Source organism: Aeromonas sp. HMWF016 (assembly GCF_963878195.1).
Lineage (GTDB): Bacteria > Pseudomonadota > Gammaproteobacteria > Enterobacterales > Aeromonadaceae > Aeromonas > Aeromonas lacus.
In genome coordinates this window covers 1-49,396 of sequence record NZ_CAWNWX010000022.1, presented here as the reverse complement: position 1 = coordinate 49,396, position 49,396 = coordinate 1, and the positions used below count along the sequence as shown (strand labels likewise).

Genomic DNA, 49,396 nt, shown 5'->3' with positions numbered 1-49,396 from the left:
TTGCTTGATTCAAATTGTTAAAGAGCGACGCAGCTTTTGCTGCTGCGGGAGTGGCATTCTACTCAACCGCCTTCTCGAGTCAAGCCTTATTTGCAAAGGCTTTTCGAGGTTACCGACCCGGTTGTTTGCGTTGCCGCTTGCCGTGTCGATGGAGGCGCATTATAGGGAGTGAATTCGTTCTGGCAACCCCTCTCCTGCAATAAAATTGCAAAAAACGGCACTTTTTTAGTTATTCATCTCCAGCCACAGCTTTTATACAAACTTATCCACAGAAACGGCCTTCCGGTTGTTAGAATGGCCGAAAACAAGGAGGCCAAGATGGACTTGCGACTGAGACCTTACAAAGGAAAACGCCCACAACTGGGCAAAAGGGTATATATAGACCCCTGCGCCACCCTGGTGGGCGATATCGAGCTGGGTGACGATGCCAGCATCTGGCCCATGGTGGCAGCACGGGGGGATGTGAACCATATCCGTATCGGTGCCCGCAGCAACATTCAGGACGGCACGGTACTGCACCTGACCCGCAAGAGCGCCAGCAATCCGACCGGCTATCCGCTGCTGATCGGTGAGGATGTCACGGTCGGTCACAAGGCGATGCTGCACGGCTGCACCATCGGCAACCGGGTATTGGTCGGTATGGGTGCCATTCTGCTTGATGGCGTCGTGGTCGAAGATGATGTGATGATCGGAGCCGGCAGTCTGGTGCCACCGGGCAAGCGACTTGAGTCGGGCTTTCTATATATAGGGAATCCCGTCAAACAGGCTCGCCCGCTCAAGCCGGCCGAGGTCGCCTTCCTCAAAACCTCGGCCGACAATTATGTGCTGCTCAAGGACGAGTATCTGCAAGAGACCTTATAGGGCAGGCAGAAACAGGAAGCCCGGCATGATGCCGGGCTTCGCTTCTTATATAGCTATATAGCCGTGCATAAAAGCAGGCTGGAAATCAGTGGGCCTGATCCCAGTTGTCGCCAGTGCCCGCCTCCACCACCAGCGGCACATCCAGTTCGGCTGCGGCAGACATCTTCTCCTTGATGATGGCGATGTACTCCTCCAGCTTCTCTTCGCGGATCTCGAACACCAGTTCATCGTGTACCTGCATCAGCATGCGGATCGACTCATCTTCGATTCCGCGGATCCAACCATCTACGTTGATCATGGCGCGCTTGATGATGTCGGCAGCCGTACCCTGCATGGGCGCGTTGATGGCGGCCCGTTCGGCTGCCTTGCGCAGACCGGCGTTGCGCGACTTGATATCCGGCAGATAGAGGCGACGGCCAAACAGGGTTTCGACATAACCCTGGGCTTCCGCCTGCTGACGGGTGCGCTCCATATACTCCAGTACGCCCGGATAGCGCTCGAAGTAGAGATCCATGTACTTCTGCGCCTCGGCACGGCCGATACCCAACTGCTTGGCCAGACCAAAGGCACTCATGCCGTAGATAAGGCCGAAGTTAATCGCCTTGGCGCTGCGGCGCATGTCGGTGGTGACCGCATCGAGCTCCACGCCAAATACCTCGGCGGCGGTCGCCTTGTGGATGTCCTTGCCCTCGGCAAAGGCGGTCAGCAGCCCCTTGTCACCGGAAAGGTGCGCCATGATGCGCAACTCGATCTGGGAGTAGTCTGCCGCCACCAGCTTGTAACCGGCGCACGGGATAAAGGCCTGACGGATCCGGCGCCCCTGTTCGTTGCGTACCGGGATGTTCTGCAGGTTGGGATCGGTGGAGGAGAGTCGACCGGTTGCCGCCACTGCCTGATGATAGGAGGTGTGTACCCGTCCGGTCTGCGGCTTGATCATCAGCGGCAGCTTGTCGGTGTAGGTGGACTTGAGCTTGGCCAACCCACGGTGCTCCATCAGGAGGCGCGGCAGCTCATAGGTCTCAGCCAGCTCGGCCAGCACCTCTTCCGCAGTGGATGGCGCACCCTTGGGGGTCTTTTTGATGATCGGCAGCCCCAGCTTGGTGAAGAGGATCTCCCCCAGCTGCTTGGGCGAGGAGAGGTTGAACTCCTGCCCGGCCAGCTCGTGGGCCTGTTTCTCCAGTCCCGCCAGACGCACTTCGATCTCCTGACTCTGCTGATGCAGCAGCTTGGGTTCGATAGTGGTACCGAGTCGCTCCATTCGCGCCAGAACCGGCAACAGGGGCAATTCGATCTCGCTGAATACTTTGGCGAGGCCCGGCTCGGTAGAGAGCTTGCCCCACAGCGCCTGATGCAGACGCAAGGTAATGTCAGCATCTTCCGCCGCATAGGGGGCCGCCTGCTCCAGCTCGATCTGGTTGAAGGTGAGCTGCTTGACCCCCTTGCCGGCGATGTCCTCGAACGAGATGGTCTCGGCGTTCAGATACTTGCGAGCCAGTGAATCCATGTCGTGACGGCTGGCAGTGGAGTTGAGCACATAGGACTCGAGCATGGTGTCGTAGGCGATACCCTGCAGCTCGATGCCGTGATTGAGCAGCACGTTGCGGTCGTACTTGAGGTTCTGCCCCACCTTGAGGCGGGCCGGATCTTCCAGCAGCGGCTTGAGCTTGCCGAGTACCACGGCCTCGGTCAGCTGCACCGGCGCCCCCAGATAGTCGTGGCCGAAGGGGACGTAGGCTGCCTTGCCCGGCTCGATGGCGAAAGATACGCCAACGACGCGAGCTTCCATATAGTCGAGACTGGTGGTCTCGGTATCGAAGGCAAACAGCGGCACGGTCTGCAGACGGGCCAGCCAGCCGTCGAATTCGGCCTCATCCAGAATGCAGCGGTAGTCGGTTTCGATGGCGGCTGCCGGGGCGGCACTTTCATCATCACCTTCGGCTCCGCTCTCATCAGCGCCGCCGGATTCCAACTCTTTAATCAGGTTGCGCAGCTCGTACTCGCGGTAGACCGCCAGCAGAGCCTCCTTGTCGATGGGGCCGAGCTGCAACTCTTCCAGGCTCTGCTCCAGCGCCACATCGGTCTTGATGGTCGCAAGCACATAGGAGAGGCGCACCTGCTCCTCCTGCTCGCGGAACTTGTCGGCGAACGCCTTGGAGCCACGGAAACCGAGTGCAGCCACCTTGTCGAGGTTGGCGGCGATCTCGTCGATGCTACCAATCCCCTGCAGCAGGGCCAGCGCGGTCTTTTCACCGACGCCGGTCATGCCGGGGATGTTGTCCACCTTGTCCCCCATTAGGGCCAGATAGTCGATGATGAGCTCGGGCGGTACACCAAACTTCTCGATCACCCCTTCCCGATCGGTCTTCACGTCTTTCATGGTGTCGATCAGGGTGACATGGTCGGAGACCAGCTGCGCCATGTCCTTGTCGCCGGTGCTGATCAGCACCGGCAGCTGCTTCTCGGTCGCCTGACGGGCCAGAGTACCGATCACGTCGTCGGCCTCCACTCCCTCCACCATCAGGAAGGGGAAACCCATCGCCTTGATCATCTGATGGATGGGGGCAACCTGGCTGCGCAGATCGTCCGGCATGCTGGCCCGGTTGGCCTTGTATTCGGGATAGATGTCGTCGCGGAAGGTCTTGCCCTTGGCATCGAACACCACGGCCACATGGCAGTCGGGATACTGCTTGCGCAGGCTGCGCATCATGTTGGCCATGACACGGACGGCGCCGCTCGGCAAACCGGTCGAGGTGCGCAGATCGGCCTGCTGGGAGGCAAAGAAGGCGCGGTAAAGATAAGAGGAGCCGTCGACCAGAATAAGGGGATTGCTAGGGGCCATGAAATCGTCCTGCCAGAGATAAACAGCCGCTAGGATGCCACAGGGGCCCCCTCACACCAAGGGGGGCAGAGACCCGGCAGAAAGAGCCACACAAGCCTCAAGTCTGTGGATAACTCTGTGTTCAAAAATGGGTGCGCGGAAAAACCACAGTGACAACGCTGTGTATAAAAAACAAAAAATACATATATAACAATATATTGAGATCATAAAAACTGATCACCAGACCATGAGAATGATCTCGATCAATGTGGAAAAAAATTTAAGGGAGTAGGTACGGCAGGATCCGAAACGAAACAATCCTAGCACAGCAAGATGACTTGACCAGCAGATGGCGAGCGATAACCATACAAAAGTACAACAATCCATCTTGGCTCACATTTTCAACAACAAGGAGTTTGCCATGAAAAAAGTGGCCGTGATTTTGAGTGGCTGCGGCGTCTTTGACGGGGCAGAAATTCATGAAGCCGTCATCAGCTTGCTGGCACTGGCACGTCAGGGTGCTGCCGTGCAGTGCTTCGCTCCGAACGTCACGCAGCTCCATGTGATCAACCACCTGACCGGTCAAGTGAGCGAGGGGGAGAGCCGCAACGTGCTGGTCGAAGCGGCGCGTATCTGCCGTGGCCAGATAAAGGATGTGGCCGAGCTGGATGCGGCCGATTATGACGCCCTGCTGGTACCCGGCGGCTTTGGCGCAGCCAAGAACCTGTGCGACTTCGCCACCAAGGGGGCGGAGTGCCAAATCCAGCCTGATGTGCTGAAGGCGTGCCAGAGCTTTGCCAATGCCAACAAACCGGCCGCCTATATCTGCATCGCTCCGGCCATGATCCCGCTCATCTACGGCGCCGGCACCCTGGCCACCATAGGCCATGACGAAGGCACCGCCAACGCCATCGAAGCGATGGGCGGCAGCCACCTCAACTGTCCGGTCAACGAGTTCGTGGTGGATCAGGAGCGCAAGGTGATCTCCACTCCTGCCTACATGCTGGCCAGCGATATCGTAGAAGCGGCAGACGGTATCGAGAAAACCGTCAAACAGCTGCTGGCACTCTGATTGCCCGGCCAACCAAAACAAACGGGCCGCTCATGGAGCGGCCCGTTTTCAATTCTCGCGGATAGCGACCGATCAGATGCTTTCGCCCATCTGATCCATCTTGCCCAGCAGGGCACGCAGACGCTCCTGCCATGCAGCGTGCTCGTTGCGCAGCTGATGGTTCTCGTCTTGCAGCTTGGTGTTCTGCTCTTTCAGATCGTCCAGCTCCATCTTCAGCAGGGAGATGTTGTCGACGGCGGATTGTACTTTGGATTCGAGTTGCTCAAGGACTTCTAGTGACATATGCATACCTGTTTGTTCAATTGCGATGCCCCACAGAGGGCGATTCAAGCGCGTGGAGCCAGCATACCCCGAGCCTATCGGCACAAACAAGCCAGTGCGCTGCAAAATGCCTCTTCCACAGAGGTATTGTCTAAATATGCGTCTATTTTTCTCGCATCCTGCGCAGCTCACCGGTGAAGAGCGATATAGCCCCCCATCAGCAGGCAGCCAACCCCGTACATCAGCAGGCCATAGAGCAGGTTGCCACGCAAGATGGCGGCAGCACTCAGGTTGTAACGGGAGGCCAGCGCCAGATTGGATCCGGAGAGCGGGCTGGTGCCCGTGGCAATCCCCCACCCCAGCAGAAAACACATGCCGAGCAGGCTGGGATCCGGTGACAGAGGCCAGAGCAGCGGCGCCAGTCCGGAGATACTGATGAGCGGGTGAACTCCGACGATGGCGACCAGCAGGATCAGCAAGAGTGCGAGAGATGCCTCCAACCAGCCGAAGTGGTTGAACAGCGGCAAACCGTGCCCGCTGCCGAGATCGATGACCGACACGGCGCTGTTGATGCCGGCTGCCAGCAGGCCAGCCCCCAGAAACAGCACCAGTTGACCACCGATGGCAGGAAAACGCTCCACCACCTGCCGTTTGAGCGCGGCCTTGCGGCCGGTATGCGGCATAAACAGCAGCGCCAGCAAGGGTGCCACCAGCGCAATAACTGCCATGATGCCGAGATCTGGCCAGATCTGCTTGATGAGCAACACCAGCCCGGCCAGGGTGATCGGCAGTCCCAGGGTCTGCAGCCGCAGCGGATAGCCGGCAAAATCCGCCACCCCGATCCGCTCCACCTGCCAGGCCGTTATCGTCATTGCCAGCAGGGTCGCCACCACGCCAAACGGCAAGATGTTCGACAGCTTGAGACCCGGTGCGTAAGTGAGTGCCACCGCCATGGCGACAAAGAAGGGGGACCAGAAGGCGGCGACGCAGAAGATGCGGCTCAGCACCAGCACCTGACGTCGCTCAAGGGTACCGTTACGTTCCAGCCGATCGCCGATGATAAAAAGCACCGAGAGGTTGATGACGGCCCCCAGCAGATTGAGGCTGGCCATGGTGCTCCACAGCCCCTTGCGCCCTTTCCACGAAGTGGTACCCGTCAAGAGACCCGAGGTAGCGAGATTGAGGGTGCTCACCGCAGCAAACATGGTGAGCATATTGATATTGGGCAGCAGCCAGGCATCTGCACTGAAGCTGGCACCCCGCCACCAGGAGAAGAGCAACAGCACAAACGCAGCACCATAAAGTGCCAGCGCCTGCCGTCTGGCGGCACCGGCCAGCCAGGGCCAGGTGAGCAGGGAAGCGCCCCAGGCAGCAATGGCCGCCGGCCAGGGAGAGAACCCCAGATAGAGATGCAGCAGGTTGAGCAGCCACATCCCCAGGATCAGATAACCCGACCAGCGTTTGGCCATCGACTACTCCGGCCGGGAGATCAGAGGCACTGATCCATATCCAGTGAAGGCTTGTCGCACTCCGGACGGCCGACGATCTTGGCTGGTACGCCAGCGACTGTGGTATGGGGTGGCACCGGGTTGATCACCACACTGCCGGCACCAATTTTGGCCCCCATGCCCACTTCGATATTGCCGAGCACCTTGGCGCCCGCCCCTATCATCACCCCTTCGCGGATCTTGGGATGGCGATCGCCACTCTCTTTGCCGGTACCGCCCAGCGTCACACTCTGCAGGATGGAGACGTCATCTTCAATGACCGCCGTCTCGCCCACCACTATGCCGGTGGCGTGGTCAAACATAATCCCCTTGCCGATGCGGGCTGCCGGATGCACATCGACCCCGAATACCACAGAGATCTGGTTCTGCAGGTAGAGCGCCAGCGAGCGGCGCCCCTGACGCCACAGCCAGTTGGCGACCCGATAGCCCTGCAGGGCATGGAACCCCTTGAGGTAGAGCAGCGGAGTGGAGAAGAGGTCAACCGCCGGATCGCGATCCTGTACGGCACAGATGTCGGCGGCAACCACGGTCAGCAGCTCCGGCTCGCTGCGCAGCGCCAGCTCGATCACCTCGCGCAGGGCGATGGCGGGCATGGTGGCGCTGTCGAGCTTGTTGGCCAGCTGGAAGCTGAGGGCCGAGCGCAAATTCTTGTGATTGAGAATGGTGGAGTGGAAGAAGCTGGCCAGCATCGGCTCCTGGGCCGCCATGCACTGTGCTTCTTGCTGAATTTTCTGCCAGGTTTTGGCAACCAGATCATCCATGTTGCAGCCTACTGTTGTTCAGGGTGAGGGCTTTGTTGTTCTTTTGTCAGCACCGAGATGGGGTCCATGTGGATAATGACATCCATTCGCTCAAAAGCCTGGCGCACGGCCAGCTCGGCTTCATCGGCGATTTGATGGGCCTTGACCAGAGGGATCTGGTCATCCAGCTCCAGGTGCAGCTGCACAAAGCGGGTTGGCCCCGACTGGCGGGTGCGCAGATCGTGGACGCCGTGAACCCCTTCGACGGCGCAGCAGAGGGCCATTATTCTCGCTTGTTCTTCGGCTGGCAACTGACGATCGAGCAGCGCCTGCACCGATTCGTAACCAATATGCAACGCCCCCCACAGCAGGAACAGACCGATCAGGATGGCAAACAGGCCGTCAGCCCAGTACCACCCCTGCCCTGCCAGCACCAGCGCCAGCAACACCCCGGCGTTGAGCAGCAGATCAGAGCGGTAGTGCAGCATGTCGGCCTTGATGGCGACGCTGTTGGTCTTGCGAATGACAACGCTCTGGAAACTGACCAGCAGCAAGGTCAGCACGATGGAGCCACCACTGACCCAGAGGCCCGCCTCCAGCCGCTGGATAGGCGCCTGATTGAGCAGGGAGGAGATACCATGCATCACCAGCAGCAGCGCCGAACCCGAGATAAAAGCCGACTGGATGAGTCCGGCCAGCGACTCCGCCTTGCCATGGCCAAAACGGTGCTCGTCATCGGCAGGGGCCAGCGCATAACGGATGGCCAGCAGGTTGATGATGGAGGCGCTCACATCCATGAAGGAGTCAGTCAGGGATGCCAGCAAGGTTGATGAATCTGTCATCAGCCAGGCGATCAGTTTGCCGATGATGAGCAGGGTGGCGGTCGTAACGGCCGCCATGCTGGCAAAGGTAACCCAACGGGAATATTGTTGATGGCTCAAAACCGGCTTTCCTCTGGCGATGAAAAACTTATTATACCCTGACCCCGGCGTCAGTTTGGCGCGAAAATCTGCGGAATAACACCCGATGAACAGAATACTCCTGGTCGACGACGATCTTGAATTGACCCAGTTGCTCACCGAAATTCTGACCCTGGAGGGATTTCAGGTCACGGTCGCCGAGGATGGTGAAGAGGGGCTGCAACGACTGGCAGAGCAGAGCTTCAATCTGGTGCTGCTCGATGTGATGATGCCCAAGCTCAACGGCTTCGCCATGCTGGCCAAGCTGCGCAAAACCCATGAAACACCGGTACTGATGCTGACCGCCCGTGGCGACAGCCAGGATCGGGTCAACGGTCTTGAGGCGGGGGCCGACGACTATCTGGCCAAGCCTTTCGATGATCGGGAGCTGCTGGCCAGGGTGCGTGCCATCCTGCGCCGCACCCAGAGCGCCCCGCCCCAGCGCGGCAACTCCTCCGACGAAGTCAGCTTTATGGACATAGTGCTGCAACCCGGCCTGCAGCAGGCCCGCTGCGGCGAGCAGCTGCTGGAGCTGACCGCCACCGAGTTCGGGCTGCTGGAGTGTCTGCTGCGCAACCCCGGCCAGATCGTCAGCAAAAGCCACCTCTCCGAGCAGGTGCTAGGCAAGAAGCTGGAACCCTTCGATCGCGCCATCGACATGCACCTGAGCAACCTGCGCAAGAAGCTGCCGGAGCGCGCCGATGGCCAACCCCGCTTCAAAACCGTACGGGGGCGCGGCTATCTGTGGCTAGAGCAAGAATAAAGGGGGGCACCTCCCTCAACGGGATCTCGACCCACATCTTCCTCTGGTTCTGGTTTATGTTGCTGGTGATCCTCGCGGCAGTGATCAGCCTGCCGACGCTCGATCCCCGCAACCAGATCCCGCTGCCCACCCACGAGGTGGCACGGATGCAGAACAATGTGCAGGCGCTGCTCAATGCCGCCGACCCGGATCAGGATTTCGATCTGGCCAAAGCGATGGACAACATCGCCATGTTGCCGGTGGACAATGTCTATATCCGCGACGAGAAGGGGCAGATCCAGTCCACCACTCATCCCCGCAAGTTCGTCGTGCGCTTCATGGTGGATGCCGATGACCCGGGTAAGCCCATGCTGCGCAACGAGCACCGCAAGGCGATCGCCGGCCCATTTCTGATGCAGCATCACGGCCACAGCTACCACGTCTATTTCGGGCTCAATGCCGAAAACCCCTACCTGTTCCTGTTTATTCAGGTGCTGGATCACCCTATCCGCATTCTCGGGGTAGCCATGCTGATCAGCACACCGCTCTGTCTGCTGCTCGCCTGGCGGTTGACCCGCCCGATCCTGCAATTGCAGAAATCGGTCTCCCAGCTGGCGGCCGGCAACCTTGAGGTGCAGATCCCCAACCTTGGCCGCCGCGACGAGATCGGCCAGCTGGCCGACCATGTCAGCCGCATGGTGGAAACGCTCAAGAGCATGATCCAGAAGCAGAAACAGCTGCTATCAGACATCTCTCACGAGCTACGCAGCCCCTTAACCCGGATGCAGCTGGCACAGGCGCTGATCCGCCGCAAGCAGGGTGACAGCGCCGAGCTGGCACGGATCGAATCGGAAATTGGGCGACTGGACAAGCTGATCGGTGATCTGCTCGACCTGTCGCGGGTGCAGCAGCATGTGGAGGCGCCCGTCGTGCAGCCACTGGCTGATCTGCTGGAGCCCATGCTCGAAGATGCGATGTTCGAGGCGAACCAGAGCGGTAAACAGCTCAGGCTGCCGCAACTGCCGACCGAGTCGATCCAGATGTGGCCTGAGCTGCTCTCCCGGGCGATCGAGAACCCGCTGCGCAACGCCCTCAAATACGCCCGCGAGTTCATCAAGGTAGAGTGGTATCGGGATGGCAAGGAGTGGGTGATGACCATTCGGGATGACGGGCCCGGCGTACCTGACGAGCAGCAGCCGCTGCTGTTCCAGCCCTTCTTCCGGGTCGATGATGCCCGCAATGCCAAGACCGGCGGAACCGGGCTGGGGCTGGCCATCGCGGCGGAGGCGATCCAGCGCCATGGCGGCACCATTGCCGCCAGCAACAACCATCCGACCGGCCTCACCGTCACCATCAAACTACCGGTCGCCTGACCCTTTTCATCGGCACGGGCGCTGGGTATGCTGGCGCCCCTTCTTGCCTTTACATCTCTTTGCAGGAGCTCGTCATGCTCGATATCGTCCTCTACCAGCCTGAAATTCCGCCCAATACCGGCAATATCATCCGGCTTTGCGCCAACACCGGATACCGGCTCCATCTGATCGAGCCGCTGGGATTTGAGTGGGATGACAAGCGGGTGAAGCGGGCGGGACTCGACTATCACGAGTTTGCCGAGGTGAAGCGCTGGCCGAGCTATGAAGCCTTTCTGGCAGCCGTGTCGCCCAAGCGGGTATTTGCCTGCACCACCAAGGGACGCACAGCGCACTCGGCCGTGCAGTTTGCCCTCGGCGACGCCCTGCTGTTCGGGCCGGAGAGCCGCGGCTTGCCCATCGAGATCATCGAGAGCCTGCCATTCGAGCAGCGGGTGCGCATCCCCATGCTGCCCCAGAGCCGCAGCATGAACCTCTCCAACGCGGTCTCGGTCTTTGTCTACGAGAGCTGGCGCCAGCTCGGTTATCCCGGCGCCATGTAAGCGCCACCGATGATCAGTGGCGGGCGTCGAGCAGGCGCCCGCTTCGCTCTAGTCGCCAACAGGTGACCCCCAGTGACAAGCCACGCCCCACCATCAGCGTCACCATCGCTGCCCACAGTGCCGCAACACCCCACGACTGACAGAGCCACCAGATCGGGAAGAAACCGCCAAATGCCGCCAGCAGCATGCTGTTGCGCATCTCCTTCGCCCGGGTCGCCCCGATAAAGACGCCATCCAGCAGGAAACACCAGACCGCCAGCAGCGGCATCACCACCAGCCAGGGCAGGTGGCGGGTTGCCTCCGCCACAACCGCCGGAATATCGGTGATATAGCCGACAAGGTGGCTACCGAAGAGGGCAAACACCAGGGTAAAACCGCTGGCAATGAGGGCCGCCCAGCCCAGATTGAGCAGGATGGCCTCCCGCAACCGGAGCCGATCCCGCAAGCCGATAGCCCGCCCGACCATCGCCTCGACGGCATAGGCGAAGCCATCGAGCCCGTAGGAGATGAGCATCAGGAAGTTGAGCAGCACCGCATTGGCTGCCACCGCCACGTCGCCCAGCCGGGCACCTTGCAGAGTCATAAAGGCAAAGCAGAGCTGTAGCGAGAGGGAGCGCAGGAAGATATCGCGATTGAGGCCGAGCAGCCGCACCATGGGGGCAAGCTGGCGCCAGCGCTGCCAGCCATCCTGCCACACCGTCGGCGCCAATTGCCGCAGCTGACGACATACCAACCAGATGCCGACTCCCAGCGCGCAGTAGTCCGCCAGCACCGAGGCCGCCGCCACGCCGCGCACCTGCCAGCCCAGCCCCAGCACAAAAAACGCATCGAGCGCCATGTTGACCAGATTGGTGAGGATCAGCATCACCATGGGGCTGCGGGCATCCTGCATCCCCAGCAGCCAGCCCATGATCACCAGATTGCAGAGCGCCGCCGGAGCGCTCCAGATCCGCACCGCCACATACTGACCGGCATAGAGCTGCACCTCGGGCGAGCCGCCGCTCAGGGCAATTAACCGGGGCAACAGGGGGAACAGCAGCAAAAGCAGGGCCAGCCCGAGGGCAACGGCCAGCCCTAGTCCACGCAGCAGGGTATCGAGCTGGGCCCGTCCGTCAGCAGCACCGTGTGCCTGCGCCGTCAGCCCGGTGGTGGACATCCGCAGGAAGCCGAGCAGCCAGAAGATGAGATTGATAAGGGTCGCCCCGACCGACACGCCCCCGAGAAACCAGGCCTGCCCGAGATGACCGATCACCCAGGTATCCACCAGCCCCAGCAGGGGGGTGGTGATATTGGAGAAGACCATCGGCAGGGCGAGGGCAAAGACGGCGCGGTGGCGAGAGGGATCTCGCCACCAAGGAGCAACTGGGTGCGTCACTCTCAGTGACCTGTCAGCTTCAGGATGCGGGAGAAGTCGGAGAGCATGCTATCCATCTGCACCAGCGGTACCTGGCCGCGCTCCACCTTGGGTCGGAATACCCCCTGCAACTTGCCCTTGGGATTGATGAGGACGATGGAAGCGGAGTGATCGATCAGGTAATCCTTCTCCCCCTCCTTGGCGATGGAGTAGACCAGCCCCAGATTGCGCACGAACGGGAACAGCTTGTCGTGGGGCGCCGTCGCAGCCTTGAACTCGGGGTTGAAGAAGGCGGTATAGGTTTTGAGACGGGCCGGATCATCGCGCTGGGGATCCGCCGATACAAAGACCACCTGAGTGGTCGGTGCCAGCTTCTTCAGCTGATCGTAGACGGAGCGTATATCGGCCAGCGTGGTGGGGCAGATATCGGGGCAGAAGGTGTAACCGACGAAGAGAAAGGTCCAGTGTCCCAGCAAGTTGGCCGGGGTGAATGGCTTGTTGTCGGCATCGATCAGCTCGAAGTTGTTGATATCCCGTCCAACCGGATAGTAGTCAGCATGCTCCGGCCATTTTGGCTGGGTGAGGTAGAAGGCAAGGATCAGGCAGCCTGTCAGCAGCAGAAACAGCAGGGGATAGCGAAGCTTCATCATAACAAGAGACCCTTTCGGTTCAGTACACACAGCATCGATAGCCAGACAGGTGGGGGATTGTACCCCAGCAGGACATGAACTGGAGACTCCTTGTACACTGCTCTGTCAGGAACAGACCGTTTGGTTCAATTAAGCAGCAACCGCAAAAACAAAAACCGGCTCTTGAGCGAGCCGGTTTTCTGGGTCTCTGGCGCCATCCATGCCCTTCACGGGCGGTTAATGCGCCTCTGCTGCAGCATTTTGCCGAGCGCTCTGGCACTGATAGGGATCACTGGTGCCAACCAGTTTTCCTGCGACTTGGCAACACCATGGCCGCGCTTGAACAACAGCACCAGCTGTACCACCTTCTCTTTCGGGCAACCCAGCCAGAGCGTCCAGTGCGACCCCTTGTGGTGCAGCCAGAGCCCGTAAAACCAAGTCAACCGGCTACCTCTGAAAAAACGGGTGATGGAGGATACCGGTGCCAGTTCCCTCACCTCTGCATCCCATGGAGATCTCGATGCCATAACCAGTCCTCCCTGACCGACAAGTTATGCTGTTGCGCCTGCCCGACTCTGCCGGCAGCACGGCGACTTGCCATACCACGAGTGACGCCCCATGGCTGAGGCGCCCCCTCTCCCTTCATATCCCGTGAAGGTGTGTTGCCCATGCTTGTTCTGACTTTGCCCCTATTACCCGCCACAGGCCGGCAACGCATGGCACGAAGTCTCTTTATTGGCGAGACCCTGATTTGAGCATATATCCGAAATGAATGATTGGCAGCCACTCCCTTCGTCGAACTCCTATCGAGTCTCTTCGTAATGGGCTAGCGGCAAGGGCAACAGGAAAAGCGCAAAAACAAAACGGCCTCCCGCAGGAGGCCGTCTCATGGCAAAGGGGAAATTACATCCAGTCGGCGTTGCGGATCACGCCGACGGCCAAACCCTCGATGGTAAGGTGCTGGCTGGAGAGATCCACCTCGATGGGGGAGAGCTCTTCGTTTTCCGGCAGCAGCCACACCTGGCTGCCCTTGCGCTGGAAGCGCTTGACGGTGACATCCTCATCGAGACGGGCTACAACCACCTGACCGTTGCGCACCTCCTGAGTCTTGTGCACCGCCAACAGGTCGCCATCCAGAATGCCGATGTTCTTCATGCTCATCCCCTGCACCCGCAGCAGAAAGTCTGCTCGCGGATGAAACAGGGCGGGATCCACCTGATAGTGGCTCTCGATATGCTCCTGCGCCAAGATAGGTTCGCCGGCAGCCACCTTGCCAATCAGGGGCAGGCCGCTCTCTTCCAGCACCTCTTCCTCCTCTTCGAGCAGCAGGCGGATGCCGCGGGACGTGCCCGGCATGATCTCGATGACCCCTTTTTTGGCCAGGGCCTTCAGATGTTCTTCAGCCGCATTGGCCGACTTGAAACCAAGCTTCTGGGCAATCTCGGCGCGAGTCGGCGGCATGCCGGTTTCGCTCATATTCGCCTTGATCAACTCCAGCACTTCGGCCTGGCGGGGAGTAAGGGGTTTCATAGAATGGGCACCTGTCTTTTTATACAGCACACTGGCAGTATATACAGTGCAGTGACCAAGGCAAGGCAGAGCTGACATTTGTCGCGACAAACCGCTCATTTATCGCTGTTTTGATCCTGCGCAGCTGACTCATCGTACCTCTCGGCGACAAGGGGCCACCGATTTGCTATGCTCACGCCGCATTTTTTTGGAGAGCAGACGCACATGTCCCTAGGACAGAAGATTTCCAGAGCCATCTTGCAATGGCCGGTCAGCGGCTTGGTCAATCACAAGAGCCTGCCGGAAAATCCCATCACTGAACTCAATCTGGATCCGGCCAGACCCATCGTCTACGCCCTGAAGACCAGTTCGATCACTGACCTGATGACCCTGCAGCAGTGCTGTGAGGATCTCGGTCTGCCCGGCCCCTTCACGCCGCTGGAACTTAACGGCCAGCTGCTGCCGCGCTATGTCTGTCTGGATCGTCCGCCTCCCCTGTTTGGCAAACGCAGCAAGCCGCTCCCCTTCCTGCAGGAGTTCCACCAGCTGCTGGATCTGCACAAGCAGGATCCCGAACTCGATATCCAGGTGGTGCCCGTCACCCTGTTCTGGGGCCGCGCTCCGGGTCGGGAAGGCGAAGAAGCCTCCGGCCTCAACATCATCAGCAGCCTGGCGCCGAACCGGCTGAAGAAAGCGCTCATCGTGATCCTCAAGGGTCGCGAAAATCTGGTGCGCTTCTCCCCGCCGCTCTCCCTGCGCTACATGGCGGACAAACATGGCACCGACGAAGCCATCGCCCACAAACTGGCGCGGGTGGCTCGTACCCATTTCAGCCGCCAGCAACTCGCTGCCACCGGCCCGAAACTGCCGAACCGCCACCTGCTGTTCAAACAGCTGCTCGACTCCGCGGTGATCCAGCAGGCGATTGAAGAGGAGGCCCAGCGCGAGGGAATCAGCCTCGAGAAGGCGCAAAAGCGTGCCCATGGCTACATGGACGAGATCGCCTCCAACTTCTCTTACCGGCTGATCCGCCTGGGCGAGAGCTTCCTCGGCTGGCTGTGGAACAAGCTCTACCGCGGTTTGTCGGTCAATGGCGCCGAGAAGGTACGCCAGTTGGCGCAGGAAGGGCACGAGATCGTCTACGTCCCCTGCCACCGCAGCCACATGGACTACCTGCTGCTCTCCTACGTCATCTACCACCAGGGGATGGTGCCGCCCCATATCGCGGCGGGCATCAACCTCAACTTCTGGCCGGCGGGCCCCATCTTCCGCCACGGTGGCGCCTTCTTCATTCGCCGCACCTTCAAGGGCAACCCGCTCTACAGCACGGTATTTCGTGAATACCTCAACCTGCTGTTCGCCAAGGGTTATTCGGTGGAGTTCTTCACCGAGGGTGGTCGCTCCCGTACCGGTCGCCTGCTGCCGCCCAAGACCGGCATGCTGGCGATGACCCTGCAGGCGATGATGCGCGGACTGGACAGACCGGTGACTCTGGTGCCGGTCTATCTGGGTTACGAGCACGTGATGGAGGTGAACACCTACCACAACGAGCTCAAGGGCAGCCGCAAGGAGAAGGAGAGCTTCCTGCAGGTGCTTGGCATCCTGCGCAAGCTGCGCAACTACGGCCGTGGCTTCGTCAACTTCGGCGAACCGCTGACCCTCAACAGCTACCTGAGCGAACATATTCCGGACTGGAAAAAACACATCGGGGAAGAGGAGCGTCCGGAGTGGATGGCGGGCACCGTCAACGATCTGGCCGAGCTGCTGATGACCCGCATCAACGGGGCTGCCGCAGTCAACGGCCTGACCCTGAGCGCGCTGGCGCTGCTGGCCGCCGAGCGCCACGCCCTGACCCGCGACGAGTTGCATGCCCAGCTCAACACCTATCTGGATCTGCTCAAGGCTGTGCCTTACAGCCCGCAGAGCACTATTCCGGATGAGGATGCCAAGACCCTGCTGGATCAGGCGATGGAGCTCAACAAGTTCGAGGTAAGCGAGGACAAGCTGGGGCAGATCATCAGTCTGGACCGCTATCAGGCGATCCTGCTGACCTACTACCGCAACAACATCCTCCACCTGTTCGCCATGCCCTCTCTGGTGGCGGCGTTGATCGAGCGGTGCGAGGGGATCTCCCGCAGCGAGATCATGGCCCGCTGCATCGACATCTATCCGCTGCTCAAGACCGAGCTGTTCCTGCGTTATGAAGAGGAAGAGCTGCCGGAGCTGGTCGATGCCCTGCTGGCAGAGCTGCAGCGTCAGCAGCTGATCGAGGCACGCGATGGCGGCTACTGGGTCAACCCGGCCAACCAGATGCGCCTGCTGCTGCTGGCGGAGAGCATTCAGGAGACCCTGCAGCGCTACGCCATCGTGCTGACCCGAGTGCTGGCCCAGCCCCATATCGAGGCGGAGCAGCTGGAAGCTGACGGCCTGATGATGGCAGAGCGCCTCGGCACCCTGCACGGCATCAACGCCCCCGAGTTCTTCGACCAGAAGCTGTTCAGCACCCTGATCCACACCCTGCGCAAAGAGGGTTACTTCTCCTCCGACTGCAAGCCGGATCTCGGCCGCTTCCAGGCACTGGCCGACAACATAGTGCCGCTGCTGAGCAACAAGATCCGCCGCACCATTCAGGCGGGCAACCAGCTCTGATCTGCAACGCAAACAAAGAAGGCCGCATGATGCGGCCTTCTTTTTTATCGGAATTTGTGCGGGAACAGGTCACGCCAGCAGGTAATCGAGCACCACGCCGATGAAGATCAGCGCCCCTACATAGTTGTTGTTGAGAAACGCCTTGAAGCAGGCTTCGCGCTCGCGCTCGCGGATCAGCCGCTGCTGGTAGACGAAGAGCACGCCAGCCCCCAGCAATCCCCAGTAATACCAGCCCCCCAGCGCCATCAGCTGGCCAACCACCAGCATGATAAGCAGGGTGCCCAATTGCAGCGCCCCGATGATCCGCTTGTCGTTACGGCCAAACAGGATGGCACTCGATTTGAGGCCGAGCTTGAGGTCATCGTCCCGATCCACCATGGCGTACTGGGTGTCGTAAGCCACGGTCCAGAGCAGGTTGGCCAAGAAGAGCAGCCAGGCGACGAGGGGCAGGGCGTTGGCCTGCGCCGCATAAGCCATGGGGATCGACCAGGAGAAGGCCAGCCCGAGCACAAACTGCGGGTTGGAGATCAGCCGCTTCATGAAGGGGTAGCAGACCGCCAGCAACAGAGCGATAAACGACAGGCTGATGGTGAGCGGGTTCATGGTCAGCACCAGGGCAAACGAGATGAGCGCCAGCACGAAGAAGAGCGCCAGCGCCTCGCGCGGATCGACCCTGCCGGTCGGCAGCGGACGCCCGGAGGTGCGTTTGACGTGGCCATCGAAGTCACGATCCGCATAGTCGTTGATGACGCAGCCCGCCGAGCGCATCAGAAAGACGCCCACGGCAAAGACGATAAGGTTCCAGAGGTTGGGGACACCACCTGCCGCCAGCCAGAGCGCCCAGAGGGTGGGCCACAACAGCAGCAGGGTACCGATGGGTTTGTCGATGCGAGCCAACTGCATGTAGGCCAGCCCTCGCTCCTTGGTCAACAGATTCACTCCAGCTCCTTGTTACAAACGAGAGAAGGCAGAAACAGCTCGTGCACCAGTAGTGGCCACGGCCCCAGAAACAGGCGGGAACGGCGCCCCCAGACAACAGCTGCCGGACAGCGGGGGTTGGCGGCGATCTCGAAGCGCGCCACTTGCAGATGATCGCGCCGTGCCGGCTCGTGGCCGAATATCCGCTCGCCGAGCGGCTGCTCGCCAAGATCGGCCAACCCGCTTCCCTCCAGCGCCACATCGGCAAACAGGGTCCAACCCAGAACCGCCGGCCCCCGATCGCCGTGCAGGATCACCTCGCGGCAGATCCCGGCCGGGGTGGGCGCATCCACCAGCCACTGCTCATCGGCAGTGAGAGCGACCTGATGATTGCCAAGCCACTCGACCGAGAAGTGGCTGTTGTGCTGGCGCAGCCGCCGGGTCATGGAGCCCGGCTCCAGCAACCAGGGGCGCAGCGAGGCAGGCAATTCGCAGCTTTCCGGAGCCAGCCAGCTACCCGAGAGCGTGAGGGGAACAGTCAACTCGGACTTCACAGCATCACCATCCAGAGATTTCCGTGTTCAGGTTAAAATCCGGTTTATTATCCGTAAATCAATCGCGAAATGTAAGAACATCCGTGCTTGACGGCCCCGATGGCAGCATCAAAAATGGGGTATCTCTTGCTGATGAGCCATCCATATGAAGCTATTCAAATTTCTGCTGGTGTTGTTGCTGAGCTGCGGTGCACTTCAGGTCTATGCCTCCGGAGGAGAGGAGCCGCCCGCAGAGGGAGAAGCGGCCGCCGCCCCCAAACCCGGCTTCTACTACCACCTGCTCGATCCGGACATCATTACCAACTACCTGAGCGATGGCAAAACCCTCGGCTACGTCCGGGTGACGGTAGAGTTGATGGCGGCCAACGAGGGCGACCTCAAGCTGCTGGAGCAGCATGATCCGCTGATCCGCGACGCCATCATCCGCCTGATGGGCAGCAAGAGTGCTGACCAGATCAAGTCCCTGGTCAGCCGCGAAGAGCTGCGCAAGGAGTGCGAAGCCAAGGCAAACGAGCTGCTGGTGAAAGAGACCGGCAAGAAAGCGGTGCGCGAGCTCATCTTCACCAAATTCCTCTACCAGTAACGTTTCATTCGCAAACCCGCCAGCAGGGATTCTCCCCGGCTGGCGGGTTTGTCGTTTATTCGAAATGAAAATTGATTACAATACGCCCGTCGAGTCGTAGAGGTAATCGTTATGGGCAGCAAAACCCTGTGTGAGTGGCGCCGCCACGAAATCCCCACTGATCTCAAAGCGCTGCGCAAGATAATCCGCAAACCCAAATTCGTCTGCGGCAAATGTGCCCGCAGCGCCAACGAGAAAGGCTACCTCTGCCAGCCGCTGCGGCTGAAAGAGGAGTAACGCTTCCCCATCAGGACGTTATTGATCCGTCCATCCCTGCCGTCCCTGTTCGAACAGCCGGCGGGCCTGCATGTCGTTCGGACAGACACCGCGATACTCGCCACCGGAACGACCGGCCAGATAGAGGTGTTCCGGACGGCAATACCAGGCCAGCCCTTTCTGGCGTCCCTGCTCCCACAGTTCGCTATCCACCTTCTTGCCACACTGGGCCTGATGGAACTCGACCCGATCGGCGGTGAACCCCAGCTTGCCATCGGCCTCCCCGACATCGCTCCACACCTTCTCGCAGGGATCGTTGTTGGAGGCGCAGCCACCCAGCAGGGCTGCCAGCAGTATGATGGTGAGTCGCATAGTCATCCTTGAGTGTCGTTTGAGCAGTTCATTCTTATCCAGCCACCCAGTGACCACAAGAGGCATGCACCAGCCCTGTGAGCGCCACAAAAAAATCAGGCGGGCACAATGCCCGCCTGTTCGTTCAATGCTGTGGTTCACTGGTCATCGAAAGGGTCATCATCCTGCCAGCTTTCGTCTTCCCACTGATCCAGCTCCTCTTCCCAGGATTCCGGCTCCCAATCATCGTCTGACGAGTCGTAATCCGGCTTGTGTCCACCCATCTTCACTCTCCTTGGATAGTTCACCCGCAATCCAATTTTATCCGGAAATGTCGGGCTCGCCAGTCGTCAGAGTTCAAAGTTTGACCAGGGTGCGCCCCGCGATTTGGCCAAGCGTGATGGCCTCGGCAGCCTCGACCACTTGCTCCAGCCCGATCTCGGTGACCGCCTGAGCAAAGAAGCTGGCAGGCAGATCCCGTGCCAGTCGCTGCCACGCCAGTTGACGACGTTCCAATGGGCACATCACCGAATCGACTCCCTGCAGCCGCACATTGCGCAGGATGAAAGGCATCACGCTGGTCGGCAGATCGAAGCCCCCTGCCAGCCCGCAGGCTGCCACGGCGCCGCCGTAGTTCATCTGGGCCAGCAGTTTGGCCAGTACCTGACTGCCGACGGTATCGATGGCACCGGCCCACAGCTGTTTCTCCAGCGGTTTGGCAGGCTCCAGCAGCTCGCTGCGTGGCACGATGCGGCTGGCACCGAGCGCAGTCAACATGGCACCCTGCTCTTCGGGGCGTCCGGTCAGCGCCGCCACCTGATAGCCAAGGGCCGCCAGCAGGGCAACCGAGGCGGAACCCACGCCACCAGCAGCGCCAGTTACCAGCACCTCGCCACTTTCCGGGGTAATACCCGCCTCTTCCAGCGCCAGCACGCAAAGCATGGCGGTAAGGCCAGCGGTGCCGATGCACATGGCCTGCCGCTCATCGAGCCCGGCGGGCAGCGGCACCAGCCAGTCGCCCTTGATCCGCGCCTGTTCGGCCATGCCGCCCCAGTGCCCTTCGCCCACGCCCCAACCGGTCAGCACCACCTTGTCTCCCGGCTGATAGCGGCTGTCGGCAGATTCGAGCACGGTACCGGCGAAGTCGATGCCGGGCACCAGCGGCCACTGACGCACTATCTTGCCCTTGCCGGTGATGGCCAGCCCATCCTTGTAGTTGATGGAGCTGTAGCTCACCGCTACCCGCACCTCTCCCTCCGGCAACTGGCTCTCGGTTAGTCGGGTCAGGGTCGGAATGGTCTTGCCGTCTTGGTTTTCCAGTAACAGAGCCTTGAACATGGTTGCCTCTTTGATGGGGATTGAAACGGAACGGTTAGCTGCTTTGGCGCTTTTGCAATTCGAACTCGAGGATCCGGGTCGTCTCTTGCACCTCGTCGCCAGCCAGCTTGTGCAGGATCATCTCGGCAGCCATGCTGCCCATTTTGCGATAGGGAACCTGAACCGATGTGAGGGCAGGATAACAACTCTTCGCCACATCGGAATCATCAAAACCGGCGATAGCCAGCTTGCCGGGCACGCTCAGGTGCCGTCGTTGGCACTCGAACAGCACACCGGCCGCCAGCTCGTCGTTGACGCAGATAACTGCATCGAGCTCTGGCCAACGCAGCAGAAACTCCCCCAGCATGGCAGCACCAGTGCTGAAGCTGGGCGCCTCCGAGGTATTGATCACCATATCGGGCGAGAGATAGTTCTCCAGCATCGCCTGCTGCCAGCCGCGCATGCGCTGCTGCAGCATCCACTGCTCCTGACGGGCACAGAGAAAACCGATATTGCGATAGCCCCGCTCGATGAGGTGACGGGTCAGGCGATAACCGGCCTCCTGATTGGAGCCGCCGACACAGAGATCCATGGGATGGGGCACCAAAGCCCCCACCTCCACCACCGGCAGACGACTGTTACGCAACAGCGCCTTGTCATCTGGCGACTCAAGGCAGCCCAGCACGATCACGGCGGCGGGGTTGTACTGCAGCAGATGCTCCAGCTGTTCGCTCTGCTGACGCAGATGCTGGGCGTCGCCCAGTACCAGCTGATAACCGGCCTTCATCAAGATGGGTTGCAACCCGGCCATCAGTTCAGCACTGGCGCGATCAAGCAGGCTCGGCACTATCACCAGAATCACATGGGAAGTACCCGACGCCAGCGCACCGGCGGCACGATTGGGGATATAGCCGAGCTCTTCCACCGCGGCGTCGATACGCTCGCGCATCTTGTCGGAGACCAGTTCGGGGGTGCGCAGGGCACGGGAGACCGTCATGGCCCCCACTCCGGCCAGCTGGGCCACATCGTTGAGGGTCACCCGACCCGTGCTACGGCGCTTTTTCGCTTCTGACATCCATCCCTTCCTCGGCTTGCGGCTGCTCACTTTAAGGCAAAAGGGCGCCACTGACTATTTGCTCAGGGCCGATTCTACTCTCTTTCCCCTACCGTAGGGGCAGGATGACTCCCGTTAATGGGTAAAGTGATAGCGCTATCACAGTTTCATGTTAGCGCTATCTGATAGCGCTAACTTTCGCGATCACCCTCACAGTTTCACCACCGCAAGATCGATAGATTGGCGCCATCTTAACTAGCCGGATCACCACCATGCTGACTCAACTGCTGACCGAGGATGTCATCCGCATCGAACCCGCAGCCCGCGACTGGCGCCACGCCATCGAGCTGGCGACGGCGCCCCTGCTGGCCAATGGCACCATCGAACCCTCCTACGTGGCGGCACTGTTTCGCTCTCATGAAGAGCTCGGCCCCTACTACGTACTGGGCCCCGGTCTGGCGATGCCCCACGCTCGCCCCGAGGACGGCGTCAACCGGCTGGGTCTGGGGCTGACCGTCATCAAGCAGGGGGTCAACTTCGACTCCGAGGGCAACGACCCGATCCGGCTGCTGATCACCCTGGCCGCCAGCGACAGCAACTCCCACGTGGAGACCATCGCCCAGCTGGCCGAGCTGTTTATGAATGAAGAGGACGTGGCGGCCATTATCGCGGCCGACACCAAAGACGACATCCTGCGCATTCTGGCGCGCTACTGATCTGCGCCATGGCGCACCTGACAAAGGAAGAGACGATGAAAATTCTGGTTGTATGCGGTCACGGTCTGGGCACCAGCCTGATGATGGAAATGAGCATCAAGAGCATCCTGAAAGAGCTGGCGGTCACTGCCGACGTGGATCACCGCGATCTGGCCTCCGCCGGTAGCGAAACCGCCGAGATGTTTGTCGCCACCCGCGACATCGCCGAGCAGCTGCAATCCATGGGCGTCAACGGCCGTCTGGTGGCCCTCGACAACATGGTCGACAAGGCCGCGATGAAAGAGAAGCTCGCCAGCGCCCTGCGCGAACTGGGCGCCCTCTAAGGATCCTCCATGCGGCCTGCGGGCCGCATCTTCCATTGCCAGGAGCTGACCATGGAATTTTTCAACTTTCTGATGTTTGACGTGCTGTCCGAGCCCGCCGTGCTGGTCGGCCTGATCGCCCAGAAGAAACCGGTGACCGAGTGCATCAAGGGCACGGTCAAGACCATCATGGGTTTCGTCATTCTGGGGGCCGGTGCCACCCTGGTGATCAACTCGCTGGGTGACTTTGCCGTCATCTTCCAGCACGCCTTCGGCATCAAGGGGGTCGTCCCCAACAACGAAGCCATCGTCTCCATCGCCCAGACCTCGTTTGGCAAGGAGATGGCGATGATCATGTTCTTCGCCATGCTGGTGAACATCCTGATCGCCCGTCTGAGTCCGTGGAAATTCATCTTCCTGACCGGTCACCACACCCTGTTTATGTCGATGATGGTGGCCGTAATCCTCTCTGCCGGTGGCATGAGCGGCGTGCCGCTGATCGCGGTGGGCAGTCTGGTGGTCGGTGTCGCCATGGTCTTCTTCCCGGCCATCGCCCACCCCTTCATGAAGCAGATCACCGGCTCAGATGACGTGGCGCTGGGCCACTTCTCCACCTGCTCCTACGTGCTCTCCGCCCTGATCGGCGCCAAGTTCGGCAACAAGGCCCACAGCTGCGAAGATGTGCAGGTACCCAAGAGCCTGCTGTTCCTGCGCGATACTCCGGTGGCCATCTCCTTCACCATGGGCATCATCTTCCTGGTGACCTCCGCCTTCGCCGGCCCCGAGTTTGTCTCCAGCGTCGCCAAGGGCAAGCACTGGTTCATGTTCTCCCTGATGCAGTCCATCACCTTCGCCGCCGGTGTCTACGTGATCCTGCAAGGTGTGCGGATGGTCATCGCCGAGATCGTACCGGCCTTCAAGGGGATCTCCGACAAGCTGGTGCCGAACGCCAAGCCGGCACTCGACTGCCCCATCGTCTTCCCCTACGCCCCCAACGCCGTGCTGATCGGCTTCCTGTCGAGCTTTGCCGCCGGTCTGGTGGGGATGGCACTGCTCTACGCCATGGGCCTGACCGTCATCATCCCGGGCGTGGTACCGCACTTCTTCGTCGGCGCCGCTGCCGGGGTATTCGGCAACGCCACCGGTGGTCGTCGTGGCGCCATTCTGGGTGCCTTCGCCAACGGCCTGCTGCTACTCACCATCCTGCCGGTGTTCCTGCTGCCGGTGCTGGGCGACCTCGGCTTCGCCAACACCACCTTCAGCGACTCCGACTTCGGTGTGGTCGGCATCCTGCTGGGGCTGATCGTTCGCTAATCACGGTCATCGCCAACAACGAAAACGGAGCGCATCGCGCTCCGTTTTTTTATGGCCTGGCTTTATGAAAGGGTGAAACTCAGTCGTTCTCCAGCGCAGTGAGGCAGTGAGAGAGGGTGCGGGCCAGCGCCCCCTGATTGCGCAACACCACGGCACGGGCCTGCTCGCCCATCTCGCGGCGGGCGGTCACGTCGGCAAACAGCTGGCTCACCTGCTCGCCCAGCTCGGCAGCATCGGCCACGATGGCGGCGCCCCCCTGAGCCACCAGCTGGCGGGTGATATCGCTGAAGTTGAAGTAGGCGGGCCCCGTCAGGCAAGGCTTGCCGAGGGCCGCCGGCTCCAGCAGGTTGTGACCGCCGATCTTCACCAGACTGCCGCCGACGAAAGCCACATCGGCCGCCGCCAGCATCAGCGGCAGCTCGCCCATGGTATCGCCAAGATAGACCTTATCCTGTGCCCCAACCGCAGCATGACTGGTGCGCCGCACGCAGCCATAAGGAGCGCACAGCTCGGCCACCCGATCGAACCGCTCGGGGTGGCGCGGTACCAGAATAAGCAGCGCGTCGGGATGGCGTTTGAGCAGCAGATCGAAAGCGGCCAGCACCTGCTCATCCTCACCCTGATGGGTGCTGGCGGCGATCCAGACAGGCCGCTCGGCGCCCAACAGCTGACGCAGGGCACGCCCTTTGCTCTGCACCTCGTCACCAAACTGGATATCGAACTTGATAGAGCCGGTCACCGCCAGCCGCGAACGATCGATGCCGAGGCGGGCGAAGCGGTCGGCGTCATCCTGATGCTGGCAGAGCAGATGGGTCAGCGGTCGGCTCAGGGCGTCGAAGGCGCCGTGGAAGCGGGCATAACGCTGGCAGGATCGCTCGGAGAGGCGGGCATTGATGATGGTCACCGGCAGATGGCGCGCCTCGCAGGCGGCCAGCCAGTTCGGCCACAACTCGGTCTCCATCACCCAGAGCGCGCGCGGCTTGAAGGTATCGAGAAAGGCGGCAATGGCCCAGGGGTAGTCGAGCGGCGCGTAGCGATGCACCACCAGCTCCCCCAGCTTGGCAGCCTGATCGGCGCCGGTGCGGGTAGTGGTGGTGAGCAGGATCGGCAGATCGGGCCGCTCCGCCTTGAGGGCGCGAATGAGCGGCGTGATGGCCAGCGTCTCCCCCACGCTCACCGCATGGATCCACAGTGGCGCATCCTGTCCGGTGGCGGGCAGCCGCCCGAGATGCTCGGCCCAGCGCTCGCCAAAGCCGGGCTTGCCCCGCTTCGGCTTGTAGAGGGCCAGCAGCGCCAGCGGCAATCCCAGATGGATCAGCAGGTTGTAGAGCAGACGGTAGGGCATCTTACTGACTCTGCTCCAGCTTCTTGCAGGCATCGACCACCTGCTCCGGCGCCAGATCGATCAGGCACTTGAGATGGCCGAACTTGCAGGTGCGCTTGAAGCAGGGGCGGCACTCGATGTCGGTGTGAACGATCTCGACCCGATCCGCCAGCGGCGGGGTATAGAGCGGCGAAGTGGAGCCATAGACGCCCACCAGCGGCCGGTTGAGGGCGGCGGCGATGTGCATCAGACCGGAGTCATTGGAGATGACCCGGCTGGCCAGCGCCATCAGATCGATCGCTTCGTGCAGGCTGGTCTTGCCCGCCAGCACGTGGCAGTTGGGGCGGGTCAGCAGGTTGACCCGATCCCGGATGGTATTGGCCACCGGCACATCCTTGTTGGAGCCGAAGATCCACACCTGCCACCCCTCGTCCAGATGCTGCTGTGCCACCACGGCGTAGTGTCCCTCCGGCCAGCGCTTGGCCGGGCCAAACTCGGCACCGGGGCAGAGCACCAGCACCGGGCGGGCGCGATCCAGCCCCAGTCGCTCCAGCGCCTTGCTCTGGTTGACCAGATCGACGTGCAGAGAGGGGTGGGGAATGGTCGGAATATCGGCCCGGCTCTTCATCTGCGCCTTGGGATAAGCGAGCGCCAGATAGCCCTCCACCATCAGCGGGAAGGCGGACTTGTTGCTGCGCAGATCGTTGAGCAGGCCGAAGCGGTGCTCCCCCTTCCAGCCGGTACGCACCGGAATGCGGGCAAACCAGGGGATCAGCGCCGACTTCATGGAGTTGGGCTGGACGATGGCCTGATCGTACTTCTCGGCTGCCAGCTGCTTGCCGAGGCGGCGGCGCGCCACCAGCTTGAAGTCACCGTGGCCAAGGGGCATGGTGATCGCCTTGTCCACCTCCGGCATCCGCTCCAGCAGGGCACAGCACCAGGCGGGGGCCATCACGTGCAGTTCGCTCTCGGGATGGTTGGCCTTGATCGCCTTGTAGAGACTCTGGGACATCACCATGTCGCCGACCCAGGAGGGGCCGATCACCAATATTTTCATTACGCGTCTTCTCTCGGGTCTGGCCCGGCGGTTAATCATCACTGGGCGAGATTATGCCCCAAGAATGGCTCGATAAATAACAGAAGATCCTTGGTAGTCGCCTCTGCTTTGCCTCGGCCGGGCGAGATTACGCGCCACAAGCAGCGGCCGGATAAATAACAGAAGCTCCTTGGTAATCGCCTCTGCTTTGCCGCGGCCGGGCGAGATTACGCGCCACAAGCAGCGGCCGGATAAATAACAGAAGATCCTTGGTAGTCGCCTCGGCCAGCCGCCACCCGGGTCATGCCCCGGCCACGCTTTTAGGCTAGAATGGGCGCCAATTCGAGCATGTCCCGCCAGACGGGCAACAACCGAGAGCCCCATTTCGTGAAAAAACCGACTCTGGCTGCCGTTCTGATCGTCAAGAATGAAGCCGACAACCTGCGCAAATGCCTCGCCTCCCTCGACGGACTGGTGGACGAGATCGTCATTCTGGACTCCGGCAGTCAGGACGAGACCCCGGCCATCGCCGCCGAATTTGGGGCCCGGTTCTTCGTCAACGCCAAGTGGCCGGGCTTTGGCAAACAGCGCCGACTGGCCCAGTCCCACGTACAGTCCGACTGGGTGCTGTGGCTGGATGCCGACGAGCGGCTCACCCCCGAGCTGAAAACAGCCATCGCCAACGTGATGGCCAATCCGGCCAGCGACACCATCTACTCGCTGCCGCGCCTCTCCTGGGTGTTTGGCCGCTTTATCCGCCACAGCGGCTGGTATCCGGATCGGGTGCTGCGCCTCTATCCCAAGGCGCTCACCAGCTACAACGAGGCGCTGGTGCACGAGAAGGTAGAAGTGCGGGCCAACATGAAGATCGTCAACCTCTACGGCGACCTGCACCACTTCACCTATCGGGATCTGGAGCACTATCTGGTCAAATCCGCCGGTTATGCCCGCGCCTGGGCCGATCAGCGCACCGCTCGCGGCAAGAAGGGCTCCCTCAGTCAGGGGCTGATCCACGCCGTCGGCTGCTTCATCAAGATGTACCTGCTCAAGGCAGGCTTCCTCGATGGCAAGCAGGGGTTGCTGCTGGCGATCCTCTCCGCCCACTCCACCTTCGTCAAATACGCCGACCTCTGGGTGCGCCAGCAGCCGCAGCAGCCGGAATAGCGCCGTCCCCCACCCCACCGCAGGTTCGTCAATTCGCCCCTTGTTCCGCTGGAACAAGGGGCGAATGGCATGGCGGCAGATCGGACGGAGCCCTTGCAGGGCGCGCAATGGTCATGACGGAGGGCGACAGGGGTTAACTCGATCGCTATAAGCTGAATTTATGGATTTTGGTTAAATGACCCAACTCTAGCTTATACCGGCAGGATCCGCGCCAGCGGGGTGCTGACAGGGCCGCAAAAGGGCTGCCGGGGCAATGTCCGATCTGCTGGTCTGTCAGCTGCGATCATCACCATACAAAACAGGGCCCCGCGGGGCCCTGTCTGCATTGCTGCATAGGTTACTTGCGCCAGAAGGGCGCCGCCCAGCGGGCCATCTCCGGCACCATGGCCTTGGGATCGAGCTGGCTCATATCCTCCGGGTGGTCGCTGTCCTCCGGCGGGCTGAAGGCAAGGTGACGCCCTTCGCTGTTGAGGGGCTTCCAGCGCAGCGGGGTGGCGGAGCGGCGCATCGGGAAGAAGCCGATGGTCGGCACGTCGAGCGCTCCGGCGATATGGAGCGGGCCGGTACTGCCGGCGATAAACAAAGCGGCGTTGGCCAGCACCTGACAGAACATCGGCAGACCGTCGCTGGAGCGGTAGATCCAGCCGTTGCCGCCGTGGGCCAGCAGCTCGGCCGCCAGCTGTTCGGCCATCTTCTCCTCGCCCGGGCCAGCGGTCAGCACGCACTGCAGCTCGGGGCAGGCCTGGTTCAGCTTGATGATGATGCGAGCATACTGCTCGATGGAGAGGTTGTTGGCCGAGCCACCGCTGCCGGCGTGTACCATCAGCCAGGGGCGGCTGGCATCGAGCTTGAGCTTGGCCGCCAGCTGCTCGCGCACCTGCTGCAGGCTCGCCTCATCGAAACTGAGGAAGGGAGTCTTGGGCTCCACCACGGCGACCTGATGATCGGTCAGGAAGCGACGGATCAGCTCCAGATTGTACTCGGACTCCGGCTTCAGGGAGCGGGAGCGGCGCTGCACCAGACGCTGGTTGTAGAGCACCTGCGCCAGCTTGGTCGCCGGCGCCAGCCGGTAAGGGATGTGTGCCTTCCACACCAGCATGGCGTTGCGGGAGTTGGAGAAGAGGCAGATGGACGCGTCGAACGCCGCCGCCTTGATCCGGGCTAGCAGTGCCCGCTGTTGCTCCTTGTCGGCTCGCACGCCCGGATCGATGATCACCTCGTCAATCCAGGGGCAAAGCCGGGCCAGCGGGGCCGTATAGGCCGGAACCAGGGCAGTCACATGACACTCCATGGAGCCTTTGAGCATGGCGAAGCTCGGCCACGCCAGCATGAAGTCACCAATCTTGTCATTGCGAACGACCAGAATACGTTTCATAAAAAATCCCTTTGCTCCCTGTCACCAATGCAGGGAGGCTTGATGCGCGATGGCGTATTCTTGCCTGATGCACTGCTATTCTCAAGCGACGACCTTATAATGCGACCAAATTTCCAGGTTGCAGGACCGCAAAGATGACTACCAGGGTAATTTATCCCGGGACATTTGATCCCGTTACCAATGGCCATGCCGACCTGATCGGCCGCGCCGCCAAGCTGTTTGACGAGGTGATCGTCGGCGTCGCCAACAGCCCGAGCAAGCGCCCGCTGTTCGATCTGGCGGAACGTGTCCAGCTTGTCCAGCAAGTGACCAGCACGCTGCCCAACGTCAAGGTGGTGGGTTTCTCCGGGCTGCTGGTCGATTTCGCCAAAGAGCATCAGGCCAATGTGCTGATCCGCGGTCTGCGCGCCGTCTCCGACTTCGAGTACGAGTTCCAGCTGGCCAACATGAACCGCCGCCTGATGCCGGAGCTGGAGAGCGTCTTCCTCACCCCGGCCGAGGAGAACTCCTTTATCTCCTCTACCCTGGTGAAAGAGGTGGCGCTGCACGGTGGCGACATCCGCCAGTTTGTCGACCCCGTGGTGGCACAGGCCATCGCCGCCAAACAGCAGCAGCGCTAATCCCTCCCCTGATTGGCAGAAACGAACAAGGGCTACCCGCGGGTAGCCCTTGTTGCATCAACGCACTGCATGCCTAGCGGCGAGCAAACTGCTCGCGGATCGTCAGCTCCAGCTGATCGAGCCACTCGTAACGGCGCCGGTACATTGCCCGCTTCTTGGAGGCGATCTCCTCCAGCGGCTTGCGCGGCTGCAGCTGCAGGGCGACAAAGTTGGCATCCACATCCTGCGCGCCGAACTCCTGCCACAGCTCGTCGTAATCGGCCTGCAGGTTGGCTTTCTGCTTGCTGCTATAACGCTTGGCCTGAAACACGTGAGCCCGTTTGCGCACCGCCAGCACCTCGCCGCTGCCCATCGCCAGCGCCAGCTGCTGCACCAGCTGCACCAACAGGGATTTGGGCCGCAGGCCCTGCCCCTCCTTGGTCAACTCGCGCACCTTATCCTGCGCGTTGGCCACTCCGGGCTCCGGCCCCTGCATGGAGCCGATAACCAGATGCAGCTGCTCGGCGCTGCCAGCCAGCGAGAAGGCACAGCTGTAGAGACGCAACCCCTCGCTATCGATGATGGAGAGCGCCAGCTCGGCCTCACGGCGGAAGGTGCCATCATGGCGTAGTACGATGCGGCAATCGCTCTGGGGATAGCGCCCCAGCTCGATCCCGCCCGCCAGATAGAGCGGCTCGACCAGCTGCGGATAGCAACTCAGCTGCAGCTGATAGTGGTTTTCCAGCATCTCGGCCCGCTCACGGGCACTGGCACTGGCGAAGCGATAGGGACGCATCGGCTTGTCGAGCAACTCGGGATAACGGGCCGGCAACGCCTTGAGCGGTTCGGCCTGAAACAGGGTGAAGACGCGGGTCAGCTGCTCGCGGTAAAGCAGGCTGCGCAGCACGAACTTGCCGCGATTGAAAGTCTGGCGCTCGCTTCCCTCCGGATAGAGGTAACAGGCCATAGATTTTGCGCAATAGCGCTCCAGCCGGGATAAATTTTCCCAGTCTATTGATTTAACAGTCATTTTTATTTCTCAAACCGCCTGAACGATCGAGATACTAGAGACAACTGTGCAAATCTTCAACAGCCGGGAAATACGCTGTTACAACTTTCCGCAAATTCGGCGAAAAAGTGCCCTTAACGCTGGCAATGAGAGCAAAATACCGTGGTTCTCTGGCCTATTTTCACTTCACTCAGCAGGGTGTGACAGTGGAAACAGGGCTGGCCGCCACGGCCGTAAACCTGCAACTGCTGCACGAAATAGCCCGGCTTGCCGTCGGCACTGGTGAAATCCTTGAGGGTGGTACCGCCCTGACGGATGGCCTCGGCCAGCACCCGCTTGATCTCGGCCACCAGCTTCTCCAGCCGCTCGCCACTGATATTGCCAGCCGCCCGCTTGGGGTGGATACCCGCCGCAAAGAGCGCCTCGTTGGCGTAGATGTTGCCGACCCCGACCACCACCTGATTGTCCATCAGGAACTGCTTGATGGCGGTGCTGCGCCCCTTGGCGCGCTCACGCAGGTAATCGCCATTGAAGGCATCGGTGAGCGGCTCCGGCCCCAGCTTGGCCAGCAGGGTATGCGCCTCGGCCGGATCGCGGGTCCAGAGCAGGGCGCCAAAGCGGCGCGGATCGTTGAGGCGCAGCAGCTTGCCATTCTCCAGCTCGATATCCACGTGGTCGTGCTTCTCGGCAGGGGTGCCGATATCCAGCACCCGCAGGCTGCCGGACATCCCAAGATGGAGGATGGCGGTGCCGAAATCGGTCTCCAGCAGCAGATACTTGGCGCGGCGGCGCACCCGATGGATCACCAGATCCACCAGCTCCTGAATTTCGCCGGGCACCGGCCAGCGCAGGCGGCCATCGCGCACCACCACTCGGGTGACCTTGATGCCGGTAAGCCAGGGAGAGATCCCCTGCCGGCTGACTTCTACTTCTGGCAATTCAGGCATTGATACCTCGCAAACAGAGTCGACTGGTGGACAATCAGGGGTCAGGACGCATCAGGTCGCGATACTGCTCGGCAGTGAGGGAGAGCCAGAGGCCGGAGGGGAGCTGAGCACCATACTGGCCACTGTTCTGATAGAGGGCGATCGCCAGCGGGTCATTTTGCCCGGCAATCCACACCCGAAGGGTGACGGGGGCGCCGCGTACCACTTCGCCGGGTGGCAGCAGCCAGCCCTGCCAGCGTGCGATATGGGCCGCCAGCTGATTGCTGTCGAGCCCCAGATCCGGCCCACTGCGCCAGCCATGGCCGATCCGCTCAATCTGCCAGCTTGGCCCCTGCCAGGTAAGCACCACCGCATCCTCCGGCAGCAGCGGACGCGCGCGCTTGGCGCTGTTCTCCTGCTGGGCCAGCTCCAGCCGGTGCAGCAGGGTGATCACGATCAGTACCACCACGATGATCACGTTGTTCCAGCCTTTGCGGCTCAGTTTGAACATGGCAAGCCTCCCTTTGAACCGGCAGTGTACTGAATTCAGCGCATAAAAAAACCCGGCACAAGGCCGGGTTTTTGGGAATGCAGCATCAAGTAATTACTTGATTTTGCCTTCCTTGTAGATCACATGCTGACGAACAACGGGATCAAACTTTTTGATTTCCATTTTTTCGGGCATGGTGCGCTTGTTTTTGGTAGTGGTATAGAAGTGACCAGTACCGGCGCTGGAGTTCAGGCGAATTTTCTCGCGAATACCTTTAGCCATGATCTAATTCCTTATACCTTAACACCGCTGGCGCGCAGTTCAGCCAGAACCACTTCAACGCCACGCTTGTCGATGATACGCATGCCTTTTGCGGATACGCGCAGGCTTACGAAGCGTTTTTCACTCTCAACCCAGAAACGGTGAGTGTGCAGGTTCGGCAGGAAACGACGCTTGGTAGCGTTGTTAGCGTGCGAACGGTTGTTACCAACTGCCGGGCGCTTGCCGGTTACTTGGCATACTCTAGACATGTCAGTCTCTCCAAATCTTACTTCATTGCTCGAGCAAATATCTGCCCCGCTGGCCTTCGATTGCGGGGCAAACAGAAGGCGGCATTTTATACAGCATCCGTGATCAAAGATCAACTAATACGGTGCCAGAGCACAGTTATAGCCAACCGAGCTCGGCAAAAGAAACCGTGATGCCATCACCGATCACCAAGTGATCCAGCACTCTGATATCGATCAGGGCCAAAGCGGCCGTGATCCGATCCGTGATCTGGCGGTCGGCCCTACTGGGCTCGGCGACGCCGGACGGGTGATTATGCGCCAGAATCACCGCGGCTGCATTATGTTTGAGCGCGATCTGCACGATTTCTCTTGGCCAGACACTTGCCGAATCGATTGTGCCGTAAAAAAGCTCAACAAATTGAATGACTCTGTGCTGATTGTCGAGCAACAGCAAGGCAAACACTTCGCGCGGCCGATCCCGCAGCTGGGCCTGCAGATAGTCGCGGGTCAGCTGGGGCGAGGTGAGGGCATCACCCCGTTGCAACTGCTGCGCCAGATGGCGCTTGGCCATCTCCAGCACCGCCTGCAACTGGGCATATTTGGCCGGGCCAAGGCCGTGGGCCTCGCAGAAATCGCGCTGATCCGCGCCCAGCAGATTGCGCAGCGATCCGAACTGATTCAACAGGTTACGGGAGAGATCGACCGCACTCAGGCCATTGACGCCGGTACGCAGGAAGATGGCAAGCAGCTCGGCATCGCTGAGCACCGTCGGCCCCTGTCGCAGCAGCTTCTCTCTGGGGCGTTCATCTTCCGGCCACTCCTTGATGCTCATTTGTCTCTCCTCTCTCCCTGTTGAGGAAAAACATAGCAAATATTTGCGTGTTCTCCGCCACAACCCCTTGATGCCAACCCCTGTCGTCATCCCCTGCCTGTGGTATCTTAGCCGACCAGTCAAAGTGAGCCGGATAGAGAAACAGCAGATGAGATTGGCCGATAAACGCATCCTGTTGGGTGTCAGCGGCGGGATCGCCGCCTACAAGAGTGCCGAACTGGTACGCCGTCTGAAAGATCAGGGTGCCGAGGTGCGGGTGGTGATGACCCGCTCCGCCAAGGAGTTCATCACGCCGCTGACCCTGCAGGCGGTCTCCGGCCATCCGGTGGCGGACAGCCTGCTGGATCCGGCTGCCGAAGCGGGCATGGGTCATATCGAGCTGGCCAAGTGGGCCGATCTGGTATTGATCGCCCCCGCCAGCGCCAACCTGATAGCCCGTATGGCGGCCGGCATGGCCGACGAACTGCTCACCACCCTCTGTCTGGCCACCCCGGTACCGGTCGCCCTGGCGCCCGCCATGAACCAGCAGATGTACCTCAACGCAGCCACCCAGGCCAACCTCAAGACCCTGGCCAGCCGCGGTGTCCTGCTGTGGGGGCCGGACTCCGGCAGCCAGGCCTGTGGCGATGTGGGCCCGGGCCGGATGCTGGATCCCCTCGAACTGGTGGAGCGCTGCTGCCAGCAGCTGGCCGCCGAGCCCTTGCTGGCGGGCGTCAAGCTACTGCTGACCGCCGGCCCAACCCGCGAGGCGCTCGATCCGGTGCGCTACATCAGCAACCACAGCTCCGGCAAGATGGGCTTTGCCATCGCCCGCGCCGCTCGTGAAGCGGGCGCCGAGGTGACCCTGGTGAGCGGCCCGGTAACGCTGGCCACGCCGGCAGGGGTCACCCGCGTCGATGTGGAGAGCGCGGAACAAATGCATCAGGCGGTGATGAGCCGGGTGGGCGAATGCGACCTCTTCATCGGTTGTGCCGCGGTTGCTGACTATCGCCCCGAGCAGGTCGCCAGCCAGAAGATCAAGAAGAGCGGTGACAACGACGTGATGGTGGTGAAGCTGGTGAAAAACCCCGACATCATCGCGGCCGTCGGCGCCCTTTCAGACAAACCCTTCACTGTCGGATTTGCCGCCGAAACCGTGGATGTGGAACAATACGCCCTCGATAAATTGCAGCGAAAGCGGTTGGACATGATCGCCGCCAACGATGTATCCCGCGAGGGGCAAGGCTTCAACGCCGATGACAACGCCCTGACCGTGTTCTGGCAAGGGGGCCAGGCGCCTCTGCCGTTGGCCGACAAGCTGACGCTGGCCCGTCATCTGGTTGCCCTGATTGCGTGTCACTATCGGCGCTAAGCGTCCCGAAAGAACAAGACTCACGGCGCCCCGCCTTGCCAAGAGGGGCGCCAACACAAGATCCAACTGAAAAAGCGATTCATGACAACACAAATTGAACTGAAGATTCTGGATGCCCGTATCGGTACCGAGTACCCGCTGCCCGCCTACGCTACTCCCGGCTCTGCCGGCATGGACCTGCGCGCTCTGCTGGATGCACCGCTGACTCTGGCTCCGGGCGATACCACTCTGGTACCGACCGGTCTGGCCATCCACATCCAGGATCCGGGTCTGTGTGCCACCATTCTGCCCCGCTCCGGTCTCGGCCATAAGCACGGCATCGTGCTGGGCAACCTGGTCGTTATACGTCATTAATGAAGCTGTCTCATTCGTTGCATAGTAGAGAATATTGTCCTTTCAATGGTTCACATGAATTTATAAGCCGCATGGATAGAATGTCTCAATAGTCTCATCATCTGGAGCTGAGCGATGGCTGAACTGTTTTACTTTGATAAGGGTGTCTTTGATCAGCTGCCCACAGTAGAAAGAGCCAAGTTCAAGACTCTTCTTAAGACAAATATGATTCCAAATGGTCGGCCCTTTTTTTTGGATGACAATGGCCTGCCAGACCAGATACTCGATGGTTTTTGTAAATACCTACTCTGTCCTCAACGTGCGAGTATTCAGACCTGGAAGACATACGCCAATCAGGTCTCCATCTTCATTCGGTTTATGACTGCCCAAGGAAAATCTTGGCAACAGGCAACAAAATGTGACTTAGACCTCTACTACACCATCCGAACCAGTGGTGAATACCAGAATCAACCTGCCCTAAAAGATCGCTCATGGAATGTGGCTAAAAGCGCCATTGTACACTTGTATGAATACGCCCGTGATAACGGGTTCATCGATAGCACTCCATTCAAATACCGACATTCGAAGGCTAAGTTCGGCGGGAAAAATGTAGAAACTGCTGATTTATCTGCTAAATACACTCCAGAACCAGTAAATTTTATCAGCATCACTAACTACCAACGCATCTGGCGCCCTCTTATAGCCAACGGCGAGAACTCTCAACGGAATCTGGCTTTAATTGATACCCTGATAGTATCAGGGTTACGTATTTCAGAGGCGCTAAACCTCGACGTTCATCAGCTCCCAGATCCAGATGACCAATGCTATGCCGGACTGAAGGCGGTGACGCTTAAAGTAGTTGGGAAGGGCAAAAAATGCCGCGATGTTCGGATTCCAAAAAGGATCGTTCGAGCAATCAGATTCTATTGTGATGAGGAAAGAGCAGAGATCCTCACTCGGGCAAAATCTGACCACACGCGCAAAAAGTCCCCGAAACAATCCAGCAAAATCTTTTTAGCACGAACAGGGCGCCCTCTCTCTAGCCGCACCGTGGAGAGTTTCTTTGCTGCTATATCCAGCAGAGCTGGTATACGACTAACCCCCCATGGCTGCCGCCATAGCTACGCTATCTATCAGCTGGATGCCATGATTAAACGCATGGCCCAAAATCTCAGGGAGCTCCGAGAGAACGGGTCCGATGCATATCGACAGATCTTGAGCGACCCACTCAGAGAGTTACAGAAACTGTTAGGGCACTCCCACATATCGACTACCTACATTTACCTCGACTTCCTAGAGGACTCTGAGGCTCTGGTTGATGAATCTTTGGGGAATTGGACTAAATGGGAAAACGAAAATTCCTAACCCGAAGGTTATCCCCCACTAAGAGCCGCTAACAAAACCAAGTTGGTTCGAACGATGCCAGTCCCCACATAGCAGGCATGACACGAAAAATCATCAGTAACCAGCTATGGAAATCCTTGCTGCCACTTATGCCACCCCGACAGCCTTCGCCACGGGGTGGCCGTCCACGCCTCGATGACTATGCCGTTCTCAACGGTATTCTGTTTGTCCTTACTACTGGGATCCCGTGGGAGGACTTGCCCCAGTCGCTGGGTTTTGGCAGCGGAATGACGTGCTGGCGTCGTCTACGCGATTGGCAAGCTCAAGGCATCTGGCAACGACTTCAGGTGACGCTGCTGACCCAACTACATCAAGCTGGCCACATCGACTGGAGTAGAGCTAGCCTCGATGGCGCGAGCGTAGCCAGCCCCCGGGGGGCCAGGAAACAGGACGTAACCCGACAGACAGAGGCAAGCTGGGCAGTAAACGACACCTAGTGGTAGAACGTCAGGGCATACCACTCGCAGTGCTTGTCTCAGGCGCCAATCGCCATGACTCGATAATGTTTGAGCCCTTGTTGGATGCACTTCCGGCGTTAGCAGGCAAGAGAGGGCGACCGCGATGTCGGCCTGACAAGCTACACGCAGACAAGGGGTATGATTTTCGCCGTTGCCGAGATTATCTGAGGCGACGGGGTATCAAGGTTCGTATTGCCCGGCGAGGCATCGATAGCAATGAGCGATTGGGATGTCATCGCTGGGTTGTAGAACGCACTCATGGTTGGTTGGCAGGCTTTGGGAAGCTACGAATTCGTTTCGAACGACCCATCTCGCCTTGTTGACACTGGCGTGTACCGTTATCTGCCTGCGCTTTGTTGAACGGTTTTGTTAGCGGCTCTAAAGTAGCGTAAACAAGACACCGGTTTGAGGCCGGTGTCGGTGATAGCTAGATCTGTACATGCATTGTTCAGCTGCGAATAGCCGGTCACTACATATGTTAGACATGCTGAAAAAATCCATTTTCATATCACAATATTAAGATGCCAGTCTAGACGGCTAGGGATTATGATAACCTCTTTTCATAATAGGAATAAATGCCCAATCAGATATCTTTCTGTAAGAGTCACATCTATCAGCGTAAACATAATAGTCTGAGTCTCCAGGCCACGAATACATACATATATCCGGGGCCGTTGATGACTTAATTATGTATGAACGGTCGCCTGGTGTGTTTTCTTTTATTTCCCACAATTGTTCCCCCTTGTCAAATGAACAATCATCTTGCGCTACTTGGTAACCAACCCCTAAGAACGAAAGACAAAGGCCTGTGTATTTATTTTTAAAAAAATATAAGTTTGATGAGTACGATGACTCGTGTACATCCCAAGCAGCTCTTTCCAACTCCTTGCTAGAAGATGAGTATTTATCTACATAATATGCAGAAAGTCCATATACATAAGAACCCACATTATTGTCATCTGAATAAACTAACGCACCAGTATTAACACTATAAACAGAATAATCGCCGGATACTAGCTTACTATTTCCTTCAGAGACGGGGATCGTACTTGTTATTGCCAACAAGAATAATGTGCCAACGTTCATTCATCACCTCTATATGCATTAGCTCGCTTTAATATATATAGCTACTATGGCTTTTTGTCCATTGTCCTGTGGCATTTCATCAAAACAAACGCTATAGCTCAATAAATATGCCTGCGTTATTAAGTCCTTAACTCTTTCATATTTTTCAGGTACGTATCTTTTAAATCTTCCAAGTGGTGCTTCTAAAGGATAATCTTTCTCCATAACAATATAAACATCTCCTTTATCTCCACCAGTGACAAGCCAATCCATTATTCCAAATTCTTCCGGAGAATTGCAGATATTTTTATCTTCGATAGCATAGGAATTGATGGAAATGAATAGCAATGCTGCCATACAGCATATTTTATTAAAGTTCATCTTTATCGCGACCTTTGATTTGAGTAACAACAGTTTTGTGATGTGGCTTTATTGTGAAGCATCTCAATGCTAACGGATCCACATCTTTATTAAATGTATCGTTTGACTTGTCACTTTCATAAGTTAGCTTGCTTTTAATATTTGCAACATTTTCCCTATTGTTTTTTACAATTTCATATTTACCATCTGAACGTCTACGCCAATTCGTTGGCGACATTTGCTTAATTCTTCTTGTTCGTGACATATCAGCTAATAGCACGACAATTCGTCTAAGATAGGGTAAGGTTACGTGTTCAGGAAGGCCACTTAACTCTAAATATGCTTCCATTTGGTTCCTTAAGTCCCTTAATATACGGTATCTTTCCGCCCCAATAATATAGACTGAATCTTCCTCAAAATTCTCCCCAGGATCATCAGCTCTTAGTGTAGGACCAATAAATAGATTCCCCGGTAACCAAGCAAAGTATTCAACCATATAATCATAACCATCTGGTCTGGAGACCGCATGTTCAGAGTTTGATATTTGACCTGCTGCAATCATATACGATAAATCTGCTGCTTGCTCAAGAGAACTCATAACTGCATCATTGCAAAGAACCCCCTGAGTACCTGCATATACCCCGATCAATATACCCATGTTTTTAAAAAAACCACCGATAATTCTTTGTCTCCTATTATTTTTAATAACTTCGTTATAAAAGTCTCTAATAAGATTATACGGTATTATATGATGCCTGGAGACAGGTACAGTAAAACTAGGCCCTATACCTGACTCAGTTAAGTCCTCATTGTAGTTGTTTAATATGGGATAAGGAACTGAGGGTCTTCCATTAGGAAGATTTATATTCCACTCGTTAGATATTGCAGAAAAACAACAAAAACATAAATAAAAACACAAGAATAATTTTCTTTTCATCATTAAAAATCCTTATTCATACTCATATATCGGCTCCTAGCTTAGGAGATAATGTCATTTTTAAGAAAAGCATGCATACGATGAAATATAAAGCAGTCTTGTAGATGATAATCGTTGCACCACATAAATAACTTTAGATAAGTACTATAGGGCCATCAACTTGTCAGAAACAGCTGTAAATATACTTTCAGGATTTATAATTCGAAACGAAAGATAGTCAAACCCTTACAGAATCCACATTAACTTAAAGGGATGAGTTATATTTTGTGATTTTATCTAGCCTGAACCAAGTAAATATAACACACGCTAGAAAAAATTAGCACATCCTTAATAAAGCTTCTATCATATGCTGACATTAATAAAGAGTATATGTAGCTTATAGGAGTAATAAGTACCATTTGTTCATATACTTAAAGTAATCTTGTGCATATTGATAGTAAGTATTTCAATGGCATTTTTGTCAGCTAAGGTTGAAATATCACCCAAGATCGTAGATCTCACCTGTAGATATCTTTCGCAGCATGCGGCGCATGATCTTGCCGGAACGGGTCTGGCAGCCCCTCTACCCAGTGGATCACATCCGGCGTGGCTATAGCGCCAATTCTCTCACGCACCCACTCCTTCACATCTTTATTCAGCTCGCGGCTCGGCTTTTCACCTGAATTCAGGGTGACATAGGCATAAATACCCCGACCGTTGATATCGTGCGGTACCCCTACTACCACTGCCGCTTCGGCGATCTTGGGATGGGCAACCAGCGCCGATTCGATTTCAGCGGTACCCATGCGATGGCCGGAGACGTTCAGTACATCATCCACCTGTCCGGTGATCCAGTAGTAGCCATCGGCATCGCGACGAGCACCGTCGCCAGTGAAATTGTTTCTGCTGCAATTTTTGTTGAACCCAGCATTTATAACATTGGCTCCTCACTCTACAGCTGGGGTTGAAGAAAGGCTTCCATGAAAAGTTCCTATAGCAGTTCTCATCGCATTAATTATGTAAACCTCACGCATAAAATTCCTCCACAATTTAATTTATATAAGATGCATAGTATTCTTTGATTAATTCAGACTGACCACGGGAACAGCCTATTGTGATTAATGCATCATCCAAACTCATATCTGCATGAGTGCGAAGAATCTCAATTGCTGGAAGCAGGTGCGAAATAGAAATGTATGTCCCTGAATTTAATCTTATCTTCATATGTCTACGAACCGTCCCTGAATTTAATCTTAGCTTCATATGTCGCATGGCATGTCTTCGATTATTTATCATCAAATCTGACCTTCTATTTATGTACACGACCTCATGATGCGTCTAATTTTAGACTGGGATGGCCGCTTTGAGGCCAGTGAAAAAGGCTGAAATAAACCACTCATTTAGGGGGCGATTTTTTCAGCACTGAAGGAAACTGAAAAAACCTGATTTAAGCCTGTTTTGTTACGTCATAAAACAGGCGTTGTTTCCCAAATCAACCATCAAGCCACAACTGCCCCAGCCCCAGGTGACCATTACACTCGGGGCTTTCTGACAGGTAGGCCAAGGGTATTCAGTTTATTTATGGCGCTTACATACGCCATGACTTCTCCTACTTGGCCGTTGTAGTTACGCAGACTGATTTTGCCCGTCATCAGCTGCTTGAACCGATACATCGCCGTCTTTGCCAGCGAGCGCTGGTGATAACCCGATATCTTCTTCCAGTGAACCAGCCCTTCCTTGCGCATCACCAGCACCGCCTCATTTCTCGGATGTCCCTTTTCCCATAACCCCGCGTTCTTGCGAGGTGGGATACAGGCTGTTGCCCCTTTGCGCGAGATAAGCTGATGGCTGGCTTTGCTGTCATAGGCGCCATCTGCATAAACACGTCCCAGCTTGCGCCGCAGTGGATTGAGCAGAGTCGGCAGCACCTCGGCATCATGGACATTGTCCAGCGAGACTTCCGCCGCCACGATATCGTGGCTCACCGGGTCTACCGCCAGATGCAACTTGCGCCAGACTCGCCGTTTCTCAGCACCGTGTTTTCTGACCTTCCACTCGCCTTCACCAAATACCTTCAGCCCAGTTGAGTCGATAACCAAGTCGGTAATGCGTCCCTTTGGGGGCTGTCGATAAGCGACCGTCACCGTGCGTGCCCGCTTGCTGACACAGCTATAGTCCGGTGCGCACAACGGCACATTCATCAACTCGAACAGGGAGTCGAGTAGTCCCTGAGTGGCCCGCAGAGTGAGGTTGAAAATCCCCTTGAGCATCAGAAAGGTGCAGATGGTCTGGTCGGTGTAGAGTTGGTTGCGGCCCCGCCGCCCATGATGGTCGTGGTGAAACCAGTTGTTCATGGCCTCGGTATCAACCCAGAAGGTGAGTGAACCACGATTAATCAAAGACTTGTTGTATTTAGGCCAGTTGGTGATGGGGTGAAGCGACGTGCCCATGATGCATACTTGAAGAGGATGGTGGTGATCAGATCACCAAGTCCTCAGTTAGTTCCATTCAAGCTGCATCGATTTGGGCAACAACGCCCATAAAACACCAACGAGCTTGATTTTAATTGCATTTCTATACTGAAATTTGGGGCGGCCAAACATCGAGCGACCACCTCAATACCCAGCTGGTCGTTGGTTGGTCTATGTCTGATAAGTCTGATGCAGATCTTGCAATCAAAGCACTTGAGGTACCCTGATTTTCACAGACAGTCCCGATTGTTACGATGAGACAATCGGGGGTATTGAATGAAATCGAGAGAACACTATTCACCAGAGTTTCGGGCAGAGGCGGTTCGACTGGTGTTGGAGCAAGGCCTTGGCCAAGCTGAAGCTGCCAGAAGGTTGGGTATTGCCAAAGGCACACTGAGCAACTGGGTGGTCGCAGCCAAAGGAGGAAAGGATACATCGGCCATTCCCGGAGCGCGTTCTGTCGCCGAACTGGAGGCTGAAGTGGCCCGGCTACGCAAAGCTCTCGCACAAGCCAACATGGAGCGCGACATCATAAAAAAGGCCGCCGCGTACTTTGCTCAGGAGTCACTGCCAAGTACGCGTGGATAGCCAACCAGCAGGACCTCTATCCCATTTCCGTTATCTGTCGTGTGCTGGAGGTCTCTCGTGCGGGCTTCTACCACTGGCGCCAGCGTCCACCGTCACAGCGCCAACAAGAAGATGAACGACTCAAGCTCGCCATTCGGGCTGCTCACAGCAAGACGCGCCAGACCTATGGCGCAGCGCGTTTACAAGCTGAGTTGGCCGCCGAAGGATTTTACGCCGGACGGGACCAGATTGGGCGATTGCGCCGTGAAATGGGGTTGTCTTGCAAACAAAAGTGCAAATTCAAGGCGACAACCCATTCTGCTCATTCCCTGCCTGTGGCGGAGAATCTCCTTGGTCAGGTCTTTGCGCCGACGAAGCCCAACGAAGTCTGGACCGGTGATATCACCTATATCGCCACCGACGAAGGCTGGCTTTATCTGGCTGGTCTCAAGGATGTGTTTACCTGTGAGATAGTGGGTTATGCGATGGGAGAGCGAATGACCACCGGGTTGGTCAGTCAGGCGCTGTTTCGGGCTGTGCAGCAGAAGAGGCCACCCGTTGGGCTTATTCATCACACAGACCGGGGCAGTCAGTACTGTGCCAAGGCTTATCGGGCTCTCCAGGTACAATTTGGCATGCAGGCCTCCATGTCACGCAAGGGGAACTGCTTCGACAATGCCCCGATAGAAAGCTTCTGGGGGTCTCTTAAAAATGAACTGGTTCACCACCATAGATTCAAGACGAGAGCGGAGGCCAAGGCAGCGATTCAGGAATACATAGAGATTTTTTACAACCGCCAGCGTCGGCATTCACGACTTGGCAATGTCAGCCCGGCGGAGTTTAACAAGAGGTATTGGAGAACTGCTCAGGCTGCTTGATCCGGGACTGTCCGATCTTGTCAGGACACCTCAGTATCCCGCCTCACAAGAACGCTGGACTCTGGAAAAAGGGGTGCCCAAGAAATGAGGCCGTGCTGGTGATGCGTAAGGAAGGGCTGGCGCATTGGAAGAAGATATCGGGGTATCACCGTCGCTCGCTGGCAGAGACGGCAATGTATCGGTTCAAGCAGTTGCTGGCAGGGAAAATCAGTCTGCGTAACTACAACGGCCAAGTGAGAGAAGTCATGGCGTATGTTAGCGCCATAAACAAGCTGAATTCTCTGGGCATGCCTGTCAGAAAGCCCCTAGTGTAGCGGTCACCCAGGGCTGGGGAGTCATGAGTTGCAGGCTGATTTGGGCAACAAAGCCGTTCGACAGTGTTGTATCCAAGATCGTGGCGGTCTGGAGGTGCTAACCTAGAATTTGCGAGTGAATTACCCCCATTAATAGTGCAGAATAAACAAAGATTAATTAAGCCATGCTAAGTATATAATTCCAAAAAATCACCAAAATAAAGTGTTATATATGTCTCGCTTTATGAATATAGACCTCAACAAATGATTGATTTAGATAGAAAAAATCAAATCCCCTTAGACTCCGACAATTATTAAAGTGTAAAATAATCAATAACTTACACCAATTGAAAGCAAAAACTTTCTTGGCTAGTCTACATTCCAGTTTAGGCTGACTTGGTGCAAGCAGACGTTATGTCCAGGGTAGAGTTCGAAAAAATCCCCCAAACAAACAACAATATCCGCAGCCTAGGCAGCCTAGTATTCGATAAACGTAACGAATTGGGCGACCGGGCACATCTAGATCTCACTAACATTTCCTCACACCAGGTATTAGCACGGGATTTTATTGCTGCACTCTATGAACACACCTCTCCCAGCCGGATAGCAAGTGACCTCACAATCTGGACCTATGTCCAAACCATTAAGGAGTTTTTGGAATACGTAGATCAAAAAAAACTACCTGAGCAATTCCGAATGATGGAAATCACGTATGAATTTTTATTGGAATACCGAGCACACATCAAATTAACCTCGAGTGGTTTTAAATCCAGCCATTCACGTCGGCATTTCGGTAACCTAATCAGGCTACTCGCGGCGGCACAGGCTATTGACCTCGCACGTTCAGATTTCTCCCCCCCTCGAAATTTCGCTTATAAATCCGATAGTGACCGGATACAGCCATATACAGCTGGTGAGGCCCTCGATCTGGAACACGCCTGCCGCAGCGATATACGAGCACTGCTGGCTCGGCTCGATACTGGGAGACAACTACTCACTACTGGTACTGATCCACGAGGGCATAATAATAGACGCGACCCGCAGACTGGTCGAATGTTGCGTCTCGACCCCAGTGAGCGACCATGGCTGCAACTGCCCAATATTTTGTGGTACATCGTCAATGTCATGAATGGGGAGTACCTAAAAAGATCAGCGCTACTTGCTGGCGGCCACAGCACATTTAATAATGTTATGATGGGATGTTATGATGTTCCATATAGAAAAAAAGACACATACTCTCTGCTATACCCCCTCACAACCGATCTAATACCATTTATAAATCTGCTAGCAAAAAAAACCGGCCGCAATGAAACATCAATTCTGAATCTGACTCGAGACTGTTTACAGGAATACGATGGGCGCTTTGTCCTCTGGTATGAGAAAAATCGTGGTGCTGCACGTAGATATAAGAAAATAATTGATAATGAAGGGCAATTCTCTCCTGTGGCGCTAATACAGGTGCTCTTACAAGTCACAGAACCACTAGTCAAATATGCCCCCTTGGCGGATCAAAAATATCTATTCCTAGGACTAACTGTAGAGGGACAGGGACGAGAACCAGTTAAAAAACTGGATCCTGGCTATATCAAGGCTCAGATGAACTGCGTTGGTGGTTGGTGTGACCAACATAAACTCGCAGATGAACATGATCAGCCGCTACGTGTATCGATGAGACGCTGGCGTGTAACATATCTCACCAACCGCTATAAAAGATATGGACAACTGAGCAAAGTCACTAGGGATGCAGCACATACGCTAGCTACTACGACCGTCGATTATATTGCGAATGATTCAACCAAGCATATCCATGAGCAGGCTATCAGAGATGCGCTTAATGAAGTAAGACATCTGGCTCGTCCTCAGATCGTGCCAGATGACAATCCTGAAAAAATCGCGGTAGTTTTAGATACGGATATAACTACCGCTGGGAAAATTACCAGAGGTGAACAGGATGTATTATTTGCATCCTGCTTGGATTTTTACAATCGGCCTGGTGGTCAACCGAATATGCCATGTGATAAACCATGGGGCTGTTTCACGTGCTCCAATGCCATCATTACACGCCATGTGCTGCCTCGCGTAATAGCACTTCGCGACCTGATTATACAGGCCCGTACCGAATTATCCGCAGATGACTGGAATGGGAAATTTTCGTTCCTCTGGCATGTAATAACCCATGATGTTCTGCCACGATTTTCATCCGATGCTATTGAGGAAGCTGAGCGTCTAGCTCAGGAGCAAATTTTTTACATCCCACTGGATATCAGGACGTAATATTGCAATGAAACTGAACCCTACCGCCTCTCTGCTTGAAGCAGGACTAACAACCAGTAAGTTTGTCTCTCCTGACACGGCAGTTTCTACCCAATCAGTATTTAGCAATGCACTATGGAAGATGTCCTCGCTCGTGAGTACCCCTGGTATATCAGAGTCCGATAAGACCTGGGATTTTCGAGACGTTCCTGGCTATCCATATGGATTCTCGTTAGCAATGGCTGAATATGCATATGCCAGACTATACAACGCAGTCGCAACTCATGACCGAGAAAGTGAATGGTTAACTCTACATAATGAGCTATACATTCTAAAAAGCTTCTCTAAATACTGTGCAAGTCAGGGCCGACAAGGCTTTTACGAGGTTGATAACAACCTGCTCGAACGATACCTGGATTATACCATGTATGTTGAGTGTAAGACGGACGCTAGAATATATAATATATTTCGCATCATATATCGTCTATGGGAGTACAGCAGCCGGATTACTATGCCGCTCACCAACATGCCGTTCGATAGACCATTCAATAAAATGTTCACCCAGAAAAAAGATCGGGTCGATACTGAGAATCGGACACCGCCGATTCCTGAGCCTATCTACACCGCCATCATGAGTGCAGCATTAGATTACGTGTTGGAATACAGCCATGTTATCCTGGACACTTGGGAGCAGTTGCACATTTTATGGCATAGTGAGATTGCACACTTGCATTTGAGCGAGAGCATGAAAACCAAGCGGTTCACTATAGTCGCAAAAAAATTAATGAAAGATGTTAATTCTGGCTGGCTGAAAAAGCCAATACAGACATACGGTGATCTATATGTTGAACTTCAGCAATTGCGCACAGCATGCACTCTCACTATTCTAGCCTACTCGGGTATTCGCACCACAGAATTGCTATCTTTGACCGCAGGATGCTACATAAAAGATTTTAGTGTAGATGGTCAATCTATCTACTATATCAATACTATTTTACATAAACATACAGGTAATGGCAGAAAAGATACATGGGTTGTCATCGAGGAGGTCGTCAACGCCATTAAAATAATAGAAGCATTAACAAGAAAAATAAGAGATGCTGCAAACGATCAGCGCCTCATGCTCACTGATGGCTCAAACAACAGTTTTAGTGTAAATAAAAATTTCACAGGAAGAACCTTTACTGAGTTCACGATGACATCAATTGTTTACCAACTTAACTCTTTCAGAGATCATTGCAATGTAAATCTAGACCGCGCACCAATACCTGAGTGGCCCAATGAATTTGGTGTGTCTGAGCCATGGTCGTTCAATGCTAGGCAATTTCGCAGAACATTAGCCAGATTCATAGCCAGACAACCATTCGGGATCATTGCTGGCATGCTGCAATACAAGCACGTTGAGGTTGCTATATTCCAGGGATATGCTGGTGAAGAACCTGAGTGGAATAAACTGCTGAAACAGGAAAAAGTTCTTGCGAGTATAGATATTTTGGGTGAATTAGCAATGGATCTATCACAGGGGATGGTGGCTGGTGAATTTGGTACTCATCTTAAATTGCAGTTCCATGCAGAATTTCGTGGTCGGGCTGAGGATTATCCCCCCTCACAAATAGCCAAATGGTTGGCAAACACAAACAGGGCTTTATTTGTAGGTAAATTCAACTTTTGTTTCTTCGACCCGACCAAGGCTATTTGCACATCAAAAAAACCATCTATAGAGAAACCCATAATAAATTTCTGCCAACCAGGTAACTGTAATAATGCTTGCATTTCAAAGCGCCACAAACCCTTATGGGAGGCTCAATTAAATCAAGCCTATGAGTTTTACAGGCACCCAAAGACCTCTGTATTTCAGAAACACCAACTCCAGGTTGAAATTCTCAGTTTAGAGAGTGTCGTTCAAGAATTAAATGAGGCGGAATGATGGCAGATAAAAATCATCAGGCTATCATTGATGCACTGGATGTATTAGCCAGAGGGGCATCCACCAAAACAAATGGCAAAATAACGAGTGTTAATTTAGCTCGAGAAGCTGGGGTTAGCAGGGCAACCATTTATCGATATCTTGATGAATTTCAAGACCTAAATGATGCGTTTGAGGCATTGAAAAAAAATGGACTCCAACGCACTGACAATGCTCCTATAACGTTACTTGAGGCATATCAGCAACGAGAATCAGAGGTGAAAAAGCTTCGTGCGGAGCTTAATGAATGCAAGCAAGAAATAAAAAAAATTAATAATCTTAGAGCTAACCAAATCCAGCTATTATGGATGGATAATGAACGATTGCAGGCAGAAAATAATCGACTACAGAAAATTATAAGTGATAACGTGACCAAGCTAATGCCTTAAAAATATTTTCCTATAATGATTTAACTGTACAGCTCTAGTTATCAGCTGGTACCGGTCTCAAACCGGCACCAGCTGATAACTAGAGCTGTACATACTGATTGAACTAATTCAGTAGATGTTTTTTTATATGTCTAGAGTCCCTATCTGAGTCGATTGTTTTTTTTAAAGTTTCGACTAACTCGTCCATCATTTGGATATCAATAAATATATGACAAGGTATGATGATTTCATCCCATTCATGTATAGGTATTAAACTCTTCGCTTTTGCTTCACCGAGCATCTTAAATAAGATGTTATCATTTTTCTTTATTGATGCTCTTATTTCTGAGATACATGGTATGTCATCACTTTCCATTAATAAAATTGATGAGTTAGAATACCACAACGCAAAGTAGCTATGTTGAATTGACTTGCTATAACGAATTAACATTGACGATAACTTAGATGCGTTCGGTTTAGAAATTCCATATTGATAGAGGCCATCTTGAAAATCCGAGATAACTTTCTTCTCATGAGAAACATCTTCTATCTTTAGTTTGTGAATAAACTTATATTTTGCTAAGGCCCTCATGTGTACAAATCTGTTTGATAGGCAAGTTACAATAGCATCTACATCAACAAAAAAATATTTTGAGTGCAAAGCCGACTCCTAATACTCACTGTATAAATATTGTGGTAATAACAGTCGAGCATAGAATAAAAAAAGAAAAACACTATCTTGTGAAAATTTCTGAATTATGAGCCTTGCATAAATTTCAGGATATTTCAAATATTTTCTCTTCTCATTTTCTCATGCAGGCGATATTCTAAAAATGGTAACAGCGTGAAGACTATTACGCTCTCTGTTTACCTCTCTGTTTACCATGCACTTTGTGTATCCTTAGTATGTGTGTTCCTAGCTTGCCTACTCCTATCTAGGAGTAGGCTTTTTTATATCTCATCAAAATAAAAAGTTTTCATGTGGCTGAGAATTCAGCTTTGCGATTAAATTAGTGCTTTTTTATGTACATAATAACATTATTATTTCTATTCATATCGAATATGCTCACA

General features: G+C 56.2%; 48 protein-coding genes and 4 pseudogenes. 22 read left to right on the top strand and 30 right to left on the bottom strand.

Going from position 1 to position 49,396, the window contains the following annotated elements:
• Positions 1-318: 318 nt before the first annotated feature.
• Entirely contained in the window at positions 319-861 is a 543-nt protein-coding gene (locus AACS24_RS02705; RefSeq protein WP_108572290.1) for a gamma carbonic anhydrase family protein, read from the top strand.
• Positions 862-946: 85 nt separating this feature from the next.
• Here the strand turns inward: AACS24_RS02705 and polA are convergent, their stop codons facing one another.
• Positions 947-3,700 (bottom strand): DNA polymerase I, encoded by a 2,754-nt coding sequence (gene polA, locus AACS24_RS02700; RefSeq protein ID WP_108572286.1) that lies wholly within the window; start codon positions 3,698-3,700, stop codon positions 947-949.
• A 400-nt stretch (positions 3,701-4,100) separates the two neighbouring features.
• Between polA and elbB the strand changes: the two genes are divergently transcribed.
• Complete coding sequence (gene elbB / locus AACS24_RS02695; RefSeq protein ID WP_108572289.1) at positions 4,101-4,751, top strand: isoprenoid biosynthesis glyoxalase ElbB; 651 nt, start codon at positions 4,101-4,103, stop codon at positions 4,749-4,751.
• Positions 4,752-4,823: 72 nt separating this feature from the next.
• On the opposite strand, the gene AACS24_RS02690 is transcribed toward elbB, so the two are convergent.
• The 4 genes from AACS24_RS02690 to fieF all read right to left on the bottom strand — a co-directional run bounded on the left by AACS24_RS02690 (position 4,824) and on the right by fieF (position 8,201).
• A complete protein-coding gene (locus AACS24_RS02690; RefSeq protein WP_033113622.1) occupies positions 4,824-5,033 on the bottom strand; it encodes a cell division protein ZapB in 210 nt (69 codons plus the stop codon).
• A gap of 167 nt (positions 5,034-5,200) precedes the next feature.
• A complete protein-coding gene (locus AACS24_RS02685) occupies positions 5,201-6,481 on the bottom strand; it encodes a hypothetical protein (protein WP_108572285.1) in 1,281 nt (426 codons plus the stop codon).
• Between the two features lie 20 nt (positions 6,482-6,501).
• Positions 6,502-7,281 (bottom strand): serine O-acetyltransferase, encoded by a 780-nt coding sequence (gene cysE / locus AACS24_RS02680; RefSeq protein WP_033113620.1) that lies wholly within the window; start codon positions 7,279-7,281, stop codon positions 6,502-6,504.
• 8 nt (positions 7,282-7,289) lie between these two features.
• Entirely contained in the window at positions 7,290-8,201 is a 912-nt protein-coding gene (gene fieF, locus AACS24_RS02675) for a cation efflux pump FieF (protein ID WP_033113619.1), read from the bottom strand.
• Positions 8,202-8,286: 85 nt separating this feature from the next.
• Here fieF and AACS24_RS02670 point away from each other — a divergent pair, with 85 nt between their 5' ends.
• From AACS24_RS02670 to trmL, 3 genes are all read left to right on the top strand, one after another.
• Positions 8,287-8,982, top strand: a complete 696-nt coding sequence (locus AACS24_RS02670; protein WP_041210792.1) for a response regulator — start codon at positions 8,287-8,289, stop codon at positions 8,980-8,982.
• On the top strand, positions 8,964-10,334 hold the full coding sequence (locus AACS24_RS02665) for an ATP-binding protein (RefSeq protein WP_197077977.1): 1,371 nt from the start codon (positions 8,964-8,966) through the stop codon (positions 10,332-10,334). The genes AACS24_RS02670 and AACS24_RS02665 overlap by 19 nt, the downstream gene beginning before the upstream one ends.
• Positions 10,335-10,408: 74 nt before the next feature.
• A complete protein-coding gene (gene trmL / locus AACS24_RS02660) occupies positions 10,409-10,873 on the top strand; it encodes a tRNA (uridine(34)/cytosine(34)/5-carboxymethylaminomethyluridine(34)-2'-O)-methyltransferase TrmL (protein WP_108572284.1) in 465 nt (154 codons plus the stop codon).
• A 13-nt stretch (positions 10,874-10,886) separates the two neighbouring features.
• Here trmL and dinF read toward each other — a convergent pair whose 3' ends face one another.
• The 4 genes from dinF to lexA form a co-directional block, all read right to left on the bottom strand.
• On the bottom strand, positions 10,887-12,248 hold the full coding sequence (dinF, locus tag AACS24_RS02655; RefSeq protein ID WP_108572283.1) for an MATE family efflux transporter DinF: 1,362 nt from the start codon (positions 12,246-12,248) through the stop codon (positions 10,887-10,889).
• A 2-nt stretch (positions 12,249-12,250) separates the two neighbouring features.
• A complete protein-coding gene (locus AACS24_RS02650) occupies positions 12,251-12,877 on the bottom strand; it encodes an SCO family protein (protein WP_108572282.1) in 627 nt (208 codons plus the stop codon).
• A gap of 206 nt (positions 12,878-13,083) precedes the next feature.
• Positions 13,084-13,383, bottom strand: coding sequence for a hypothetical protein (locus tag AACS24_RS02645; RefSeq protein ID WP_181364288.1), 300 nt, complete (start codon positions 13,381-13,383; stop codon positions 13,084-13,086).
• Positions 13,384-13,759: 376 nt separating this feature from the next.
• Entirely contained in the window at positions 13,760-14,386 is a 627-nt protein-coding gene (gene lexA / locus AACS24_RS02640) for a transcriptional repressor LexA (RefSeq protein WP_033113613.1), read from the bottom strand.
• A gap of 204 nt (positions 14,387-14,590) precedes the next feature.
• On the opposite strand from lexA, the gene plsB reads away from it, so the two are divergent.
• Complete coding sequence (gene plsB, locus AACS24_RS02635) at positions 14,591-17,014, top strand: glycerol-3-phosphate 1-O-acyltransferase PlsB (RefSeq protein ID WP_108572280.1); 2,424 nt, start codon at positions 14,591-14,593, stop codon at positions 17,012-17,014.
• 69 nt (positions 17,015-17,083) lie between these two features.
• On the opposite strand, the gene ubiA is transcribed toward plsB, so the two are convergent.
• Together ubiA and AACS24_RS02625 are read right to left on the bottom strand one after the other, a co-directional pair.
• On the bottom strand, positions 17,084-17,953 hold the full coding sequence (gene ubiA, locus AACS24_RS02630; RefSeq protein ID WP_108572279.1) for a 4-hydroxybenzoate octaprenyltransferase: 870 nt from the start codon (positions 17,951-17,953) through the stop codon (positions 17,084-17,086).
• Complete coding sequence (locus AACS24_RS02625; RefSeq protein WP_108572278.1) at positions 17,950-18,486, bottom strand: chorismate--pyruvate lyase family protein; 537 nt, start codon at positions 18,484-18,486, stop codon at positions 17,950-17,952. The genes ubiA and AACS24_RS02625 overlap by 4 nt, the downstream gene beginning before the upstream one ends.
• A gap of 145 nt (positions 18,487-18,631) precedes the next feature.
• On the opposite strand from AACS24_RS02625, the gene AACS24_RS02620 reads away from it, so the two are divergent.
• Both AACS24_RS02620 and AACS24_RS02615 read left to right on the top strand, forming a co-directional pair.
• On the top strand, positions 18,632-19,069 hold the full coding sequence (locus AACS24_RS02620) for a flagellar basal body-associated FliL family protein (protein ID WP_033113609.1): 438 nt from the start codon (positions 18,632-18,634) through the stop codon (positions 19,067-19,069).
• Between the two features lie 111 nt (positions 19,070-19,180).
• Positions 19,181-19,345, top strand: a complete 165-nt coding sequence (locus AACS24_RS02615; protein WP_104016832.1) for a hypothetical protein — start codon at positions 19,181-19,183, stop codon at positions 19,343-19,345.
• Between the two features lie 18 nt (positions 19,346-19,363).
• Here AACS24_RS02615 and AACS24_RS02610 read toward each other — a convergent pair whose 3' ends face one another.
• The 4 genes from AACS24_RS02610 to AACS24_RS02595 all read right to left on the bottom strand — a co-directional run bounded on the left by AACS24_RS02610 (position 19,364) and on the right by AACS24_RS02595 (position 22,067).
• Complete coding sequence (locus AACS24_RS02610) at positions 19,364-19,696, bottom strand: DUF2799 domain-containing protein (RefSeq protein ID WP_033113608.1); 333 nt, start codon at positions 19,694-19,696, stop codon at positions 19,364-19,366.
• 137 nt (positions 19,697-19,833) lie between these two features.
• Positions 19,834-19,959 carry a hypothetical protein gene (locus tag AACS24_RS02605; protein WP_255940094.1) on the bottom strand — a complete coding sequence of 42 codons (126 nt, stop codon included), beginning with the start codon at positions 19,957-19,959 and terminating at the stop codon, positions 19,834-19,836.
• Positions 19,960-20,032: 73 nt separating this feature from the next.
• Entirely contained in the window at positions 20,033-21,013 is a 981-nt protein-coding gene (gene acuI / locus AACS24_RS02600; RefSeq protein WP_108572276.1) for an acrylyl-CoA reductase (NADPH), read from the bottom strand.
• Between the two features lie 34 nt (positions 21,014-21,047).
• Positions 21,048-22,067 carry a LacI family DNA-binding transcriptional regulator gene (locus AACS24_RS02595; protein ID WP_108572275.1) on the bottom strand — a complete coding sequence of 340 codons (1,020 nt, stop codon included), beginning with the start codon at positions 22,065-22,067 and terminating at the stop codon, positions 21,048-21,050.
• A 251-nt stretch (positions 22,068-22,318) separates the two neighbouring features.
• Here AACS24_RS02595 and AACS24_RS02590 point away from each other — a divergent pair, with 251 nt between their 5' ends.
• Genes AACS24_RS02590 through AACS24_RS02580 form a run of 3 tightly spaced genes read left to right on the top strand, consistent with a single transcriptional unit; the run spans position 22,319 to position 24,378 of the window.
• On the top strand, positions 22,319-22,762 hold the full coding sequence (locus AACS24_RS02590; RefSeq protein ID WP_005356016.1) for a PTS sugar transporter subunit IIA: 444 nt from the start codon (positions 22,319-22,321) through the stop codon (positions 22,760-22,762).
• A gap of 35 nt (positions 22,763-22,797) precedes the next feature.
• Positions 22,798-23,085, top strand: coding sequence for a PTS sugar transporter subunit IIB (locus tag AACS24_RS02585; RefSeq protein ID WP_108572274.1), 288 nt, complete (start codon positions 22,798-22,800; stop codon positions 23,083-23,085).
• A gap of 51 nt (positions 23,086-23,136) precedes the next feature.
• The gene (locus AACS24_RS02580; RefSeq protein ID WP_108572288.1) at positions 23,137-24,378 is read left to right on the top strand and encodes a PTS ascorbate transporter subunit IIC; all 1,242 of its coding nucleotides are present in this window, start codon (positions 23,137-23,139) and stop codon (positions 24,376-24,378) included.
• Between the two features lie 79 nt (positions 24,379-24,457).
• On the opposite strand, the gene waaA is transcribed toward AACS24_RS02580, so the two are convergent.
• Positions 24,458-25,723: a lipid IV(A) 3-deoxy-D-manno-octulosonic acid transferase gene (waaA, locus tag AACS24_RS02575; protein ID WP_108572273.1), complete on the bottom strand. Its 1,266-nt coding sequence runs from the start codon at positions 25,721-25,723 to the stop codon at positions 24,458-24,460.
• Position 25,724: 1 nt separating this feature from the next.
• Complete coding sequence (waaF, locus tag AACS24_RS02570) at positions 25,725-26,759, bottom strand: lipopolysaccharide heptosyltransferase II (RefSeq protein ID WP_108572272.1); 1,035 nt, start codon at positions 26,757-26,759, stop codon at positions 25,725-25,727.
• Positions 26,760-27,125: 366 nt separating this feature from the next.
• Between waaF and AACS24_RS02565 the strand changes: the two genes are divergently transcribed.
• Positions 27,126-27,902 carry a glycosyltransferase family 2 protein gene (locus tag AACS24_RS02565; RefSeq protein WP_108572287.1) on the top strand — a complete coding sequence of 259 codons (777 nt, stop codon included), beginning with the start codon at positions 27,126-27,128 and terminating at the stop codon, positions 27,900-27,902.
• 337 nt (positions 27,903-28,239) lie between these two features.
• On the opposite strand, the gene AACS24_RS02560 is transcribed toward AACS24_RS02565, so the two are convergent.
• Entirely contained in the window at positions 28,240-29,277 is a 1,038-nt protein-coding gene (locus tag AACS24_RS02560; RefSeq protein ID WP_108572271.1) for a glycosyltransferase family 9 protein, read from the bottom strand.
• A gap of 134 nt (positions 29,278-29,411) precedes the next feature.
• Here AACS24_RS02560 and coaD point away from each other — a divergent pair, with 134 nt between their 5' ends.
• Positions 29,412-29,897 carry a pantetheine-phosphate adenylyltransferase gene (coaD, locus tag AACS24_RS02555; protein WP_064335091.1) on the top strand — a complete coding sequence of 162 codons (486 nt, stop codon included), beginning with the start codon at positions 29,412-29,414 and terminating at the stop codon, positions 29,895-29,897.
• Between the two features lie 73 nt (positions 29,898-29,970).
• On the opposite strand, the gene AACS24_RS02550 is transcribed toward coaD, so the two are convergent.
• From AACS24_RS02550 to radC, 6 genes are all read right to left on the bottom strand, one after another.
• Positions 29,971-30,843 carry a VirK/YbjX family protein gene (locus tag AACS24_RS02550; RefSeq protein ID WP_108572270.1) on the bottom strand — a complete coding sequence of 291 codons (873 nt, stop codon included), beginning with the start codon at positions 30,841-30,843 and terminating at the stop codon, positions 29,971-29,973.
• 176 nt (positions 30,844-31,019) lie between these two features.
• Positions 31,020-31,832, bottom strand: coding sequence for a bifunctional DNA-formamidopyrimidine glycosylase/DNA-(apurinic or apyrimidinic site) lyase (gene mutM, locus AACS24_RS02545; RefSeq protein WP_108572269.1), 813 nt, complete (start codon positions 31,830-31,832; stop codon positions 31,020-31,022).
• Between the two features lie 34 nt (positions 31,833-31,866).
• Positions 31,867-32,322, bottom strand: a complete 456-nt coding sequence (locus AACS24_RS02540; RefSeq protein WP_108572268.1) for a hypothetical protein — start codon at positions 32,320-32,322, stop codon at positions 31,867-31,869.
• 93 nt (positions 32,323-32,415) lie between these two features.
• Positions 32,416-32,583 carry a 50S ribosomal protein L33 gene (gene rpmG / locus AACS24_RS02535; RefSeq protein WP_005307500.1) on the bottom strand — a complete coding sequence of 56 codons (168 nt, stop codon included), beginning with the start codon at positions 32,581-32,583 and terminating at the stop codon, positions 32,416-32,418.
• 11 nt (positions 32,584-32,594) lie between these two features.
• Positions 32,595-32,831 (bottom strand): 50S ribosomal protein L28, encoded by a 237-nt coding sequence (gene rpmB / locus AACS24_RS02530; RefSeq protein WP_005307492.1) that lies wholly within the window; start codon positions 32,829-32,831, stop codon positions 32,595-32,597.
• A 136-nt stretch (positions 32,832-32,967) separates the two neighbouring features.
• Complete coding sequence (radC, locus tag AACS24_RS02525) at positions 32,968-33,642, bottom strand: RadC family protein (protein ID WP_108572267.1); 675 nt, start codon at positions 33,640-33,642, stop codon at positions 32,968-32,970.
• 148 nt (positions 33,643-33,790) lie between these two features.
• On the opposite strand from radC, the gene coaBC reads away from it, so the two are divergent.
• From coaBC to AACS24_RS02505, 4 genes and pseudogenes are all read left to right on the top strand, one after another.
• Positions 33,791-34,993, top strand: a complete 1,203-nt coding sequence (coaBC, locus tag AACS24_RS02520; RefSeq protein WP_108572266.1) for a bifunctional phosphopantothenoylcysteine decarboxylase/phosphopantothenate--cysteine ligase CoaBC — start codon at positions 33,791-33,793, stop codon at positions 34,991-34,993.
• An 81-nt stretch (positions 34,994-35,074) separates the two neighbouring features.
• Positions 35,075-35,332 (top strand): annotated as a pseudogene (gene dut, locus AACS24_RS02515) (dUTP diphosphatase); the annotation flags it as partial.
• A 129-nt stretch (positions 35,333-35,461) separates the two neighbouring features.
• On the top strand, positions 35,462-36,691 hold the full coding sequence (locus AACS24_RS02510; RefSeq protein WP_108572265.1) for a tyrosine-type recombinase/integrase: 1,230 nt from the start codon (positions 35,462-35,464) through the stop codon (positions 36,689-36,691).
• A 77-nt stretch (positions 36,692-36,768) separates the two neighbouring features.
• Positions 36,769-37,561: pseudogene (locus AACS24_RS02505) on the top strand (IS5 family transposase).
• 164 nt (positions 37,562-37,725) lie between these two features.
• On the opposite strand, the gene AACS24_RS02500 reads toward AACS24_RS02505, so the two are convergent.
• The 5 genes and pseudogenes from AACS24_RS02500 to AACS24_RS02480 all read right to left on the bottom strand — a co-directional run bounded on the left by AACS24_RS02500 (position 37,726) and on the right by AACS24_RS02480 (position 41,979).
• Entirely contained in the window at positions 37,726-38,274 is a 549-nt protein-coding gene (locus AACS24_RS02500; protein WP_108572264.1) for a hypothetical protein, read from the bottom strand.
• 18 nt (positions 38,275-38,292) lie between these two features.
• The gene (locus AACS24_RS02495; protein ID WP_146181452.1) at positions 38,293-38,634 is read right to left on the bottom strand and encodes a hypothetical protein; all 342 of its coding nucleotides are present in this window, start codon (positions 38,632-38,634) and stop codon (positions 38,293-38,295) included.
• Positions 38,624-39,553 carry a hypothetical protein gene (locus AACS24_RS02490; protein ID WP_146181451.1) on the bottom strand — a complete coding sequence of 310 codons (930 nt, stop codon included), beginning with the start codon at positions 39,551-39,553 and terminating at the stop codon, positions 38,624-38,626. Before AACS24_RS02490 ends, AACS24_RS02495 begins: the two co-directional genes overlap by 11 nt.
• Positions 39,554-39,952: 399 nt before the next feature.
• Positions 39,953-40,425: pseudogene (locus AACS24_RS02485) on the bottom strand (AMP-binding enzyme); the annotation flags it as partial.
• A gap of 636 nt (positions 40,426-41,061) precedes the next feature.
• Entirely contained in the window at positions 41,062-41,979 is a 918-nt protein-coding gene (locus AACS24_RS02480) for an IS5 family transposase (RefSeq protein WP_108572263.1), read from the bottom strand.
• A 297-nt stretch (positions 41,980-42,276) separates the two neighbouring features.
• On the opposite strand from AACS24_RS02480, the gene AACS24_RS02475 reads away from it, so the two are divergent.
• The 5 genes and pseudogenes from AACS24_RS02475 (at position 42,277) to AACS24_RS02455 (ending at position 48,346) form a co-directional block, all read left to right on the top strand.
• A protein-coding gene (locus AACS24_RS02475) for an IS3 family transposase (protein ID WP_108572262.1) occupies positions 42,277-43,445 on the top strand; the annotation gives its coding sequence in 2 pieces (ribosomal slippage) (positions 42,277-42,532 and positions 42,532-43,445; 1,170 coding nt in all).
• A 35-nt stretch (positions 43,446-43,480) separates the two neighbouring features.
• Positions 43,481-43,759: pseudogene (locus AACS24_RS02470) on the top strand (transposase); the annotation flags it as partial.
• A gap of 393 nt (positions 43,760-44,152) precedes the next feature.
• On the top strand, positions 44,153-46,012 hold the full coding sequence (locus AACS24_RS02465; protein WP_108572261.1) for a hypothetical protein: 1,860 nt from the start codon (positions 44,153-44,155) through the stop codon (positions 46,010-46,012).
• A gap of 7 nt (positions 46,013-46,019) precedes the next feature.
• The gene (locus AACS24_RS02460; protein WP_146181450.1) at positions 46,020-47,918 is read left to right on the top strand and encodes a hypothetical protein; all 1,899 of its coding nucleotides are present in this window, start codon (positions 46,020-46,022) and stop codon (positions 47,916-47,918) included.
• Positions 47,915-48,346, top strand: coding sequence for an HTH domain-containing protein (locus tag AACS24_RS02455; RefSeq protein WP_108572259.1), 432 nt, complete (start codon positions 47,915-47,917; stop codon positions 48,344-48,346). The genes AACS24_RS02460 and AACS24_RS02455 overlap by 4 nt, the downstream gene beginning before the upstream one ends.
• Before the next feature lie 103 nt (positions 48,347-48,449).
• On the opposite strand, the gene AACS24_RS02450 is transcribed toward AACS24_RS02455, so the two are convergent.
• Positions 48,450-48,986 (bottom strand): hypothetical protein, encoded by a 537-nt coding sequence (locus tag AACS24_RS02450; protein ID WP_146181449.1) that lies wholly within the window; start codon positions 48,984-48,986, stop codon positions 48,450-48,452.
• Positions 48,987-49,396 lie beyond the last annotated feature (410 nt).

What these genes read in the sequence shown, in the direction of transcription:
- AACS24_RS02705 (WP_108572290.1), top strand. Translation starts at nt 319, where the DNA reads ATGGACTTGCGACTGAGACCTTACAAAGGAAAACGCCCACAACTGGGC.
- polA (WP_108572286.1), bottom strand. Translation starts at nt 3,700, where the DNA reads ATGGCCCCTAGCAATCCCCTTATTCTGGTCGACGGCTCCTCTTATCTT.
- elbB (WP_108572289.1), top strand. Translation starts at nt 4,101, where the DNA reads ATGAAAAAAGTGGCCGTGATTTTGAGTGGCTGCGGCGTCTTTGACGGG.
- AACS24_RS02690 (WP_033113622.1), bottom strand. Translation starts at nt 5,033, where the DNA reads ATGTCACTAGAAGTCCTTGAGCAACTCGAATCCAAAGTACAATCCGCC.
- AACS24_RS02685 (WP_108572285.1), bottom strand. Translation starts at nt 6,481, where the DNA reads ATGGCCAAACGCTGGTCGGGTTATCTGATCCTGGGGATGTGGCTGCTC.
- cysE (WP_033113620.1), bottom strand. Translation starts at nt 7,281, where the DNA reads ATGGATGATCTGGTTGCCAAAACCTGGCAGAAAATTCAGCAAGAAGCA.
- AACS24_RS02670 (WP_041210792.1), top strand. Translation starts at nt 8,287, where the DNA reads ATGAACAGAATACTCCTGGTCGACGACGATCTTGAATTGACCCAGTTG.
- trmL (WP_108572284.1), top strand. Translation starts at nt 10,409, where the DNA reads ATGCTCGATATCGTCCTCTACCAGCCTGAAATTCCGCCCAATACCGGC.
- AACS24_RS02650 (WP_108572282.1), bottom strand. Translation starts at nt 12,877, where the DNA reads ATGATGAAGCTTCGCTATCCCCTGCTGTTTCTGCTGCTGACAGGCTGC.
- AACS24_RS02645 (WP_181364288.1), bottom strand. Translation starts at nt 13,383, where the DNA reads ATGGCATCGAGATCTCCATGGGATGCAGAGGTGAGGGAACTGGCACCG.
- lexA (WP_033113613.1), bottom strand. Translation starts at nt 14,386, where the DNA reads ATGAAACCCCTTACTCCCCGCCAGGCCGAAGTGCTGGAGTTGATCAAG.
- plsB (WP_108572280.1), top strand. Translation starts at nt 14,591, where the DNA reads ATGTCCCTAGGACAGAAGATTTCCAGAGCCATCTTGCAATGGCCGGTC.
- AACS24_RS02620 (WP_033113609.1), top strand. Translation starts at nt 18,632, where the DNA reads ATGAAGCTATTCAAATTTCTGCTGGTGTTGTTGCTGAGCTGCGGTGCA.
- AACS24_RS02615 (WP_104016832.1), top strand. Translation starts at nt 19,181, where the DNA reads ATGGGCAGCAAAACCCTGTGTGAGTGGCGCCGCCACGAAATCCCCACT.
- AACS24_RS02610 (WP_033113608.1), bottom strand. Translation starts at nt 19,696, where the DNA reads ATGCGACTCACCATCATACTGCTGGCAGCCCTGCTGGGTGGCTGCGCC.
- AACS24_RS02605 (WP_255940094.1), bottom strand. Translation starts at nt 19,959, where the DNA reads ATGGGTGGACACAAGCCGGATTACGACTCGTCAGACGATGATTGGGAG.
- acuI (WP_108572276.1), bottom strand. Translation starts at nt 21,013, where the DNA reads ATGTTCAAGGCTCTGTTACTGGAAAACCAAGACGGCAAGACCATTCCG.
- AACS24_RS02595 (WP_108572275.1), bottom strand. Translation starts at nt 22,067, where the DNA reads ATGTCAGAAGCGAAAAAGCGCCGTAGCACGGGTCGGGTGACCCTCAAC.
- AACS24_RS02590 (WP_005356016.1), top strand. Translation starts at nt 22,319, where the DNA reads ATGCTGACTCAACTGCTGACCGAGGATGTCATCCGCATCGAACCCGCA.
- AACS24_RS02585 (WP_108572274.1), top strand. Translation starts at nt 22,798, where the DNA reads ATGAAAATTCTGGTTGTATGCGGTCACGGTCTGGGCACCAGCCTGATG.
- AACS24_RS02580 (WP_108572288.1), top strand. Translation starts at nt 23,137, where the DNA reads ATGGAATTTTTCAACTTTCTGATGTTTGACGTGCTGTCCGAGCCCGCC.
- waaA (WP_108572273.1), bottom strand. Translation starts at nt 25,723, where the DNA reads ATGCCCTACCGTCTGCTCTACAACCTGCTGATCCATCTGGGATTGCCG.
- waaF (WP_108572272.1), bottom strand. Translation starts at nt 26,759, where the DNA reads ATGAAAATATTGGTGATCGGCCCCTCCTGGGTCGGCGACATGGTGATG.
- AACS24_RS02560 (WP_108572271.1), bottom strand. Translation starts at nt 29,277, where the DNA reads ATGAAACGTATTCTGGTCGTTCGCAATGACAAGATTGGTGACTTCATG.
- coaD (WP_064335091.1), top strand. Translation starts at nt 29,412, where the DNA reads ATGACTACCAGGGTAATTTATCCCGGGACATTTGATCCCGTTACCAAT.
- AACS24_RS02550 (WP_108572270.1), bottom strand. Translation starts at nt 30,843, where the DNA reads ATGGCCTGTTACCTCTATCCGGAGGGAAGCGAGCGCCAGACTTTCAAT.
- mutM (WP_108572269.1), bottom strand. Translation starts at nt 31,832, where the DNA reads ATGCCTGAATTGCCAGAAGTAGAAGTCAGCCGGCAGGGGATCTCTCCC.
- AACS24_RS02540 (WP_108572268.1), bottom strand. Translation starts at nt 32,322, where the DNA reads ATGTTCAAACTGAGCCGCAAAGGCTGGAACAACGTGATCATCGTGGTG.
- rpmG (WP_005307500.1), bottom strand. Translation starts at nt 32,583, where the DNA reads ATGGCTAAAGGTATTCGCGAGAAAATTCGCCTGAACTCCAGCGCCGGT.
- rpmB (WP_005307492.1), bottom strand. Translation starts at nt 32,831, where the DNA reads ATGTCTAGAGTATGCCAAGTAACCGGCAAGCGCCCGGCAGTTGGTAAC.
- radC (WP_108572267.1), bottom strand. Translation starts at nt 33,642, where the DNA reads ATGAGCATCAAGGAGTGGCCGGAAGATGAACGCCCCAGAGAGAAGCTG.
- coaBC (WP_108572266.1), top strand. Translation starts at nt 33,791, where the DNA reads ATGAGATTGGCCGATAAACGCATCCTGTTGGGTGTCAGCGGCGGGATC.
- AACS24_RS02510 (WP_108572265.1), top strand. Translation starts at nt 35,462, where the DNA reads ATGGCTGAACTGTTTTACTTTGATAAGGGTGTCTTTGATCAGCTGCCC.
- AACS24_RS02500 (WP_108572264.1), bottom strand. Translation starts at nt 38,274, where the DNA reads ATGAACGTTGGCACATTATTCTTGTTGGCAATAACAAGTACGATCCCC.
- AACS24_RS02495 (WP_146181452.1), bottom strand. Translation starts at nt 38,634, where the DNA reads ATGAACTTTAATAAAATATGCTGTATGGCAGCATTGCTATTCATTTCC.
- AACS24_RS02490 (WP_146181451.1), bottom strand. Translation starts at nt 39,553, where the DNA reads ATGATGAAAAGAAAATTATTCTTGTGTTTTTATTTATGTTTTTGTTGT.
- AACS24_RS02480 (WP_108572263.1), bottom strand. Translation starts at nt 41,979, where the DNA reads ATGGGCACGTCGCTTCACCCCATCACCAACTGGCCTAAATACAACAAG.
- AACS24_RS02465 (WP_108572261.1), top strand. Translation starts at nt 44,153, where the DNA reads ATGTCCAGGGTAGAGTTCGAAAAAATCCCCCAAACAAACAACAATATC.
- AACS24_RS02460 (WP_146181450.1), top strand. Translation starts at nt 46,020, where the DNA reads ATGAAACTGAACCCTACCGCCTCTCTGCTTGAAGCAGGACTAACAACC.
- AACS24_RS02455 (WP_108572259.1), top strand. Translation starts at nt 47,915, where the DNA reads ATGATGGCAGATAAAAATCATCAGGCTATCATTGATGCACTGGATGTA.